Source organism: Leeuwenhoekiella sp. CH_XMU1409-2 (assembly GCF_037029365.1).
In the GTDB taxonomy this organism is placed as follows: domain Bacteria; phylum Bacteroidota; class Bacteroidia; order Flavobacteriales; family Flavobacteriaceae; genus Leeuwenhoekiella; species Leeuwenhoekiella blandensis.
In genome coordinates, this window is sequence record NZ_JAYMEI010000020.1 from 1 (window position 1) to 57,671 (window position 57,671).

At 38.1% G+C, this 57,671-nt stretch carries 48 protein-coding genes and 1 other RNA gene (1 of these 49 running past the window's edge); 28 read left to right on the forward strand and 21 right to left on the reverse strand.

Annotation, left to right across the window (positions count from 1 at the left end):
* Positions 1-457 precede the first annotated feature (457 nt).
* Positions 458-934, forward strand: a complete 477-nt coding sequence (locus WA338_RS16760; RefSeq protein WP_273016460.1) for a hypothetical protein — start codon at positions 458-460, stop codon at positions 932-934.
* 31 nt (positions 935-965) lie between these two features.
* On the opposite strand, the gene WA338_RS16765 is transcribed toward WA338_RS16760, so the two are convergent.
* Positions 966-3,791 carry a glycoside hydrolase family 2 protein gene (locus WA338_RS16765; RefSeq protein WP_273016461.1) on the reverse strand — a complete coding sequence of 942 codons (2,826 nt, stop codon included), beginning with the start codon at positions 3,789-3,791 and terminating at the stop codon, positions 966-968.
* 417 nt (positions 3,792-4,208) lie between these two features.
* On the opposite strand from WA338_RS16765, the gene WA338_RS16770 reads away from it, so the two are divergent.
* The 3 genes from WA338_RS16770 (at position 4,209) to WA338_RS16780 (ending at position 7,109) form a co-directional block, all read left to right on the forward strand.
* A complete protein-coding gene (locus WA338_RS16770) occupies positions 4,209-4,880 on the forward strand; it encodes a hypothetical protein (protein ID WP_273016463.1) in 672 nt (223 codons plus the stop codon).
* Between the two features lie 279 nt (positions 4,881-5,159).
* On the forward strand, positions 5,160-6,011 hold the full coding sequence (locus WA338_RS16775; protein ID WP_273016465.1) for an alpha/beta fold hydrolase: 852 nt from the start codon (positions 5,160-5,162) through the stop codon (positions 6,009-6,011).
* A gap of 702 nt (positions 6,012-6,713) precedes the next feature.
* Positions 6,714-7,109, forward strand: a complete 396-nt coding sequence (locus WA338_RS16780) for a hypothetical protein (protein WP_273016467.1) — start codon at positions 6,714-6,716, stop codon at positions 7,107-7,109.
* Positions 7,110-7,433: 324 nt separating this feature from the next.
* On the opposite strand, the gene WA338_RS16785 is transcribed toward WA338_RS16780, so the two are convergent.
* On the reverse strand, positions 7,434-8,387 hold the full coding sequence (locus WA338_RS16785; RefSeq protein ID WP_273016468.1) for a hypothetical protein: 954 nt from the start codon (positions 8,385-8,387) through the stop codon (positions 7,434-7,436).
* Between the two features lie 108 nt (positions 8,388-8,495).
* Here WA338_RS16785 and WA338_RS16790 point away from each other — a divergent pair, with 108 nt between their 5' ends.
* The gene (locus WA338_RS16790; RefSeq protein WP_009780307.1) at positions 8,496-9,641 is read left to right on the forward strand and encodes a cysteine desulfurase family protein; all 1,146 of its coding nucleotides are present in this window, start codon (positions 8,496-8,498) and stop codon (positions 9,639-9,641) included.
* Here WA338_RS16790 and WA338_RS16795 read toward each other — a convergent pair whose 3' ends face one another.
* A complete protein-coding gene (locus WA338_RS16795; RefSeq protein WP_414672010.1) occupies positions 9,642-12,098 on the reverse strand; it encodes a TonB-dependent receptor in 2,457 nt (818 codons plus the stop codon). It abuts the gene before it with no gap.
* Between the two features lie 5 nt (positions 12,099-12,103).
* The gene (locus tag WA338_RS16800) at positions 12,104-13,795 is read right to left on the reverse strand and encodes a M23 family metallopeptidase (protein ID WP_273016471.1); all 1,692 of its coding nucleotides are present in this window, start codon (positions 13,793-13,795) and stop codon (positions 12,104-12,106) included.
* A gap of 269 nt (positions 13,796-14,064) precedes the next feature.
* Between WA338_RS16800 and WA338_RS16805 the strand changes: the two genes are divergently transcribed.
* The 4 genes from WA338_RS16805 to rny all read left to right on the forward strand — a co-directional run bounded on the left by WA338_RS16805 (position 14,065) and on the right by rny (position 16,437).
* A complete protein-coding gene (locus tag WA338_RS16805) occupies positions 14,065-14,355 on the forward strand; it encodes a hypothetical protein (RefSeq protein ID WP_273016472.1) in 291 nt (96 codons plus the stop codon).
* Between the two features lie 11 nt (positions 14,356-14,366).
* Entirely contained in the window at positions 14,367-14,657 is a 291-nt protein-coding gene (locus tag WA338_RS16810) for a cell division protein ZapA (RefSeq protein WP_009780303.1), read from the forward strand.
* A 53-nt stretch (positions 14,658-14,710) separates the two neighbouring features.
* A non-coding RNA gene (gene ssrS, locus WA338_RS16815) (6S RNA) lies at positions 14,711-14,819 on the forward strand.
* Between the two features lie 49 nt (positions 14,820-14,868).
* Positions 14,869-16,437, forward strand: a complete 1,569-nt coding sequence (gene rny / locus WA338_RS16820; protein ID WP_273016473.1) for a ribonuclease Y — start codon at positions 14,869-14,871, stop codon at positions 16,435-16,437.
* A gap of 71 nt (positions 16,438-16,508) precedes the next feature.
* Here the strand turns inward: rny and WA338_RS16825 are convergent, their stop codons facing one another.
* Both WA338_RS16825 and WA338_RS16830 read right to left on the reverse strand, forming a co-directional pair.
* A complete protein-coding gene (locus WA338_RS16825) occupies positions 16,509-17,240 on the reverse strand; it encodes a YebC/PmpR family DNA-binding transcriptional regulator (protein WP_273016474.1) in 732 nt (243 codons plus the stop codon).
* Positions 17,241-17,336: 96 nt separating this feature from the next.
* A complete protein-coding gene (locus WA338_RS16830) occupies positions 17,337-17,621 on the reverse strand; it encodes a 4a-hydroxytetrahydrobiopterin dehydratase (RefSeq protein ID WP_009780300.1) in 285 nt (94 codons plus the stop codon).
* A gap of 149 nt (positions 17,622-17,770) precedes the next feature.
* Here WA338_RS16830 and WA338_RS16835 point away from each other — a divergent pair, with 149 nt between their 5' ends.
* On the forward strand, positions 17,771-19,237 hold the full coding sequence (locus tag WA338_RS16835) for an aminoacyl-histidine dipeptidase (RefSeq protein WP_273016476.1): 1,467 nt from the start codon (positions 17,771-17,773) through the stop codon (positions 19,235-19,237).
* Positions 19,238-19,410: 173 nt separating this feature from the next.
* Here WA338_RS16835 and WA338_RS16840 read toward each other — a convergent pair whose 3' ends face one another.
* The 4 genes from WA338_RS16840 to WA338_RS16855 all read right to left on the reverse strand — a co-directional run bounded on the left by WA338_RS16840 (position 19,411) and on the right by WA338_RS16855 (position 22,821).
* Positions 19,411-19,911, reverse strand: coding sequence for a DUF4168 domain-containing protein (locus tag WA338_RS16840; protein ID WP_272985348.1), 501 nt, complete (start codon positions 19,909-19,911; stop codon positions 19,411-19,413).
* Between the two features lie 165 nt (positions 19,912-20,076).
* The gene (locus tag WA338_RS16845; protein ID WP_272985350.1) at positions 20,077-21,255 is read right to left on the reverse strand and encodes a peptidylprolyl isomerase; all 1,179 of its coding nucleotides are present in this window, start codon (positions 21,253-21,255) and stop codon (positions 20,077-20,079) included.
* Positions 21,256-21,257: 2 nt separating this feature from the next.
* Positions 21,258-21,812 (reverse strand): gliding motility-associated peptidyl-prolyl isomerase GldI, encoded by a 555-nt coding sequence (gene gldI, locus WA338_RS16850; RefSeq protein WP_272985351.1) that lies wholly within the window; start codon positions 21,810-21,812, stop codon positions 21,258-21,260.
* The gene (locus tag WA338_RS16855; protein ID WP_273016478.1) at positions 21,805-22,821 is read right to left on the reverse strand and encodes a DHH family phosphoesterase; all 1,017 of its coding nucleotides are present in this window, start codon (positions 22,819-22,821) and stop codon (positions 21,805-21,807) included. Before WA338_RS16855 ends, gldI begins: the two co-directional genes overlap by 8 nt.
* A gap of 76 nt (positions 22,822-22,897) precedes the next feature.
* Between WA338_RS16855 and WA338_RS16860 the strand changes: the two genes are divergently transcribed.
* Positions 22,898-23,911, forward strand: coding sequence for an alkaline phosphatase D family protein (locus tag WA338_RS16860; RefSeq protein WP_273016480.1), 1,014 nt, complete (start codon positions 22,898-22,900; stop codon positions 23,909-23,911).
* A 100-nt stretch (positions 23,912-24,011) separates the two neighbouring features.
* Positions 24,012-24,431 (forward strand): nucleoside-diphosphate kinase, encoded by a 420-nt coding sequence (locus WA338_RS16865; RefSeq protein ID WP_273016482.1) that lies wholly within the window; start codon positions 24,012-24,014, stop codon positions 24,429-24,431.
* Positions 24,432-24,526: 95 nt separating this feature from the next.
* Here WA338_RS16865 and WA338_RS16870 read toward each other — a convergent pair whose 3' ends face one another.
* The 3 genes from WA338_RS16870 to recF are packed head-to-tail and all read right to left on the reverse strand — an operon-like array spanning position 24,527 to position 26,321.
* On the reverse strand, positions 24,527-24,823 hold the full coding sequence (locus WA338_RS16870; protein WP_009780292.1) for a DUF721 domain-containing protein: 297 nt from the start codon (positions 24,821-24,823) through the stop codon (positions 24,527-24,529).
* The gene (locus tag WA338_RS16875) at positions 24,823-25,245 is read right to left on the reverse strand and encodes a lipocalin family protein (protein ID WP_273016483.1); all 423 of its coding nucleotides are present in this window, start codon (positions 25,243-25,245) and stop codon (positions 24,823-24,825) included. The genes WA338_RS16870 and WA338_RS16875 overlap by 1 nt, the downstream gene beginning before the upstream one ends.
* Positions 25,242-26,321: a DNA replication/repair protein RecF gene (gene recF, locus WA338_RS16880; protein WP_273016485.1), complete on the reverse strand. Its 1,080-nt coding sequence runs from the start codon at positions 26,319-26,321 to the stop codon at positions 25,242-25,244. The genes WA338_RS16875 and recF overlap by 4 nt, the downstream gene beginning before the upstream one ends.
* Before the next feature lie 151 nt (positions 26,322-26,472).
* Between recF and WA338_RS16885 the strand changes: the two genes are divergently transcribed.
* From WA338_RS16885 to WA338_RS16915, 7 genes are all read left to right on the forward strand, one after another.
* Positions 26,473-27,237: a tetratricopeptide repeat protein gene (locus tag WA338_RS16885; RefSeq protein WP_273016487.1), complete on the forward strand. Its 765-nt coding sequence runs from the start codon at positions 26,473-26,475 to the stop codon at positions 27,235-27,237.
* A 14-nt stretch (positions 27,238-27,251) separates the two neighbouring features.
* Positions 27,252-27,743, forward strand: a complete 492-nt coding sequence (ribH, locus tag WA338_RS16890) for a 6,7-dimethyl-8-ribityllumazine synthase (protein WP_009780288.1) — start codon at positions 27,252-27,254, stop codon at positions 27,741-27,743.
* Positions 27,744-27,850: 107 nt separating this feature from the next.
* The gene (locus WA338_RS16895; protein ID WP_009780287.1) at positions 27,851-28,129 is read left to right on the forward strand and encodes a hypothetical protein; all 279 of its coding nucleotides are present in this window, start codon (positions 27,851-27,853) and stop codon (positions 28,127-28,129) included.
* Positions 28,130-28,227: 98 nt separating this feature from the next.
* The gene (mutL, locus tag WA338_RS16900; protein WP_272985362.1) at positions 28,228-30,114 is read left to right on the forward strand and encodes a DNA mismatch repair endonuclease MutL; all 1,887 of its coding nucleotides are present in this window, start codon (positions 28,228-28,230) and stop codon (positions 30,112-30,114) included.
* A 42-nt stretch (positions 30,115-30,156) separates the two neighbouring features.
* A complete protein-coding gene (locus tag WA338_RS16905; RefSeq protein WP_272985364.1) occupies positions 30,157-30,924 on the forward strand; it encodes a rhomboid family intramembrane serine protease in 768 nt (255 codons plus the stop codon).
* A gap of 3 nt (positions 30,925-30,927) precedes the next feature.
* Positions 30,928-31,821: a rhomboid family protein gene (locus WA338_RS16910; RefSeq protein WP_272985365.1), complete on the forward strand. Its 894-nt coding sequence runs from the start codon at positions 30,928-30,930 to the stop codon at positions 31,819-31,821.
* A complete protein-coding gene (locus WA338_RS16915) occupies positions 31,821-32,846 on the forward strand; it encodes an endonuclease/exonuclease/phosphatase family protein (protein ID WP_272985410.1) in 1,026 nt (341 codons plus the stop codon). The genes WA338_RS16910 and WA338_RS16915 overlap by 1 nt, the downstream gene beginning before the upstream one ends.
* Here the strand turns inward: WA338_RS16915 and WA338_RS16920 are convergent.
* Complete coding sequence (locus WA338_RS16920) at positions 32,835-33,458, reverse strand: WbqC family protein (protein WP_272985367.1); 624 nt, start codon at positions 33,456-33,458, stop codon at positions 32,835-32,837. The genes WA338_RS16915 and WA338_RS16920 overlap by 12 nt on opposite strands.
* 235 nt (positions 33,459-33,693) lie before the next feature.
* On the opposite strand from WA338_RS16920, the gene WA338_RS16925 reads away from it, so the two are divergent.
* Positions 33,694-35,949 (forward strand): response regulator, encoded by a 2,256-nt coding sequence (locus WA338_RS16925; RefSeq protein ID WP_272985368.1) that lies wholly within the window; start codon positions 33,694-33,696, stop codon positions 35,947-35,949.
* Here the strand turns inward: WA338_RS16925 and WA338_RS16930 are convergent.
* Together WA338_RS16930 and WA338_RS16935 are read right to left on the reverse strand one after the other, a co-directional pair.
* The gene (locus tag WA338_RS16930; RefSeq protein ID WP_272985370.1) at positions 35,938-36,459 is read right to left on the reverse strand and encodes an ExbD/TolR family protein; all 522 of its coding nucleotides are present in this window, start codon (positions 36,457-36,459) and stop codon (positions 35,938-35,940) included. The two genes, WA338_RS16925 and WA338_RS16930, sit on opposite strands and share 12 nt — an antisense overlap.
* A gap of 54 nt (positions 36,460-36,513) precedes the next feature.
* Positions 36,514-37,794, reverse strand: a complete 1,281-nt coding sequence (locus tag WA338_RS16935; RefSeq protein WP_272985372.1) for a carboxypeptidase-like regulatory domain-containing protein — start codon at positions 37,792-37,794, stop codon at positions 36,514-36,516.
* Positions 37,795-38,026: 232 nt separating this feature from the next.
* Here WA338_RS16935 and WA338_RS16940 point away from each other — a divergent pair, with 232 nt between their 5' ends.
* Positions 38,027-38,752, forward strand: coding sequence for a hypothetical protein (locus WA338_RS16940; protein WP_272985375.1), 726 nt, complete (start codon positions 38,027-38,029; stop codon positions 38,750-38,752).
* A gap of 106 nt (positions 38,753-38,858) precedes the next feature.
* Here WA338_RS16940 and WA338_RS16945 read toward each other — a convergent pair whose 3' ends face one another.
* Entirely contained in the window at positions 38,859-39,125 is a 267-nt protein-coding gene (locus tag WA338_RS16945; protein WP_272985377.1) for a hypothetical protein, read from the reverse strand.
* Between the two features lie 174 nt (positions 39,126-39,299).
* Between WA338_RS16945 and WA338_RS16950 the strand changes: the two genes are divergently transcribed.
* Both WA338_RS16950 and tamL read left to right on the forward strand, forming a co-directional pair.
* Positions 39,300-44,291, forward strand: a complete 4,992-nt coding sequence (locus WA338_RS16950; RefSeq protein WP_272985378.1) for a translocation/assembly module TamB — start codon at positions 39,300-39,302, stop codon at positions 44,289-44,291.
* Between the two features lie 25 nt (positions 44,292-44,316).
* Entirely contained in the window at positions 44,317-46,575 is a 2,259-nt protein-coding gene (gene tamL, locus WA338_RS16955; protein ID WP_272985379.1) for a translocation and assembly module lipoprotein TamL, read from the forward strand.
* Positions 46,576-46,578: 3 nt separating this feature from the next.
* Here the strand turns inward: tamL and WA338_RS16960 are convergent, their stop codons facing one another.
* The 3 genes from WA338_RS16960 to WA338_RS16970 all read right to left on the reverse strand — a co-directional run bounded on the left by WA338_RS16960 (position 46,579) and on the right by WA338_RS16970 (position 49,144).
* Positions 46,579-47,310 carry a phosphatase PAP2 family protein gene (locus WA338_RS16960; protein ID WP_336094270.1) on the reverse strand — a complete coding sequence of 244 codons (732 nt, stop codon included), beginning with the start codon at positions 47,308-47,310 and terminating at the stop codon, positions 46,579-46,581.
* 81 nt (positions 47,311-47,391) lie between these two features.
* Complete coding sequence (locus WA338_RS16965) at positions 47,392-48,348, reverse strand: ion channel (protein WP_336094273.1); 957 nt, start codon at positions 48,346-48,348, stop codon at positions 47,392-47,394.
* 241 nt (positions 48,349-48,589) lie between these two features.
* Entirely contained in the window at positions 48,590-49,144 is a 555-nt protein-coding gene (locus WA338_RS16970) for a sugar O-acetyltransferase (RefSeq protein ID WP_040532706.1), read from the reverse strand.
* Positions 49,145-49,487: 343 nt separating this feature from the next.
* Between WA338_RS16970 and WA338_RS16975 the strand changes: the two genes are divergently transcribed.
* Both WA338_RS16975 and WA338_RS16980 read left to right on the forward strand, forming a co-directional pair.
* On the forward strand, positions 49,488-50,432 hold the full coding sequence (locus WA338_RS16975) for an aldo/keto reductase (RefSeq protein ID WP_336094276.1): 945 nt from the start codon (positions 49,488-49,490) through the stop codon (positions 50,430-50,432).
* A gap of 108 nt (positions 50,433-50,540) precedes the next feature.
* Positions 50,541-52,994, forward strand: coding sequence for a zinc-dependent metalloprotease (locus tag WA338_RS16980; protein WP_336094278.1), 2,454 nt, complete (start codon positions 50,541-50,543; stop codon positions 52,992-52,994).
* Between the two features lie 95 nt (positions 52,995-53,089).
* On the opposite strand, the gene WA338_RS16985 is transcribed toward WA338_RS16980, so the two are convergent.
* Entirely contained in the window at positions 53,090-53,212 is a 123-nt protein-coding gene (locus WA338_RS16985; RefSeq protein WP_272985389.1) for a hypothetical protein, read from the reverse strand.
* A gap of 105 nt (positions 53,213-53,317) precedes the next feature.
* Here WA338_RS16985 and WA338_RS16990 point away from each other — a divergent pair, with 105 nt between their 5' ends.
* From WA338_RS16990 to WA338_RS17000, 3 genes are all read left to right on the forward strand, one after another.
* Positions 53,318-55,318 carry a tetratricopeptide repeat protein gene (locus tag WA338_RS16990; RefSeq protein WP_272985391.1) on the forward strand — a complete coding sequence of 667 codons (2,001 nt, stop codon included), beginning with the start codon at positions 53,318-53,320 and terminating at the stop codon, positions 55,316-55,318.
* Positions 55,319-55,465: 147 nt separating this feature from the next.
* Positions 55,466-55,858, forward strand: coding sequence for a hypothetical protein (locus WA338_RS16995; protein ID WP_273016501.1), 393 nt, complete (start codon positions 55,466-55,468; stop codon positions 55,856-55,858).
* Positions 55,859-55,864: 6 nt separating this feature from the next.
* Positions 55,865-57,671: the 5' portion of a caspase family protein gene (locus tag WA338_RS17000; RefSeq protein ID WP_272985394.1), read on the forward strand. 383 nt of this gene lie beyond the right edge of the window; 1,807 of the gene's 2,190 nt are visible here — the first part of the coding sequence; its start codon is at positions 55,865-55,867; its stop codon lies off the right edge, out of view.

The window sequence follows — 57,671 nt, forward strand, 5'->3', positions numbered from 1 at the left end:
ATCTGTGTAGGTGTGAATTTGCTTCGTCTCATACTGTTTAAAATTAAGAATTATTACACTTCTAAACAGTTCGGTTTGAAGGGAAGCTTACAAATGACTTTAAAAAATTTTTGATTCCTGAATTTTATGAAGAATGCAATCTTTTCTCAACCGAAATAGATAGCATTTTAGGAAACACTATATATCTGACTTCGGACTTGGCTGTTCCTGATTCGGACAATCAATGGAGAGTTTGGTATTCTATTAAAATAAATAATAACCGACTTGGGGAATTAGAAATCAAAGAAACAGATTATGTCGGATTATAAAACTGTTTGTTAACAATATATAACCGCAATTACGGAGGTTCGACCACGTCCGAATCCACTCGGAATTGCTAACGTCTATGTTTAATCTCAAAATTAGTTAACTTTAAAAACTGTTATTGATGTTTATACGAGACCGTTGTGCGTAACTAATGGAAAACATATTCATAAATAAAATAAAAGGGCCAGAAATAAAATGGCGCACAATTGTCTTGAATCTGGTATTAATCATTTTAATATCAACATTGCCCATCCTTTTAATCAATTTTCTTATAGAAGGAAAAATCGAAATCAAACTTATTTTATTAATCGTTATTATCCTGGCTGCACCTTTCAGGTTGATTTTTCTAAAAAATGTGGTTTCAATCCAATTTGATAGTAATAGTCAGACATTAATTATCAATCAAAAAAACGGCTTTGAGGTTCCCTATTCTAAAAAATTAAACTTAGAAGAAACCGATTTAAGTCCAATCACTGAGAACAAAAATGAACTAGAATTTGATCTATTAGGTAAAAACAAATTTATTAGAATTGGATCAAATCAAAGAGGAATTGCTAAATCAGATGTTATATCCATTCATAATTACCTACAAGAAAAATTTGACTTAAAAGTTATTATAATTAAATAACTACACACAACACCGGCTCCTATAAAAAGCCCTAGTTACTCTTGTTGTTTCCAAAATAAAAATACAGGGTAGCACCCCATAAACGCTGGGGATCATCTCTATGATGAAATTCAGTAGGCTGACTTTGAGGCCCTATTTCTGCTGGTTTTTTAAATTTTGTTCCAATTGGGCTAATAGCATCCATAAAAGAGATATTTCCTTCAGGAAAGGCCGGATTTGTATTTTCGTTATTAGAATCCTTTGGCGTAAACAATCGAAGAAAAATATCACCTGTAGCCGAAACTATGGTAATTGGCGATTCTTCAGTATCGATAACCGCCCAGTACATCCTGTCGTGATAGCCTTTGAATTCTGGATACCCCCAATCAGATCCCGTTACGGTATTATTATAATCTTTCTGGTGTACGGCAAAATTCTGACCTTTCATTCGGTTTTTCCAAACGCGGTAGGGTCCTTTTCCTAACCATTTTACACCTTTCACTTTTTCTTCAGGATAATCGAAATTGATTCCCATAAAATCTTTTCGACCTCTTAAGAAATACGAGTAATCCAATTTTAACCAGCCATTGGCCTGCATCGTATACACCATTTTGCGAATAGGGCCTTCATATTCCATTTCTACCACCTGATTATCGCCTTTTTGGTAATGTTTCAGGGATTTGAATTTACTATGCTCATCGGTTAATTTTGGCCCATTATTGAATGAAACCGAAGTCTTTTCATTTTCTACTGAAGTGATCAATCCGTTTTCAGTATTAAAACTAATTTCTACTCCGTTTGCTGAAAGTGTAAGTACTGCATCTTTTTCTGAAGCACTTGCCGCAGTTTCTGAAGTTCCTGAAACAATAGCCTCTGCAGTTTCCTTCGGAGATTTCACCGGCCAGGTCCAGGTCATGATCTTGCGACCATGAGGATCTGTGGCAGTTAGGTATAATGCATCGCTTTGCGTCCAGTTTTCTGGAAGGTCTAGCTGAAGGTATCCTGAAAGATCTGGCGCAATATCTGGTGATTTTGCTATTCCTGACTTGTGGATCTCATTTTCGGTTTCTGAAGCATTTGGTTTTGGAAAATTAATAAGTTGCCACTCAAATTCACATTCAGATAAATTGGTGAAATGGTAACGATTTTCCAGTTTCAGCTTTCCATCAAATTGAGGCGTAATATCCATTTTATCGATATACACAGGAGACCAGATTTCTTTAATGGTATAAAAACTTCCTTCTTTTTCACGATAGGGGCCTACAATCCCATCTGGCGCCCAGGTTTCTTTGTCTTTTACGTCAATAAAGCCATCTTTGTCTGTTCGTACCACACCTTCATCTGCAAAAACCCAAAGGAATCCACCGGCAGATAACGGACTTTCTTGCATTATATTCCAAAAATCTTCTAAACCTGCACCGTGACCGCCGTCATACAATCCGTGTAAAAATTCGGTAGGAAAATACACTTTATCGCCATTGGTAAGCGCTTCGTACACATAATCGTAAGAAGGATAGTGCAGTGTATTGGTTTCGCCTAAAGTATTCCAGGGATGAATTACGGTTCTATCCTGAATATCATATTTTGGATATTCTTCTAGCAAATTATAATTATTACCGCCTTCGTTTCCGTTGGCCCAAATCACAATTGAGGGGTGGTTCACATCACGGACAATTAATTCTTTTACCAACTTTTTTCCGACCTCGGTATCATATGCATTCTGCCAACCGGTAAGCTCATTGATTACAAAGAGTCCAAGGGAATCTGTAACTTCTAAGAAATGCTGACTTGGCGGATAGTGCGACATTCTAACTGCGTTCATATTCATATCCTTCATCAACTCGACATCCATAATACTAAGCGCTCTACTTGCTGAACGCCCTGAAGAAGGCCAGAAGCTATGGCGGTTTACACCTTTAAATTTCACTTTCTCACCGTTCACATAAAAACCATCTTTAGCTCTTAGTTCTACGGTTCTAAATCCAAATTTTTGAGTGATCGTATGTAAAACCTCATTACCGTCTTTAAGGCTAACTTCAACCTGGTAGCGATTAGGAAATTCTGGAGACCATAATTGTGGATTTTCAGCCTGATAGTTTAAGGTAGCTTTCTCTAACGTTCTATCGGCTTCAGTAGAAAAAACACTTCCTAAAGATTGTCCTTCTAAATCACTAATCTTAGCTTCAATAGTTCTTCCTTTTTTAATGTTTTCTGTAAAAACATCCATTTTAAAAGAACCATCAGCTTTTGCATCGATCGCTACACGATCTATATATTCTTTCGGTTTTACTTCTAAATAAACAGGTCTGTAAATTCCGGCGAATGCCCAAAAATCGGCATCTTTTTCAGCTCTATTTACAGAATCATTATCTGAAGCATTTTTAACCTCAACTTCGAGTAGATTTTCTTCTCCAAACTTTAAAAAGCGGGTAATATCATATTTAAATCGATAGAAACCACCCTGATGAACCGGCCCAACCAATTTACCGTTTACCATAACTTTGGTATCTGTCATTACTCCTTCAAAAACAAGCTCGATCGTCTGTGATTTCCATTCTTTTGGTACAGAAAATTGATGCTTATATTGCCCAATAGCGGCAGATTCTGGTCGTAGTCTTCGCCAATCGTGACCGTAAGTATAAATCCCAAAACCTTCGAGCTCCCAATTTGAAGGAACTGCAATCTTAGACCATTCCCCACTTTTACGACCTTTATCGATCTTGAAATCCCAATCTACGCGATGATCTTTATCGGTACCTGAGAGGTGAATTATTTTAGTAATACGATTATCCTCCTGTGCTACACCAGCTGTACTTACTACGAAAACAGTAATTGCCAATAAAATAGTGTCGATAATCCCTATTCTATAATTTCTCATATTTATTTACATGTATTGTTGTCTGATAAATGAGTAACCTAAAAAAGGCCATGCTCATTTTTTAATACGTTTAGAGTTACCACTCAATAAACTTCTATAGGTAAAAATACATATTATTCAACCAAATCTATTTTAGGACGGCTGATCTCATTAATTGATAATGTGACGATAAGAAAAGAGGAAAAAAATGGGGTTCCGGATCGTTATACCAAAACGGGTCACAATATTAGATCATTTGAAAATGAATTCTTTTTTGTATCAAGTCAAGGTTGTTTTACACATATCCTCTATACTCTTCGGCCGAAGCTTCGGGAGACTACGTTTGGAATCGACTTGAAATTACTAGAGCTTGTGCCAAACAAGAAAAAATGAGTACTTTACTAATTAACTGACCTTTATAAATACCGTTACCACAATATGAAAAAAACATTCTTACTAATATTAACAATATGCACAATCGGAATATTAAAAGCCGAAACAGCTCTGACCGCCCAATATCCTGACAAGATTAAATTTAAAGGAAAAGAATACAATCTAAATTCAAATCCACTTGAACCTTATTTTGAAAAATATCCTGATAAAAGACCTCAAGGGGGTATAATGTCGACAGCTTTGTGGCGTGGGTATGTGGCTCATTTTGAGATTATCGATGAACAACTATTGCTAACTGACATTAAAATTCAAGTTTCAGATGAAGACTCGAAAGAAGGTTATCGTTACAAATGGATTTCTGCGTTTAAAAAAGTTTTCCCAGATGAAAAAAAGGTCAAAATTGACTGGTTTACCGGAATTCTAATATTACCACACGGTAAAATGGTTGAATATGTTCATACGGGATATGCTTCAACTTATTCCAAGTATTGGCTTCTCGAAATAGAAAGTGGAGATTTTAACGAAGCAAGAAAATACAAAAACAAAGAATTTGTGCAATTTAAAAGACGTCAATTTGAAGAATTTCAGAAAACGGCAGAGTACAAAAAACTATATGCTGAATTAAAGAAGAATGACGAATACGGAGACGAAAGTTTTATAAAATCATTTATTGCTGATTTTGTAATCAACTACACATCCAAATTTTTAGCCGATTAAAATACTGTGGGTAATGACGACAACCGTTTCATAAGACTGTAAAACGCAACATTACAAACTCAAATAAACTTCCCGAGGCTTCGGAACTAAGTGGTTTATTAATTTTTGATCAAATCACACTTAGGAAGTTAAGATAGTATACCTAAAAAAGCTTCTTTAAAATTTCAATTTGACTCAAGTGTAGCTTTTGTTGCATATCGCAGCCACTTCAACTACTTTTAAAACATAAACCTTTAGTTTTGAGAGATACTGCTAATGGCTACAATTAAAAATTTTAAAATGAAAGACTCTATACTGTTTCAAATTATTTTGGTTTTAATCCTATTTCCATTGGTTAATGGTTTTGCACAGGACAAATTTGATATTCCTTATGGCAACAACAAAAGCATAGGGAAATACGTCGAGATAAATAGTGCAAAAATTTATTATGAAGAGTATGGAGAAGGAGAACCTTTACTTTTAATTCACGGTTGTGGAGCAGACATTAAGTCAATGGAAAATCAGATTGATTATTTCAAAGATAAATATAGGGTAATCGCTGCTGATAGCAGAGGTCAAGGAAAATCAGAATTAAAAACCGATTCTCTGACTTATACTCAAATTACCAAAGATTGGGAGGGACTTGTAAAACATTTACAACTAGATTCAATAAACATTCTTGGTTGGAGTGATGGCGGAATTATTGGATTAAAAATGGGTATTAGCAACAAGACTAAAGTTAAGAAGATAATTGCTATGGGAGCTAATTTGAGACCTGATACCACAGCAGTTAACAGCTGGGCTCCTGAAAAAGTTAAGAAAACGCAATCCAAGGCATTAGAAATGATCGAAAAAGGAGATACATCTCAAGATTGGAAAATGGAATTACAATTAGACGGACTTTTATTAAATCAACCGAATATTAGTCATTCTGATTTAAAGAAAATTAAAGCTCCTGTTTTAATAATGGTTGGTGATAGAGATATTATCAAAAATGAACATTCAGTAGAGATGTTTGATAATTTACCAAAAGGTCAGCTTTGTATAATGCCTGGCATAAATCACGGAGCTCCAAGAAACAATCCTGTAATATTTAATGAAATAGCAAATAGATTTCTAACGGAAAAATTCGATTACAACAGAAGGAGATAAAGGGTAATAAAACCGCTATAGTTCACTGTTATAGTAATTCATACGCTTTGTTTTAACAACTTTAGAATCTTTAGTACAGGAGATAGCTTTTAGATCTTTTTCGTAACGACCTATTCCCAAATCTTTAAAATAGTAAAGTAAGAAATTATCAAGCCAACTAAACGAGATATAATTAAAATCATAAAATACAAGAGGAAAAGTAACTTATTAAATCATTTAAAAAGTTCCTTAGCCAGATCTGGAAATATTAATGGTGAAATACAAGATAATTTAATTTTGTTATGGACCGTGGACGGATTTGCCCCACTCTTTTTTCCTATTCACCAATTTTATTTTGATGATGATGGTGTTCTTATTAAAATTTCAAGTAAGCTAAATTATTTTGGTAAGCTCTTTATAATCTTAATGCCTGCCTTAATAATTTCTTTAATCTTATTCAATAATGGATTTGAATTAGACTTTCTAAAATATAAAGCAGCAACCATTGTTGTGCTTTTATTTTTATTCATATTGATTTTTACGTTCTATTCTATATATCAATTTGAGAGGAAAAGTGATTTAAAGTATCTAGCAAAAATTATAGATAAGAATACTAAAAATGCAACCTGATCGAATCAATATAAATGCTTACTTACTCGTAGTAGTTTCAAATTACCGGTAGTAACCGCTTTAATTCCAAACTAAAAATAGATTAAAAAAACTTTGGAAAAACACATTTATATAAAATTTGAAGCTCCTGATGTTGCGCAATTAGCTAAAGCTAATAGAGGAGTAGGAAAGAGGTTAGAACGCTTTGTTGCAACACTTTTGTCAGCGGTACTCACAAAAGCAAACCCAGACTTTGATCATAAGATCGCAGAGGTCAAATATTGGCTCGTGGAATTAGACATTGCTACAAGCATTCCCCAACGGGAAATCGGATTGGATAAAAATGCGCAGGTGCTTTTAAAAATGCCATTTGAAGATAATTATGGATACTGGACAGATAACAATTTAATTTTAACGGATTTTGAAGCGTGTTTTAATACTAGCAAAATAGATGAAACCACTTTTATTAAATATTGGGAGGCCTTTTCATCCAACTCACCGTGTCAGTGAAATGACATTAAACATTTCTTGAATTAAAACCTTCAATATTGTATTTAACCGCAGTTAGGTGATATGGAAGCTTACATTGGAATTGAGTGTTAATGGAAACGAAAAAAGAGTACTTGGTAGTTTAGAAAATAATTATTGGTACAAATTCTCTGAATTATATGGTTCGGCAATCTATGAGTTTGTTTTTGTTGACAATAACGGTCATACATCTGTATTGACAGTTAATTTAAATAACAATTAAATAAAGCTAGCGTACAACTTAAAACAAAAAGCCGAGCAGTTACGCTCGGCTTTTTGTTTTTTTTGATATACCGATTCTTTTAACTACTCAGGAAACTCCGGCTTCACGGTGGTAGGTTGGTTTGGAGCGCTGTATTCACCAAATAACAAGGCTTCTTGTCTGATGGTTTCTTCTCCGTTTTGAGAAATAAACACCAAGTTGGTCAAGTTGATGGTCAGCCTGATGTTGTTTAATGAGTAGGTGTGTACGCGATACTCATTTACGTTATGATCTATAGCGATATTTGGGTTTAAATAATCAGGACCAATAGAAACATCAGTCACGTCGTTATTCGGGTTAAGGTCAGGAGTACCATCTTCATTTCCTAGATCTTCATTGATTGTAAGTACGCCATCGCCGTCATCATCAGGATCCATAAAGTTAGGGATGCCGTCTCCATCCGTATCCAAAGATGCTTCCATATTGATTGAGCCGTCTTCATTTAAAACAACGCCTTCCTGATTGGTTGGTACATTATCACCGTCATCGTCAAAATCATAATAGTTTGGGATTCCGTCGCCGTCAAGATCGGTATCACCATTTAAGGTCATTTCAAACTCCGCGTCGATCCCGTCATTGTCATCGTATTCCCCTTGCGTAACGATGGTCACGGTTCCTTCGGCGCTGATGTATTCTTCGGTTACGCTGGGTTGTGAAGGCGGTACTTCGTTACAGAAATAATCTGAAGTGATGGCATTATTAAAAATGCGATAGGAGACAAAGCTATTCGAGCTGCTGCCCAGATTAAAGGTATAAGGCGTTTCATTGCTCAATTCGGTTAGAATAGGTTCGTCTGTGCTTATTCTAAAAGCGATCGCCTCGTTGGTTTCTGAGTTGATCTTGTAAAAAATATAATTTACGGTTTCAGATTCGGTATTATCTACCGTAGAGCAATATTCAACATCTTGTTCAGAAAAGTCAAAAGAGGAAACAATGATATCACCATCATCACAAGAACTCAAGGCGATAAGTGAAAGGAAAAACAGGATCTTTTTCATAGACTACATACAAGATTTTGGGCAAAAATAACGGAAATGCATTTTACTAACGCTTAAGCGGACTAAATAATTTTATTCTCGTTAATTTTGTGCCACTAAAATTTAGAAATGTCACAAGTGTATTTTGATAATGCGGCAACCACCGCAATTCGTCCTGAAGTATTAGAACGTATGATCGAGGTAATGCGGGAAGTTCCGGGAAATCCTTCTTCTACGCACGCCGTGGGCCGAAAAGCAAAATCTATTATAGAACAAGCGCGTAAAACCATTGCGGGATATTTACATGTAACTCCGGCAGAGATCGTTTTTACTTCCGGTGGAACTGAAGCCGATAACCTGATCATCAACAGTGCGGTGCGCGATCTTGGGGTGCGACACATCATTACGAGTCCTATTGAGCATCACGCGGTGATTCATGTGGTAGAGCATTTACAATTGGCTTATGACATCAAGGTTTCTCATGTAAACATCAAAGAATGTGGGAGTGTAGATCTTGAGCATTTAGCGCAATTGCTTGAAGCGAGCGACGAGAAAACGCTCATCAGTTTAATGCACATCAACAACGAGATCGGGAATATGCTCGACCTTGAAACGGTAGCTAAACTGGCTAAAGAGCATAATGCCTTGTTTCATAGCGATATGGTGCAGTCGGTAGGACATTTTGATCTGAATTTAAGTGAGATTCCTGTCGATTTTATTGCTGCAGCTGCGCATAAATTTCACGGTCCCAAAGGTGTGGGGTTTGCTTTTCTACGAAAGAACAGCAAGATCAAGTCGCTTATTTTTGGTGGCGGACAAGAGCGCGGAAGTCGTGCAGGAACCGAACCGGTGCATAACATCGCAGGAATGGAAACCGCGTTGATCAAAGCTCAGGAGCATCTTGCTGAAGAGCGCGCCTATATCGAAGAGATCAAGTGGTATTTTAAAGAGCAATTAGAGCAACACATCCCTGATGTACATTTTAATGGGAATTGTGGTGACGGTACCAAAAGTACCTACACACTGCTCAATGTGTGTCTTCCGGTTCCTGAAGATAAAGCGCTGATGCTTTTATTTCAATTGGATCTAAAGGGAATCGCGTGTTCAAAAGGAAGTGCCTGTCAAAGCGGAAGCGATCAAGGCAGCCATGTGCTTAACGCCTTTCTTGCCAAAGACAAACTGAACAAGCCGTCGATACGTTTTTCATTTTCTCACGAGAATACTAAAGAAGAAGTAGATTATGTGGTGGCTACATTAAAAGACTTTATCGCCTAGCTAAAAGCGTGCACGCAAGCGTACATTAAACACCCGTGGCGTGAGATAATTGGGAACCGCATATTGTTGCCGTGAAGCTGCATCTCTCACAAAAGTATTGGTGATGCTGTTGCGACGATCAAAAATATTGAAGATCTCAATCCCCGTGCTCAGCTCTTTAATGAAACTGTTTATTGAAGCACCGCGATCTGCGTTGATGATATCGTATAAAAAGCCAACATCAGACCGGAAATAGAAGGGTAATCGTGTTTGATAAAAGTAAGGATCTGCATAACTGGGTGAACCTCCGGGTAGGCCGGTTTGATACACCATTTTGAGGTAAAGTTTCATATCAGGAATGCGCGGTACATAATCCTGAAAAAGAAAAGCCATCTTAAAACGCTGATCGGTAGGTCTCGCGATATAACCGCGGTTTTGAATATTTTCTTCGGTTTTTAAGAGTCCGAGACTGATCCAACTGTCTGTTCCCGGAACAAATTCTCCTGCAAGACGCACATCTAAACCATAGGCATAAGCTTCGGCATCATTGGCGGCGCGGTACCTGATGCGTACATTTTCTAAAGTATACGTATTTACGTGATCTAGACTTTTAAAATAAGCTTCAGAAGTGAGTGTAAACGGGCGACCCCACATATCAAAACTCCAATCATTGCCTAGTACCAAATGTAAGCTGCGTTGTGCTTCAACCTCAGGAAGTACTTGTCCTTGAGCATTACGCAGTTCGCGGTAGAAGGGAGGTTGGTGGTAAATACCGGCAGCAAGTCTAAAAAGCATATCGTTTTTCCAATTCGGTTTTATACTGAATTGCCCCCGCGGACTAAAAACCTGCTGAGTGTTGGATACAATTCCTAAACCACTTACCGTCCAGGTTTGTGAACGCAGTCCAATGTTATACCAGGCTTTTGAGCTAGACCAGTTCAACCTTCGGGAATATTGAAAATACCCCATCAACCTATCGATGTTTACCATGTTTTGTGCACGTCTTGAAATAAAGGGAACCAACGGAGCGTCAAAAGCTTCATAAGGTTGTTGATTGGTAAAAGTTTCAAGTGGCGGGCGCACAGAAAAGCCGGCAGAATCTATGATCTCATATTCCTGCAAACGGTCTCTAATCGATTCGTGCGCATATTTCAGCCCCCAATCCAGTTGATGCTCATTTTTGATATACTGTCCTTTATGCTGAAGATTTACAATAAGCGCATCCAGATCATTGCGGGCGTGCGTGAGCTGTGAACCAATTGCGCGCGTAAAATCAACTTCACCAGCATCGGCACTTCCTATATTGGTGCTGGGCGTTCCTAAAGCGTAGCGTGCATGAATGTCGTAATGCTCTTGCTCCTGCGTATGATAGGCAGAGGCGGTAAACTTTAAATTGAGATGTGTATTGGGTTTGTAGGTTCCGGCTACTGCTCCAAAATAGGTTTCATAACGGTCTTGTTCCTGACCATCATATACCACTAGCAGAGCTACAGGATCGGCTAGCGTACCAAAATTAGTTTGCCTAGTCTGTGGCTCGTAATTGTAATTATTTATAGCGATCGTTCCTAAAAAATCCATACTGAACTTAGAATTAAAGGTATAGGTCAGATAGGTTTGTAAATCGGTAAAACGGGGTTGGTAATTGGTTTGTGTTTGTTTGGCATCAACAAGCAAGCTGTTATCCCAATAACGAGCACCTACGAGCGCAGTAAACTTTTTGTTGTTGCTTATACCTTCTGCGGAAATGCTGGCGCCAAGAAGACTTAGATCTGCTGAAGCTGCAAAATTAACGGGTCTTCGATACGTGATATCTAGCACAGAGGAAAGCTTATCGCCATACTTAGCCTGAAAACCTCCGGCACTAAAATCAATGTCTCTAACAAGATCAGGATTTATAATACTCAAGCCTTCTTGCTGTCCCGAGCGTATTAAAAAAGGGCGATACACTTCGACATCATTGATATAGACTAAGTTTTCGTCATAGTTTCCACCACGTACCGCATATTGCGTACTAAGTTCGTTATTGCTGCTCACACCGGGTAAGGCTTGCAGCAAATTTTCTACACCGGGATTAGCGCCGGGAATTTTGCGCACGGTTTCGGGAGCAAGACTGATGATGCCTTCTTGTTGGTCTAACGTTGCTGAAGTGACAACCACATCTGCCATTTGTTCAACCGAAGTCTTCAATACGGGATTTAATTCAATAATCTCTCCGGGCTGAAGCTTAAAGCGAGTACTACTTTTTTTGTAACCTATATGAGAGAAACTGATCCTGATCTCGCGATTGGCAGGAATTGTTATCAGGTAATACCCATTTTCGTCGGTTTGTGTCCCTTCAGCATCCCAGGAAATAGCAACTGCATCCAGCGGTTGTTGTGCTTCATTAAAAACAATCCCTTTAATCGTAGCGGTTTGCGCACAAACTGTTACGGCTGTTGTCAAAGCGCAAAGGGCAAAAAGGAATTTTAAACGGCTCAAGAGGATTATTTTCTGTAAAAAGTTGCTTCAAAAGTAGTACTATTCCCAACATTATCGGTCACGATGAGTTTAAAGTCGTTGGCGCCGCTTTGGCTTATACCATCTTCAAAAGCATAGGTGAGTTGGTTCTTTTTATACTCATACTCCATAAGTGCAAAATTTCCATTGATGGTAGCCCGGTAACTTTTGATGCCGGTATCTTCATCTGTGATCTTAAAGTTGATCGTCTTATGTTTAGAGATCCATTTTCCGTTTGTAAAGTCTAAAGATTGAATTTTTGGCGGTTGCGTATCCAAACCTATTTTAAAATCGCCCAATGCGTTTACGCTAGCCGTAAGCTGATCTCCCTCGAGACGTGCACCTTCGTAGCGCAAGCTGCCACGATAACTTACCCGTCCTATAAAAAGTTTTTCTCGATCTTCGGGCTTAAAAGCCGAAACATCGTAAGCCAGTCTGATATATTTGTGTACCGGAATCAGATCTTCGTCCAAATGTAACGCATCGGTTTTAGCCGAGATATCCAGATAGTAATCGTCGTAAAATGCACCATCAGGAATAAAGAGTTCCCAATCGCCCACTTCAAAATTCTGACTGGCATCAGCCTGCACATAATAAGGTGTGGTTTTTTCAACCTTTGGCGTTAAGATTTCTTCCTTTTTAATTTCGATAGGAATAACCAGCGTAGTCGTGTTGTCTTTAATGTCTTTAATTTTTATGGAATAGATCGCATTAGAACCATTTTCCGTAAGGTTTAGGATTCCGTTATCCTTTTCATATTTAAAGATGCTTAAGGGATTGTTGCGTTCGATAAAGAGCTTTTGAACGCGTTCACGTTCTCCTTCATAACGGGCGTAGTCGATCATTCGATTTAAATAGCGGGTTTCGGCAAAGGAGAATTTATCCATTAAAACTTCAAGCGTTTTCTCACCATTAAGGCGTGTTTCAATTGCATAAATACCATTGTTGTTATTGGCGCCATCTTGTTGGTCGATAGTTCCTATCGCAAACCCTAGTGGACCATAAGCACTTATTTTTTCGGCTAAGAAGGTTCCGTCTTGCTGTTTTTTAAAGTTCAGCTTTTGTTGCAATTGCGATTGATTTACCTGACTGGAGTCGGCTAGGGGATAGACCACAAGATCTTTAATTACCGGGTCGCGATGATCTGGTGCTTGTATACCAAAGAGTTGTGCGTTCATCGGGCGCTCATTCTTGTCTCTGATCTCAAAATGCAAATGTGGGCCACCGCTGCCACCGGTATTGCCGCTGTAAGCAACAAGATCACCTTGGGTTACCTTTAGTTCATCAGGATTGGGAAAAAGTTCAACCTCATAACTTTCTGTCAGATATTGCTTTTCTTTTACATAGGCCTCGATCGCCGGAGCATATTTACTCAAATGACCGTAGACCGTGGTATGCCCGTCAGGATGTGTGATGTAAAGCGCTTTGCCATAACCATAATGCGAAACTTTAATGCGACTTACATAACCGCTGGCGCTGGCCACCACCTCAAGTCCTGTACGATGTTGAGTTTTGATATCTAATCCGCTATGAAAATGATTGCTTCTCAATTCGCCAAAAGTTCCCGCAAAAACCGTTGGGATCTTTAGGGGGTTGATAAATACATCCTGCGGAATATCGCTCTGCGCACAAAGGATTCCGTTAAACATCAAGAAGGCTAGCAGAAAGTTCTTATTCATAGAAAAGCTAAATTAACTATTTGAGGTAAACTATAGGAATTAAACATCAGATGCCACGAATTAGTATGATGAATCTAAACTAAAACACCATTCTTTTGAACAATTTAATTGGGAACTTGAGTTTTAATTTATAACCAATTGAGTGCTAAAAAACTAAAATCCAAAACATTATTCACAGCTATATGTAATTTAAAAATAAAATAGATTGTATTGGGATATTAGTGCACGAATGTTAACTTTGTGTGACGAAGCATTGTTAAAACGAGGTTATGAGTGAACTGTTGGAGCGCGTTGATGCATTACAAAATGTGATGAGCAAATTGGTGCATCGCTACCAGAAGCTTCAGCGTCATAACGAACTGTTACTAGCTGAAAACGAACAACTGAAGCAAGAGAATGACAACTTGCACGAGGTTCTTCAAAATTGGGAAGCAAAATACAGTACACTTAAAACTGCAAATGCAATGCTGGGCAGTAATGAATACAAACGGGAGACCAAGCTCAAAATAAATGCTATGATGCGCGAACTTGATGCGTGTATTGCACAACTTGCAGATTAGCACTAAAGGATATGTCAGAACACTTAAAGATCAAATTATCTATAGCAGATCGGGTTTATCCTTTAACCATAAAACCTCAACAGGAAGAAGGCTTACGTAAAGCGGCGAAAGAGATAGAGGTAATGATTAAGAAATTTGAGCAAAGTTATGCTGTGCGAGATAAGCAAGATGTTTTAGCTATGTGTGCTTTACAGTTTGCTTCAAAAACAATACAACAGGATATGAACGGCGCAGGAGAACACTCTGAAGCCATCGAGCAACTGAAAAACTTAGAGTTGCTGGTTAAAAGTCAGTTATCCTAACGTTCTTTAAAATAGAATTACTTACTGCCTACATTGGTTACATTTTTTGGTAAACTCAACACTATATTCTTTAAGAGGGATGAGTCTGAGTTGTAAAAGCGCGCCGTCTTTGAACGGATTCTTGATCAGCTCGTTAGTCCTATGATTTATTTTAAGGAGTTTACTCAAAACACTTCCAATGTAGGCTTTTTTTTATATATACACTAACTCAATGGGAAATACTGTACTTATAATCGTAGGTGTCATCTTAATTGCCGGCACACTAGGATTTTTACTAGCAAAATTGCTAGAGAAAAATAATGCCTCTCAAATTGTAAGCAATGCAAAAAAAGAAGCTGCAAACATTGTAAAAGAAGCAAAGAGCGAGGGAGAATCTATTAAAAAGGATAAGATCCTTCAGGCAAAAGAAAAGTTTATCGAGCTTAAATCTGAGCACGAAAAAGTGATTCTTTCACGTGATAAAAAAATCAATGATGCCGAAAAGAGAACGCGTGATAAGGAGTCTCAGGTAAGCAGCGAATTGGCCAAAAACAAGAAATTAAATAAAGAAGTTGAGGCCAAGATAAAAGACTATGATGATCGCTTAGAATATCTTGATAAGCGTCAATCTGATATTGACAAGTTGCACGCCAGTAAGGTGCAACAATTAGAAGTGATCTCGGGACTTTCTGCAGATGATGCTAAAGAACAACTGGTAGAGTCTTTAAAAGATCAAGCAAAAAGTGATGCGATGGCATTTATTCAAAACGCGATGGAGGAAGCCAAGCTTACCGCAGAGCAAGATGCTAAAAAAGTCATCATTAATACCATTCAGCGTATTGGTACTGAAGAAGCTGTTGAAAACTGCGTTTCTGTATTTAATCTGGAAAGTGATGATGTTAAAGGTAGAATTATTGGTCGTGAAGGACGTAACATTCGTGCGATCGAGGCCGCTACCGGTGTTGAGATCATTGTAGATGACACTCCGGAAGCGATTATTCTTTCTTGTTTTGACAGTGTACGTCGAGAAGTTGCGCGTTTATCACTTCATAAACTTGTAACTGACGGTCGTATTCACCCGGCACGTATTGAAGAAGTAGTAAAGAAAACTACTAAACAGATCGAGCAAGAAATTGTAGAAGTTGGTAAACGCACCGTAGTTGATCTGGGAATTCATGGTTTACATCCTGAATTGATTAAAGCAGTAGGTAGAATGAAGTATCGTTCTTCTTATGGTCAGAACTTATTACAACACAGTAGGGAAGTAGCGAAGCTTTGTGCGACCATGGCTGCAGAACTCGGAATCAATCCTAAACTTGCTAAACGCGCCGGATTATTGCACGATATAGGTAAAGTGCCGGAGACGGAAAGCGAAATGCCTCACGCATTACTAGGTATGGAGTGGGCTGAAAAATACGGTGAGAAACCAGATGTGTGCAATGCTATTGGTGCTCACCACGATGAGATCGAAATGAAAACTTTATTAGCGCCAATCGTTCAAGTGTGTGATGCGATAAGCGGGGCAAGACCTGGAGCGAGACGTCAGGTGTTAGACTCGTACATTCAGCGATTAAAAGATCTTGAAGATATTGCCTTTGGTTTTGCAGGGGTGAAGAAAGCTTATGCGATCCAAGCGGGTAGAGAACTGCGTGTGATCGTAGAAAGTGAAAAAGTAAACGACGAGAAAGCTTCGGCCTTGTCTTTTGAAATTTCACAAAAAATTCAAACCGATATGACCTATCCTGGTCAGGTTAAGATCACCGTGATTAGAGAAACCAGAGCGGTGAATATTGCAAAGTAATTTCACTAGAAATTCAGTATAAAAAAAGGAGCTTCAAACGAAGCTCCTTTTTTTATTTTAGTGTATCGTGATTATTCTTCGCCTCCCGAAGAAGATTCATCCATCGAGTGATATACGTTTTGAACATCATCGTCTTCTTCAATTTTCTCCAGAAGTTTTTCTACATCTTCTGCCTCTTCAGGAGTGAGTGTTTTGGTTACTTGAGGAATGCGTTCAAAGCCACTAGAAAGGATTTCGTGACCAGCCTCTTCCAGGTAAGCCTGCAAAGCGCCAAAGCTTCCAAAAGGGCCGTAAATGATGATTCCGTCTTCGTCTTCAAAAACCTCTTCAGCACCGTAGTCGATCAATTCGAGTTCGAGTTCTTCAGCATCAACACCTTCTGCATTGATTCTGAAGTTACACGTGTGATCAAACATAAATTCTACAGATCCTGAAGTTCCCAGGTTTCCGTTACATTTATTAAAATATGAACGAATGTTTGCTACCGTACGGTTGTTGTTATCTGTCGCCGTCTCGATAAGAATGGCAATTCCGTGAGGTGCATAACCTTCAAAAAGTACTTCTTTATAATCGCCAAGACTTTTATCGCTGGCACGTTTTATCGCACGCTCGATATTGTCTTTAGGCATATTGACACTCTTGGCATTTTGTATGACAGCGCGCAAACGAGAGTTAGAATCAGGATCAGGACCGCCTTCTTTTACGGCCATTACAATATCTTTTCCTATTCGTGTAAAGGCTTTCGCCATTGCGCTCCAGCGCTTCATTTTACGAGCTTTTCTAAACTCAAATGCTCTTCCCATAATTCGGATTTTTAAAGGCGGTAAATTTAACAAAATTCGGCATTTCCTAAAGTCTAATTTTCAGATTAAAAACACCTGTGTCTTTCACGTTTAAATTTAGCTTTCCATGAGGTCCTCGATAGTATGGGCAAGTTTAAAATCCTTTTCTGTTAATCCGCCGGCATCGTGCGTAGAAAGTGAAATACTCAAGGTATTGTACACATTGGTCCATTCGGGGTGATGTTGTTGCAATTCGGCTTCAAAAGCGATACGCGTCATTGTCGCAAAGGCTTCTTTAAAATTTTCAAACTCAAACGTCGTGTGAATGGCATCATCTTTATATTCCCAGCCTTCCAGTTTGTCTAAGCGTTCGTCTATACTGCGTTGATCTAGTTTTTTCATAAGGATATTATTTAGTGTGTAAAAGTTAGCCAGAGTTTATAGGCTTTTAAAGTATTTAAGCCAAGATTAACTTTTCGAGCACTATGTAAAAGAATACCATTTTGAAAGGCGACCAAAAGTTATCCTGTACCTTTGCAAAAAACGATTTTATGACAAATAACGATATACGCCAACTTGAGCCTCAAGCGGTTTGGCAGAAGTTTGCCGACTTGAATGAAGTGCCTCGAGCTTCTAAAAAAGAAGAACGTGTTATTGCTTTTATGAAAGCCTTCGGCGAAAATTTAAATCTGGAAACTTTTGTAGACGAAGTAGGAAATGTGATCATCAGAAAACCGGCTACTTCAGGTTTAGAAAATCGACAAATGGTTGTGCTGCAATCGCATCTGGATATGGTGCATCAAAAAAATAATGCGACGCAATTTGATTTTGATACTGAAGGGATCAAGATGAAAGTGGAAGGCGACTGGGTAAAGGCTGAAGGTACAACGCTGGGAGCTGATAATGGCTTGGGTGTTGCCACCATAATGGCTTTGTTGGAGAGTACAACTATTCCGCATCCAGCGCTAGAAGCTTTGTTTACTATTGATGAAGAAACCGGAATGACCGGAGCAATGGGACTTAAAGGCGGCGTGCTAAAAGGCGATATTCTACTCAATTTAGATACTGAAGAAGATGATGAGATTGGTGTGGGTTGCGCAGGTGGTGTAGATATCACGGCGACGCGAACTTATCAAGAAGAAGCGGTTGCTGCGGGTAAAACCGGATTTAGACTTACGGTAAACGGGCTCCAAGGTGGACATTCGGGTATGGATATTATCAAAGGTCTTGGTAATGCCAATAAGTTTATGAATCGCTTTTTACTGGACGGATTTGAAAATTATGGCTTACAGATTGCTGAAATAAATGGCGGCGGTTTGCGTAATGCGATCCCCAGAGAAAGTGTGGCTGTTTTTTGTATTGATGAAATTCACACCGAAGCTTTTAAAGCAGATATTGCTGAATTTACCGAAACGCTAAAAGAGGAATATAAAACTCTAGAACCTAACTTAAAGGTGACGCTTGAAGAAGTGACGTTGTCTGAAAAGGTTATGAATCTGGGAGTACAGGAAGGTTTCTTAAAAGCTTTACAAGCCGCGTGGAATGGAGTTTATCGCATGAGTCCGGATATTGAAGGTCTTGTAGAAACTTCAAATAATGTCGCGCGAGTAGTGGTTAAAGATGGAGAAATTGAAGTGTTGTGTTTAACGCGTTCTTCAGTTGAGTCATCTCGTACCGATCTGGCGAATACCATTCGCAGTGTTTTTGAACTTATTGGTTGCGAAGTGGAATTATCTGGAGAATACCCGGGATGGAAACCAAATATGGATAGCCCGATCTTGAAAGTGCTGGTAGAAAAATATAAAAAGATCACCAACGAAGAACCGCATGTTGCTGCGTGTCACGCCGGATTAGAATGTGGTATTTTGGGACAGAATTACCCGGATATGGATATGATCTCGTTTGGACCAACCATACGCGGTGCGCATTCACCAGATGAGCGCGCCAGTATATCTTCAGTACAGAAGTTTTGGCATTTTGTACAGGAGATTTTAAAAGATATTCCTGTCAAGCAATAACGCCTAACATATTCTAGTAAACCACTTCTGGGCAAGTCCATAAGGTATTGTTTGGAAACGAATGTTGAATTTCAAGGCAAGCCTTGGAGTATTCGACCCTTTGGCGGCGCCAATAAAAAAAGGGAGCTGAAATTTCAGCTCCCTTTTCATTTTCTTTTTATTCAATTTTGAATTTATCCTTCAGTTTGTTTCTTCATCATTATTCCCTGAAACTTTTTCTGAAGTTCTTTATCCTGCTGAAGCGCCATCGCTACCGCTTTATAACGATCAAGCGTTAACCCGTGGTCTTCGATAATTCCCGCCATTTTGGTTTCTAGAGCCGGTTGCATTTTTTTCAACTCGGTAACAACTGCGGCGTGCATCTTCAGTTCTTCATCTGTAGCTTCAACTTTAGCTTCAGGATTCATTTGTGCTTTTTGAATTTCGGTAAAGCGTTGTACATCGAGTCCCTCGTCCTTGATGATTCCCATCATCTTTTGTTGTGCTGCTTGATTTTCTACCTGCACTTCCTGAAACGCATCTGCAAATTTGCTTAATTCTGCAGTAGTAATATTGGCCTGCGCTTGTGTAGTTATGGGAGCTTGCATTTCTTGTGATTTAGCTGCTGTACTAAGTGTACCCACTAAGGCTCCGGTTAATGCAAGCGTTATAATATTCTTTTTAAATGTAATCATTGCTTTTGTTTTTGTATGAACTACCAAGTTTAGGCAAAGACACAGCCAATGCAATAGAATTGGGAAAAAGAATCTCCATTTTTAGAAAGGCTTAACAAAATCAGGCTTTAGCCTTAACATTTGACCTGAACCTATTAAAAAAGCCGCCTTATTCGGCGGCTATTGTTATTCGTTCTCTATTTCTCGATCATCAACCAGTTCGATCTCAAATACCAAATTGGTTCTTGGTGGTATGATGCGGTATCCACGTTCACCATATCCTAAATAGTACGGGATAAATAGCGTTGCTTTATCACCGTAATTGAGTTGCTGCACACCTTCTTTAAACCCTGCGATCATTTGAGCTTCGGGACCGTATGGGATTTCGGTGGGTTTGTACATTTCCTCTTTAGGTCGTGTTTGCATATCCCATTTTTCGGCATACGATTTCATACTGCTGTCAAAGAGTTCGCCATCTTCAAAATATCCTGCATAATTCACTTTGACCATTTGCGAACGTTTGGGTTTTACATCACTTCCTTTTTCTGAAATGTAAATGGCTAAACCACTTTCTAGCGTATCGGCCTTTTGGCGTTGTTCTTCGAACTGAGCTTGTTGTTCTTCTTTTAATTTTTGTTTTGCACGTGCTGCTTCGGCGAGTTCTTCAGCGTGACGATCTATCTCTTCAGTAAATACCTCGGGCGCTTCAAAATGTCTGGCATCCTTTCCTTTTCTAATAATGCGCACCGATTCCATAGTGACAGGACGCATCGGTTTTCCGCGACGTGGATCTTTCATTTCTACTTCAGTAATCGCTTTAAGCACATCGAAGCCTAAAATCAATTGACCAAAAACTGTATGACATCCAATTTGTGGATTCTCACAATTTTTAAGGTTGTCTTCAGCATCGTATCCGTCAAGGTGTGGAGTAGGAGCATCGGTGATAAAAAATTGGCTTCCATTGGTTCCGTAACCCGAATTAGCCATTGAAAGTACACCTATGGTATCGTGTTTCAATTCTGGGCTAAATTCGTCGTGAAACTTATAACCGGGACCGCCACTTCCTGTACCATTGGGGTCTCCACCTTGAATCATAAAATCTTTGATGATGCGGTGAAATTTTAAACCGTCAAAATAGGGCTTCTTCTTATAAACAGAATCGACTAATGGATTATTTCCTTCAGCAAGAGCAACAAAATTGGCAACGGTTGCCGGGGCTTGCTCATAAAAAAGCTGAACGACCATCGTGCCTTTGTTTGTATTTATTTCGGCATATAAACCGTCTTGAAGATCGGGGTATTGTTCATCAGAACAGGCTATAAATGTAAAAAGAATCAAGAATGTAAAAAGAAGGGCTTTTTTCATAATTAATTTTCAGAATTACTGGGTTTTATGTCGTTGAGTGTAACGCGGGTTTGTATGGGCAGGTTAGAGCCTATTTTGTCCTCATAACCGTAATAACCAAAGGCTTTGTGAGACGGAAGTAAAAAGGTTACTGTCTCACCTTCTTTCATCAGTTTAAGCCCATCTTTAAGACCGGAAATAAGGTCCTGATTGCTTTGTTCGATCTGATAGGTTTGCGGGCCTAACTCGGTTTTAGTGACAATAGGCGTTCCGTCAAGAGCATTGATTTCATATTCAAAGCTTACCAGGTCGCCGGTTTCTGCAGTAAGAACAGCGCTGGTATCGCGTTTATTATAATAGTACCAAAACCCTTTTTCTGAAGTAAAGTATTCTACCTCGGGATTTTGAGCCATGAGTTCTTTTATCGCGTTTTCTTCTGCTTTGTTCAATTTTTTATTGCGTGCTATTGAAGCGTCGATATAAGAACCAGAAGAATGGCTTACTGGTCGTCTGGCTTCTGGGGTTTTGCAGCCAATTGCAAATAGAACCAAGAGTATTGCGCTTATAATCTTATTCATTAAGAGCTTCTTTGTATTGGGGTAATATACTAATAAAATAAGCAACAGTATCTTCTAATGAACGATCACTTTTACCACCGGCGGCATTAGTATGGCCACCACCTTCAAAATGTTCACGTGCCATTAAATTCACAGAAAAGTCACCTTTAGAACGCAAAGAGATCTTAATGATGCCTTCCTGCTTATTTTCGATAAAAATGAGCGCCAAAACAGTATTATCAAGAGACAGACCGTAATTTACAAAGCCTTCAGTATCGCCTTTTTGATAATCGTGAGCATCTAATTCTTCCTGAGAAAGGGTAATATATGCTGCTCTGTATTCTTCCAGACAATGCAGGTTTGTTAAGGCAGTGCCCAACAATTGCATCCTTGAGAAATTGTTAGCATCATAAATTTTCTCGTGTATCAAAGCATTATCGGCACCTTTTTCTATAAGGTCTGCGATCACGCGATGTGTAGTCGCGGTCGTAGATCGAAATCGAAACGAGCCGGTGTCTGTCATGATACCTGTATACAGACACGTGGCGATAGCTGCATCCACCTGATCAGTAGCTTCAAGCATTTCAAAGGTGTGATACACCATCTGGCAAGTTGCACAAATACTGGTGTCACTGTACGTAACCACAGCATAATCATCAGGTTGCTGGTGATGATCGATCATTATAAATTGTGCTTTGGCTTGTTGCAGCGCAGGAGCCATTTCGGCTACGCGAGAAAGCGCATTGAAGTCTAGCGTAAAAATAAGATCGGCCTCTTTGATGAGTCGCACCGCCTTTTTATTCTGAAGATCATATTTTACAACAGTTTCTTCAAACGGCAGCCACTTTAAAAATTTTGGATAATCATTGGGAGAAACTACGTGTGCGGTATGTCCTGTTTTGATCAAATATTGATAGAGTGCAAGTGTAGAACCCATTGCGTCTCCATCGGGGTTTTTATGAGGGACAATAACAATTTTTTTAGGCGTAGCCAATAGCTCTTTGAGAACTGCTAATTCTGATGCTTTCATAGAGGGCGAATATACAATTTCTTCATCTAGGCTTAATGTGGGATACCTTATTTTTGTGTCAAACAAGCTCTATACTATGACCTCTTGTAAGAAAGCCTTTTATTTTTTTGTGTTGTATTTTGGATTTCAAATCACATTATTTGCTCAAGATACTTCTCATTTTAAAATCATTTTTGGATCCTGTAATAAAGTAGATTTACCCAATCCGTTTTGGGAAGATATGGGTTTGCGAAATCCTGACTTATTTCTTTGGGGAGGCGATGTCATTTATGCAGATACTAATGATATGAGTAAGATGGAAGCGATGTATGCGCAACAAAAAGCAAATCCTGCGTATCAAAAGTTTATTCAGAATGTTCCTGTGATGGGAACTTGGGACGATCACGATTATGGTATTAATGACGGTGGTGCCGAATATGCGATGAAGCGTAAAAGTCAGCAATTGTTTCTTGATTTTATAGGACTGCCTCAAGATGCCGCGGCACGCACAAGAGAAGGGGTGTATAGCGCGAAAACCTTTACTCAGGATGGAAAAACAATAAAAGTCATTGTATTAGATACGCGCTATTTTAGAACTCCGTTGCAGCCTTCTTCAGATCCTGAAAAACGTTACAGCCCCAACCGAAGCAAGAAGGGAACTATTCTAGGTGAAAAACAATGGAAATGGTTTGAGAAGCAACTCGAAGATGAGGCTGATTTTACAGTGATTATGAGCAGCATTCAGTTACTAAGTGCTGAACACGGTTTTGAAACTTGGGGCAATTTACCCAACGAGGTCAAGCGTTTTGAGAAACTGGTAAAAAAAGCAAAGTCAAAAGCAGTATTGGTCTTGAGTGGTGATCGCCACATTTCTGAGTTTTCTAAAAAGAACCTAAAGGGACTTGATTATCCCTTGATCGATTTTACCTCTAGCGGTTTGACACATTCCTATACCGCCTATGACGGTGAGCCAAACCAATATCGGGTAGGTCAGGTGGTAAGTGAACGCAGTTATGGTGTTGTAGAAATCGATTTAAAAAATAGCAGTATTCAATTAAAAATCATAGGTTTAGGAGGTGAAGTGCTTCAGGAGCTGCATCAAGCTTATTAATAATTCCAAAGCCTTTAGGTATTGTAATTAAAAGAATTACTTTTGCACCGATTTTAAAAACAGAAAATTCCGCGTAAGCGAAATTATTAAAACACAAAAAATGGCAACAAACAGAACGTTTACCATGATTAAGCCCGATGCTGTTGAAGATGGACACATTGGCGCAATATTAGAAAAAATCACAGCTTCAGGATTTCGTATCGTAGCTTTAAAATTAACTCAAATGACTGTGGCAGATGCACAAGAATTCTATGCAGTACACAGTGAGCGTCCTTTTTACGGAGAGCTTGTTGAGTTTATGAGCAGAGGTCCTATCGTTGCTGCTGTTTTAGAAAAAGAAAATGCAGTAGAAGACTTTAGAACTTTGATAGGAGCAACTAATCCTGCTGAAGCTGCTGAAGGAACTATCAGAAAAATGTTTGCTAAATCTGTAGGTGAAAACGCAGTTCACGGTAGTGACAGCGATGAAAATGCAGCTATTGAAAGCGCATTTCACTTTTCAGGAAGAGAGATATTCTAATTTCAATTTTGAGGCAGGCCTAGGGAGATTAATCCCTTTGGCGGTGCCAATAAAAAAAGCGGCTCATTGAGCCGCTTTTTTTATGTGTTCTCCCGTTAGCGTAATACCACTTTTGTAATTACTTCTTTACCCAGTTCTTCATTGAGGTTACGCATAATTTTTTCTTTACCATAACTCAATTCCTCCCGCAGGACTGAGGAGCTGAGTTGTACAATGAGGCGATCACCATCAAGTTTTAACTGGGTGGTGTATTTTGAAATTGCCGGCCCCATCACATCGCGCCAAGCATCGGCAACATTGACTTTATCAAAGCCTTTTTGAAGTTTATTGGTTTCAACAAATGCACCAAGTACATCTTTAATAGATTTAGGATCTGCGTCACGTTTTGCCATTAATCGGTAATATTTATTTTTTCAAATTTTTTATAAGAATAGATCATTCCGCGATCGTTTTTTACGCTGAGCTTTTCACCGTTTGCTTCTAAAACAGTCTCTGTCCAAGAATCAAATGGTGTACGGTATTGCAAACGCAAAGAATCATCAATTATTCTTGCAGTTACTTGTTCTCGGGTGTCGCTATTTACAAAAGTCCCGTCGATTCGCGGAAGCACTTTGGTTCTAAAACCGGTAGAATCTTGGATCTCTATATAATCTATGCGTTCATTAAATTTGTAAGCTCTGTTCTTTCCAAAAGGAGTTTCTACGTTTTCAATTTCCCAATAACCGTTCAGGTTTTTCAATTGCGCTTCGGGATCATTTTTTCCGCAGGAAATTAAAGAGAGTAGGAGCAGTAAAAGGATTCCTGATTTAGTCACAGTTTAAAAAGTTTATAGGTTTGATGAATTTCTTTCACAATAGCTTCGGTACGATCTGCGTGGGTATCACTTATAAAAAGTTGGCCAAAATTATCATCATTTACCAGATCGATAATTTGGGTAACACGGCTTTCGTCTAGCTTATCAAAAATATCATCCAAAAGCAATATCGGTGTGGTATTGCTCTGGGCTTTTATGAAGTCGAACTGCGCCAGTTTCAGTGCAATGAGATAGGATTTTTGCTGACCTTGACTACCAAATTTCTTTATAGGATGACTTTCAATTTTAAAGTTTAGATCATCGCGATGCGTACCAACACTGGTATATTGAAGCGCGCGATCTTTTTTGAGGTTTTCTTCGAATAATTGATTTAAAGGTGCATCGTTGAGCTGACTTTTATATTTCAATTTCACTTCCTCTTTGTCTCCGCTTATCGCGGCATAACGCTTTTTAAAAATGGGCGTAAAATCTTCTAAAAACTGTTTACGTTTTTTATACAATGAAGTACCTAACTCGTGCATTTGCTCATTGTAAATGGCAAGCGTGTCTGGATTAAACGTATGATTAGCATTAAAATACTTAAGTAAAGCGTTACGTTGCGATAAGGTCTTATTGTATTTTATGAGTGTGTCTAGATAAGCTTTATCGCTTTGCGAAATGACACCGTCCATAAATTTGCGACGGGTTTCGCTTCCTTCGATTATGAGATCGCGATCTGCCGGCGAAATGATAACTAACGGAAGAAATCCGATATGATCAGAAAAACGTTCATAGATCTTGCCGTTGCGTTTAATCACTTTTTTTTGACCTCTTTTTGCGCTTACAATTACCTTTTCTTCCCGATCATTTTTATCATAAATACCATCAATCACAAAAAAGTCTGCATCGTGATTAATGTTTTGTGTGGTAATAGGATTAAAGTAACTTTTACCAAAGGAAAGATGATACACCGCATCAAGCACATTGGTTTTTCCCACCCCATTATTGCCTACAAAACAGTTGATTTTAGCATCCAGATCAAAGGAGATGCTTTCAAAATTTTTATAGTTAATAAGCGAAAGTGCTTTTAGGATCATACCGAATATAAATGTTTTAAATGCGCTAAAACCTTGATAAATAAAGGCTTGGTGAATTAAAGCAGCGCGTGCAAATTATTGAAAAATAAAAAACAATACGCTGTTAATATTGAATAAAAATTTTATTTTTGCGCCCAACAAAAGTTAAAGTATGGCAACATATCAAAAAAGAGGTTATAAACCTAAGAACAAAGAAGAGGTTGAAGAGCAGGTGCAGGAAGAAAGCACAACTGCAGAAGTTTTTGAATCCTTAGATGAAGGTGCTTCAAAGACTGAAGCTTGGGTAGAAAATAACCAAAAACCAATTTTTATTGGTATTGCTGTTATCGTAGTTGCTGTTTTAGGTTATTTGGCATTTGAGAAATTTGTTCAAGAGCCCAAAGAACTTGAAGCTTCTAATGAGATGTATCAAGCACAGAATTATTTTAACGAAGCGGTTGAAGGTAGCGTAGCAAAAGACTCTCTTTTTAATCTTGCGCTTACCGGAGGTGAAGGTAAATACGGTTTTCTAGATATTATTGATAACTACGGAAGCACAAAAGCCGGAAATCTTGCACATTATTATGCAGGTATGGCTTACCTAAATACAAATAAGTATCAGGAAGCGATAGATCAATTAGATGATTTTGAAAGTGATGACGCTATGTTGGCGCCATTGGCAAAAGGTTCTATTGGAGACGCGTTTATGCAATTAGATCAGCCTGAAGAAGCACTATCTTATTATGAAGATGCTGCAAAATCTGCAAAGAATAATTTTGTGGCTCCACGTTTTCTTTTGAAAGCGGCGAAGGTTGCATTAGCTCTAGATAAAAAAGACAAAGCAGCTTCATTATTAAAACAAATTGAAGAAGAGTACAGCACGTCTGCAGAGGCTAATGAAGTACCTCTTTTGTTAGGAGTGGCTGGTGCTGAATAACTAAATATAACATTATGGCTACAACAGACTTGTCTGTTTACGATAAAGCAACAATCCCAAATGCGAAAGATTTTCGGTTTGGGATTGTTGTTTCAGAATGGAATGATAAAATTACCGAAGGTCTTTTTCAAGGTGCTTTTGACACCTTTATAGATTGTGGTGTTCAAAAGGAGAACATTGTGAGATGGAATGTTCCCGGAAGTTTTGAGTTGATCTATGGATGTAAAAAAATGCAGCAAAGTTATGATATGCTTGATGCTGTAATTGCTGTAGGTAGCGTAATTCAAGGACAAACAAAACACTTTGATTTTGTTTGTGAAGGGGTAACGCAAGGCATCAAAGATTTGAATATTCAAAGTGATATTCCTGTGATCTTTTGTGTACTTACAGATAATACGATGCAGCAGGCTATAGATCGTAGCGGTGGCCAGCACGGTAACAAAGGTGTTGAAGCTGCTGTGGCTGCTATTAAGATGGCACAACTGCGTAAAGACGCTCGATTTTAAAAAGAATTCGCTATATTCTTAGTTGGAATGCTTTTTGTATTCTTTGGATAGAGGAAAAGTTGTTTTTATAGACTTTCCTTTTATTGTAACTTTGAAATTTAGGAATTATGGGAGTTTTAAAAACACGCAAAAACAAGAAATACAGCTACAGCCCTAGATACTATGAGGGAAGCAGCACTCCGTTTAAATTAGAATCAAAATTTGATCAGTACCGTAAGGCTACACTTGAAAATAAGGGCCTTAAGAAGAAGTTTACTACTGCCTGGGATGATTTTAAATACAATAAAGATGAGCGGGCAAATAAGATGACACTCATCATTATTATGGCGCTTCTTTTTCTTTTTCTTTATATCATCGATTTTGATTTGAGTATATTTTTTGGATAGTTTTTACTTCCCATTTTCAGTATCGATTTTAAAAATTTTGACACCCATTTACATCAGTGTTATCTGATCGTCTATGGGTGTTTATGTAAACCTATTAGATGTCTGATATCATAAAACTTTTACCCGATCACGTTGCCAATCAGATTGCAGCGGGAGAAGTAGTACAACGCCCGGCTTCAGTGGTAAAAGAGTTATTAGAAAATGCTATTGATGCTGGCGCTAGTTCTATAAAATTGCTGGTTAAAGATGCCGGTAGAACCTTAATTCAAGTCATTGATGATGGTAAGGGGATGAGCCCCACAGATGCGCGCTTGAGTTTTGAACGTCACGCCACTTCAAAAATCAACGCTGCCGATGATCTTTTTGCTTTAAGTACAAAAGGATTTAGAGGTGAAGCGTTGGCTTCTATTGCCGCTGTCGCTCACGTAGACTTAAAGACAAAGCCCGAAGATGAAGAGGTGGGAACGCAAATCGAGATCGAAGGCAGTACGATAAAAAATCAGGAAGTTTGTGCCGCGGTTAAAGGAACTTCAATAGCTGTAAAGAATCTGTTTTTCAACATTCCTGCTCGACGTAATTTCTTAAAGTCAGATTCTGTGGAGTTGCGTCACGTGATCGATGAGTTTCAACGGGTTGCTTTGGCACACGAGACTATTGCTTTCACGCTGTATCATAATGATAGCGAACTTTTTAACCTTCCTAAAACCAATAAGCGTCAACGTATTGTGGGTGTTTTTGGTCCTAAAACCAATGAAAAATTAGTTCCCGTTTCCGAGGAAACTGAAATTGTAAATATTGACGGATTTATTATAAAACCAGAATTTTCAAAGAAGACTAAAGGCGAACAGTTTTTCTTTGTGAATGATCGATTTATCAAGCATCCTTACCTTAATCATTCGGTAAGTGCGGCTTTTGACGGCTTGTTGCCCGATCGTGCCCGCGCGAGCTACTTTATCTATCTCAAAGTAGATCCCAAGACGATTGATATCAATATTCATCCCACAAAAACTGAAGTGAAGTTTGAGGATGAACACGCGATTTACACGCTTTTAAGAGCAGCAGTTAAGCACAGTTTGGGACAATTTAATATTGCCCCGGTTCTTGACTTTAATCGGGAATCTAATATGGATACGCCTTATGCGTATAAAAATAAGGAAGCAAAACCACCAAAGGTTGAAGTAGATCGTCATTTCAATCCGTTTGAAGAAGAGCAAAAGGTTACGACTAGCGGATTCAAAAGTGCACCGAGCTATGAAAAAAAGAGTGCTGCCGGTTGGGAAAATCTTTATGCAGGACTCGATAGAAAAACCGACACCAGCGGTTTTAGCCACGTAGAGATCGAGCAAGAGCCAGAAACCGAATCTTTATTTATAGAACACGAAAGCAAAGGCTTCAGTGAGTCTAAAGAAACTGAGAACGATTCAGCTAACACGTACCAGATTCATAATAAATATATCGTGAGTGCGATAAAAAGCGGAATGATGCTCATCGATCAAAACCGAGCGCATCAACGTATTTTATATGAAGAATTTCTGCGGAATATCACCGTCAAAGAATCGGTAAGTCAGCAATTGCTTTTTCCGCTTCGGCTTGATTTTTCTGCTTCAGAAATTGAGATTTTGAAAGAACTGAAAGATTCATTAGAAAACACAGGTTTTGCTTTGAGTATGCCTGAGGCCGGAGTTCTAGAGGTTTCAGGTATTCCTGCAAGTATTCAGGAGAGTGAAGTTTCTATAGTGCTGGAGCAACTTCTAAGTGATGTGGAGCAGGAGGTTCCTAATGCCGGCTTTAGTCAAACAGATGTTTTAGCTAAAAGTATGGCAAAAAGTATGGCGGTTAAAACCGGTGAAAAGTTAGATGAGCGTTCACGGGAGCATTTGGTAAACAAATTATTTGCTTGCACCGAACCCACACTGTCGCCATTTCTTAAAAAAACGTTTATTACGCTTACAGTCGAGGAGCTGGATCGTAAATTTAACGCATAATACTTAACGTATAGTTGCGTTTAATCATTTCAAACCAGATTAATGGGTAGAATAACCGAAACAGTAAAAGTACTTCTTATCATAAACGTGATTTTTTTTCTTGGATCACAATTTTTGTTACCTAATGCAATCCAGCTCTTTGGACTTTGGTTTCCTGAAAATCCAAATTTTCACTTTTGGCAACCGGTGACGCATATGTTTATGCACGATCAGAGTAGCATTTTTCATATTTTATTCAATATGTACGCGCTTTGGGCTTTTGGCGGTCCTGTAGAGCAAGCTTTGGGGCGTAATAAGTTTATTTTCTTTTATTTTTCTGCAGGTCTTGGAGCTGCTCTAATACACACTTTGGTGGGGTATTATCATTATCAAGCCGGTTATGAAGTCTTGATCAATGCAGGTTTAACCCCTGCAGAAATTGCAGATACTGTAAATAAAGCGTTTACAAGTATTCAGCAATCGGGCCAGTATTCCTATCCAAACATTGGAGAGCCTGAAAAAATTCAAGGAATGATCGAAGCTTTTTCTACTTCAGCTGTAGGAGCATCTGGTGCTATTTATGGCGTTTTAGTCGCTTTTGGAATGTTATTCCCTAATGCTGAATTATTCTTAATTTTCTTACCTATACCGATCAAAGCTAAATTTTTTATACCTGGATTGATTTTGCTTGATTTGTTTTCAGGAGTAACCGGTTTCTCAATATTTGGAGGAAATATTGCAAATTTTGCGCATATTGGTGGAGCACTTTTTGGTTTTATTATGATGTGGTATTGGAAAAAGAACAGTTTTAACGATAAACGCTGGTATTAATTTATGGCAGGACCTAGCTTAAGTTATCAATTTAAAACGGCAAACATCGTCGTAAAACTCATCGTGATCAATGTTTTGGTCTGGATTGGTTTTATGCTGTTAGAATGGATGCTGAATTCTGGCTCTATTTTGAGTCATTGGTTTAGTCTACCTACAGATCTAGGCCGATTGATCATTCAGCCTTGGTCGCTGCTTACGTACGCATTTTTACACGCCGGTTTTTGGCATATTTTCTGGAATATGCTCATTTTATATTGGTTTGGTCAGATTGTACTCAATTTATTTACCGAAAAGCGTTTTCTTACCATTTACCTTTTAGGTGCCTTATCAGGCGGAGTTTTATTCGTTTTAGCGTATAATCTTTTTCCTGTTCTCATTACCTCGAGCGCTTATCTGGTAGGAGCGAGCGCAGCCGTTAGAGCCATTATGATCTTTATTGCCGCGTATACGCCCAATACTGAAGTGCGTGTGATTTTCTTTAATGTAAAGCTCTGGCACATAGGTGTATTTGTTGTGCTTACTGATTTGATTCAAATTCCAAGTTCGGGAAATGCAGGCGGACTCCTTGCACACGTAGGAGGCGCTATTTTTGGTTATGTTTATGCACAGCAATTGGGTAAAGGCAACGACATCGGACTTTGGTGGGAACGGCTTGCTGATAGTTTTGTGGGTTTATTTAAGGCCAAGCCAAAAGCAGCCAAGAAAGCCAAAATGAAAACCGTTTATAAGAACAAAACCACTTCAGAAAGAACATCCTATCGGTCGAGACCGTCGATGTCTAAGAATGAAAAGCAGATCAAGGTCGATGCTATTCTAGACAAAATAAGTAAAAGCGGTTATGACAGTCTTTCAAAAGACGAAAAAGACTTCTTGTTTAAAGCCGGAAAAGAGAATTGATGAAAAACCTTGGGATCTGGAACAAGTTTGTATTTTTTATCAATAGCATTTTTGCATTTTTTCTTTTGGTAGGATATCTGCTTCCTTATTATCCGCCAAAAATCTTCCCTCCAATATCGGTATTAACCCTGGTCATTCCCGTGCTCATCGCCGTGAATGTACTTTTTGTGATCTATTGGGTTTTCTTACTGAAGCGTCAGGTTTTATTATCGGTAATTATTTTGGGGTTATGGTTTTTTCATCATACAACCTTATATAAACCGAGTGGAGGAAAACTTCCAGCAGAAGTTGTGAAAAATGAAAATCAAATCCGTTTATTGAGTTATAACGCACACATGTTTAGAAGTGAAGACTTTGATACAGATACTATTAGAAACGGTATTAAGAAGCTTATTGCTGAGGCAGATCCTGATATAATTTGCTTTCAAGAGTACAATAAAAGAGGAGCTCCTGATTTTGATTATCCATATTTTTATAATGGAATTAATACGAATAATAAGTCCAAAGGTCAAGCGGTTTATTCCAAATATAAGATTGTAAATCAGGGATCACTGAGTTTTAAAAGCTCTTACAATAACGCCATTTTTATTGATATCCTTAAAGGAAAAGACACTGTACGTGTATACAATATGCATATGCAATCCCTTGCTTTGACTCCACAATTAGGCGCATTAGAACAAGAGAATACTAAAAGTTTAGTAGGTCGTCTGGGAAGAGCCTTTAAGAAGCAGGAAGATCAAGTCTATAAATTCTTAGCGCATCAAGCCGACTGTTCTTATAAAAAAATAGTAGCCGGAGACTTTAATAATACAGTGTTTTCTTACACCTACAATAAGATTAGAGGAGATAAGAAAGATGCGTTTGAAGAGCAGGGGAGCGGTTTTGGTCGTACGTTTATTTTTGATGTAATTCCCTTACGAATTGATTTTATTCTCACAGATCCAGAATTTAAAACTCAAGCTTTTCAGAATTTTGATGTTGAATATTCAGATCACTTTCCTATTATGGCCGTCTTAGAACTTTAGCTCTAAATTTTGCAAATACGGAAGCGCTTCAGGTCCTAGATTAAAAATCAAATCAAGTACAGTCAAGTGTGGTGTAAAGCCGTGCTCTTCGGCAAAAACTTGTCGGTACTCCGGAATGTTTATTCTGTTCTTGCGTTTGGCGTTGGCTAAAAAACGGTAATCTGAATCATCAGAGTATTCAGCCTGATAAACTTCAGTTTCAGTATATTCTATGTCTACATCCAGCATTTCGAAAATACAATCCATCGTGGCTTTGTTAAGCTCTAGCAAAGACTGGTATTCAGTATGAAAGATAGGATATAGATCATCTTCATAAAATTCGAAAAACGGAGAAGTACGATAGGCGATTACAATAGATCTCCAATGTTGCCGCTGCCAAAGAAAGTTATTTTCAATTTGAGCTTCAGCCGTTTTTTTATGGCCTTGAGTTTTAGTGTGCTTGATGGGAATGTTGAGCAGCAGTTTTCCATTGGCCGTAGCGATATACATTCGGTTTCTATAACTCTGTTTCTGATAATTATCGCAAACCTCAATAATTAACTGTTCTGCTTGAAGCATTGCAGCCGTAGTTACAATATCTGGAAAATAAGTAGGGTTAAGAACACAAGTCATGAGCGCTATTTAGGCCGGCAAATATACTTTAATTTTTCTGTCAGACCGAAAACTTAATAGACTGCTGTTGTATTTTAGTAAGAATAGGATTACATTTTTGATGATCATCTAAATTTGATATTCAATAATGTTATTGCTAAACGATAATAATATTATTTTTCTGCTTAAAAACGAGATAGTTAGATGTATTATGACGCGAAAAAATGTATTTTTGTCTATATTTTTTTTACATCAGTTGAAAAGACTACTTACATTATTAATTTTTCTTAGTGTCATTGGGGCCTATGCAACCTACGCATTTGAGCCTGCTAAGCTTGTCATGCAGGAGCAAGAGCGTCTCACGATGCATCAACGCTTAATGAAGCTGGGAGAACTTTCTGATAGTCTTGAGTATGATCGGAGTATAGAAATGGCTTCAACCTTGATTACTGAAGCAAAACAGAAGAATGATAATCGTTATTTGTTTCATGGTTATAATTATTTAAGTCTTACCTACGACCTGCTGAGTGACACCATTCCCGCATTAGATTACGCAGAAAAAGCCTTGCATTACGCCAAGCTTTCTAAAAATGATACTTTAATATCCTGGGGACTAAATAATCTTGCCGCGAGTCTGGCGTATTTTCCAAAGCGAAAAAATGAAGTTTTAAAACTCTACAAAGAGTCTTTGGTTATTCAAAGACGTCTAAATGATGGCGAATTTATAGATGCAGCACTTAATATTGCTGAGCTTTACCGAGACGATGGTAACTATACCATGATGTATCCTTACCTCAAAGAGGCTCAGGATTCTTATGATCCTGAATCGTTGTACTATGACAATCCCAAAGCCTATCTTGATATTTTATGGGGTGATTATTACAAAGGATTACAATTTGATAATAAGGCTTTAAGCTATTATAAAAGTGCTTTTGAATTGGTTGAGGCCGGAAAAATGGAGTATCTGGCGCTCGATTTTTATGATCGTTACGCTAAGTTTTTAGCCGAAAACAACAAGCCGGAAGAGGCATACGCTGTACATCAACGTTATTTTGATTATTACAGCCATAAAGAACGGACCAAAGCTACAGAAACCGTTCAACTTGCTCAGGCGCGATTAGAAGCAGAAGAGTTACGCCGTGAACGCAACGACGCCAAATTCAAACAAGAAATCTTAGACCAAAATTTAAAGCGCAAAAAAACACAGTCAGTTTTGCTGGGCTCTATTATTGGGTTGATGGTATTGTTCTTAGCTTATTTATTTTATAGTGAAAAGTTACGCCTGGGGCTTATCAAAAACCTAAAGGTTAATAACAAACATCTTAAAAAAGCTAAGGAGCGTGCAGAAAAGAGTGAACGGGCTAAAACTAAATTCTTTTCTAATTTAAGTCATGAGATGCGAACTCCTCTTTATGGGGTGACCGGGATTGTTTCTCTTCTAGAAAAGAGTGAGGCATTTAAAGATTATAAAGAAGAGATAGGTTCTTTAAAATTTAGTGCAGACCATTTACTAGAGATCATTAATGACTTGCTTGATCTTTCAAAATTAGAAGATGAGAGTTTTAAACTGGTTAAAAAGCCGTTCAACATTAAATTATTAGCCGAAGAATTGGTTACTAGCTTCGAGCAACACAGTCTTAAAAACTCTAATTGTAAAATCATTTGTGATGTAGATGCGTCGATACCTAATTATGTTGTGGGTGATTCAAGGAGAATATCGCAAATCCTATTAAACATCTTAGGTAATGCTGTAAAGTTCACTCCAAAGGGTGTGATTGCTTTACGTTTAAAAGATCATTTATTGCCATCTGGCAAACATGCGATCTATTTTGAAGTTGAAGATAACGGGATTGGAATTCCACAAGAAATGCACGAATCGATTTTTGATGAATTTAGTCAAATCGATGAGAAGTCTACAGCAAACAAGGGAACCGGTCTTGGATTACCTATTGTACGTAAACTCTTGCTCAAAATGGGTTCAGATATAGCGCTTAAGAGTGAACCGGGTAAAGGAAGTACGTTTAGTTTTATCATCGAATTTAAAGAAGCCACGTTACTCGAGGTTATAGGCAAGCGCAAGAAAGAGGAAAGTGAAGATTCTGAAGCTTTTGTCGCAGATTTGAGCAATCAGCGTGTTCTAATTGTTGATGATAATAAAATAAACCGAATGGTAACCCGTCGCGTACTAGAACGACAACATGCTGAAGTTTTTGAAGCGCAAAATGGGGAAGAGGCTTTAGCATTAACTCAAAAGAATCATTATGATCTAATCTTGATGGATATCAATATGCCGGGAATGAATGGGTATGAGACCACCAGAGAGATCAGAGCCTTTGAAAAAGAAGTCCCAATTATTGCGTTGACCGCTGCAGAGGCAGAATATATCAGAAAAAAAGCTAAGGAATATGGTATGAATGATGTGATTACCAAACCTTATAACCTTAGCCAATTTTCAAAAGTTATTGTAAAAGAGTTGAAAATCAATACGTTGATAACCGGATCACCTGTTTAAACCGGAAGCTTCAGCCAATTGAAGCGGGTATTGTTTTAAAACCAATTTTCGCTCTATTCCATTCAATTCATCAAATGGTTTGTCAAACTTAAGTTTGCTGTAATCCTCGCGCATTGTAGCGTATCCTGATTTAATTTGGTCCAAAACGTGCACATAGTCACTATATGGAACATCTCTGGAGCAGGTAAATTGAATAACCGCTTTATCAGGTGAGGTTGCGCCTTCGATTGAATTACTTGCATTATCGACAAATCTAATGACCTCCTCTGCAATAGCATTTAGGACAACCTCTTCTTGCTGAAGCATAATTGCGCCTTCGTGATTGATAGCAATTGTCAAAAGATTTTGCTTTGCAATATCTGTGCTGCAATCTTCGGTTTCACAGGGTTTGGGTAATGTTTGATCCAGACCGGCATCATTCATTATTGTTGTGGTCGTCAAAAAAAAGATAAGCATCAGGAAGGCGATGTCTGCCATAGATCCTGCATTTACAGTAGTAGATGTTCTCATAGTGATATGTTTTAAAATGAATATTTAAACACATATCAAGTAATATGCCTAAAATCAGTCTCTTCTGATTTGTCTCTGAATTTTATCTATCGCCTGCTGAATGGATTTTTCAGGTTCTATGACATTATAAGCACCCCAAAAATCAGGATCTCTAAAACCGGAAACCTCGTCTGCTAATATGGTATTTGCTTTAAACTTTGTCTTATTGGTAATGTTTTTAGGACCAAGTTCATTTTCCCAATCGGTAATGAGCATCTCACTGCGAATACGGTATTTATTATTGAATAGTTTTCGCTTCCAATTTACTACAAACTCCAGCTGAACATTGCTGTAGCTGTAATACCACTTCCCATCAGTATTGCGATAATCTACACGGTAGCTTATTTCAGTAGGATAGACCTTGACACGGTTCGGTTTCCGTTTTACAAATAGGGCAGAAGCGCGCTTTCGGTTTTCAACGTTCATATTGTAAATCGCATTGGTTAACGCAAAACTTTCAGCTTCTATATAGAGTTTTCCAAAGTACAGCGGATCTAGAATATTATCTTTTTGTTTAAAGTTGACCACATAAACCAGTTTTCCATCATTGATTAAAGGTTCGCCAAAACTGAACTCATAATTAGATAAGGTTTCCGGAGTCATAAAATATTCTGGATACTTAATCAAATCTGCATATAGCGCGTTTAATGGACCTCCTTGTAGTTTTATGGCTAGTGTGTCTAAACGGTTGTAATTGGTGCTTTTACGGGCTTTGTACACACCTACTAAGTCTACAGCAGAACTTGTATACGGACGTTTTTTAATAGCGACTACCGCTTCTGCAAGAGAAGCACTTCTGTTACGTTTGTTGATGGCTTCCCGATAAAATGCCGTCATATAGGTTTCTGCGTCCAAATAATTTTCTGAACGGTTCTTAAATACTTTAGCAACTAAAGTTTGTGCATCTTTAGGACGTGTGATACTTACTTCGTCTAATTCATACATCTGAGGCGTAAGAGAGATGGTATTACCTTCTTTATTCAAATCGGCTAAGATCACGAGTAATTTTTTATAGCCGGGATAGGTGAGCGCGACTTTAGCGTTGGGCATTGCTTCATCGAGTTTCAGTAAAAAGTTCCCTTCGCTATTAGTAACCGTAGCAATATTGGTCCCTGCAATCTCAAGATTTACAAAAGGCAGTTCGTCTCCAGTATTGGCATCAATCACAGTACCTTTATATTCAATAATCCTTTGATTTTCTTGACCAAAAGTTTGAACACAACAAAAAAGAAGTACCATACAAATGGAAAAAAATCTGTTAAACAGAACCAAATCTTTAAATCTGTAATTTTTCATAGCTTATAATACATTTTTGTCTTTTGAAGATACGAATAATTAAGAATAATTCAACACTGCAATAAAGGAAAAAGCTGGTGATGGCACGATTTCTGCTTATGAGTTATTAGGTAGTCCTATTCGCTTTATAAGCTTACTAAGGATTATCGACTAAATAACTTTAAATTTGTATGACATTTACGTAACAACTGCAGATTTTGTACGTATTTGTAGATGAAGTATTACTTAAACTATGACAATTAAGAATAATCAAATACATCTGTTTGCGCTCAAGTGTTTCTTAAGCGGAATATTCTTGATTTTTAGTTTGGGCATTCAGGCACAAGTAGATAGTAAATCGGGCTCTTTTAAGATTCCTGCTGTGGTTGATACTACCGGAACGCCTACTGCAATTCCCGCTGAAAACGAAGCAAAGCCAGATTTAAAATTATCGCGTGGGGGATTGCAATTAGATGCTCAAGGTAAGCTTAAAGAACGTCCAGAGTTAAAGGCTCCGGAAGCTGCAGACTTTTTTATGATGAAACGTGAGGATTTTGCAGATGCCGGGCAAAAATATACCGATATGATGAATGAGCGTGAGGCAAAACGCACAAGTGATCGCACCGATAAGCCCGCGCATCAGTCAGATCAAGATTTGGGTACGTTTCACAGCGGAGCACAACAGGTGAAAATTATGTGTAGAGACTACCAATTTGTTGATGGAGATCGTGTTGCTGTTTTGGTGAATGACGAGGTTGTGGTTCCAAGTATCTGGTTGACCGAAACCTGGTCAAGCTTTTATCTTCCGTTAAAAAAAGGATTCAATAGAATTTCATTCAAGGCCCTGAATCAAGGCTCTTCCGGTCCTAATACCGCATCATTTATCGTTTATGATGATGCCGGAAACGTGATCAGTTCAAATGAATGGAACTTACTCACCGGAGTAAAAGCCAATATTATGATCGTAAAGGAAGAATAAACTACATCAAATTAAGCACAAGGTTAAAGAAACCCACTGCGCCGCTAATAAAAAAAGCCATCTTATCGATGGCTTTTTTATTTTTATTTTCTGAGGTCTTTATAATTTATAATTTACCTTTTTGTTCCTCAAGATTATTATTTCTGGAACCTCCTTGACTGTACAATTTATTTTCTTCGTCCTTGAACTTGTTTCGATCAGAACCTGTGGGAATATCCAGGTCACTTCCCGTAAAATCAACATCCTTTTTACGATCGCGCAATTGCTCATCAACGCCGCCATCTTTATGAATGTTTTTCTGATTTAAAAGATCTAAGTCTTCTTTGGTTAAATCAGGATTATAATCTGCTTTTTGCTTTTCTTTTGTACTCATAACTTTTTCTTTTGATAAAAGGTAAAAAATATACAAGGTTATCTTGGTGTCTTTAACTGCGTATATAGAAAACTATAACAAGGTTTTAATACTCGCGAAGCCCTATGACCTTTGTATTAATAGTATTTTAGCTTTTTAAAGCGCAAACAGCTTAACACGCGCATTTTTAATTCTATGAGTAGTAAAAGCAAAAGAATTTTAATAAAAACCCTCAAAATTTTAGGTAAAATTCTTGGGGTCATTTTGCTGCTATTGCTCTTGATCGTACTTTTTGTTCGCAGTCCGTGGGGACAGGGAATTATCGTAGATAAGGTGGTCAATTATGTTGAGGATAAAACGCAGACTGAAGTAGCCATTGAGAAACTCTTTATCACTTTTGATGGAAATGTCTCCTTAGACGGTCTTTACCTAGAAGACAAGCAAGGAGATACATTGGTATATAGTAAACACCTGGAAGCCGAAATACCGCTTTGGTCTATTATTAACGGTGGTGGAATAGGGATTAACGATGTTAGTTGGCAAGGTTTACGGGCAAACATTATACGGAAGGATTCGGTGAATGGATTTAATTATCAATTTTTGATCGATGCTTTTGCTACTGCAGATACTACTTCAGTTTCTCAAACACCACAAGATACTACAGGGATTCAGCTTAATTTGGGTGATTTTGAGTTTTCTGATTTTGAAATCAAATACGAAGATGCTGTTAGCGGAATGATCGCTGATCTTGATTTGGGCAATTTAAGCCTGCGAATGCAAGAAACAGATTTGGAGCGCATGATTTTTGATGTGGCAGAAACACGCATTCAAAACACTCAAGTGGTTTACCGACAAACCAAACCTTTACCACCTTCAACAGATACTACGGAAGTTCCTTTACCTATTATAAACATTGGGGATCTTGTTTTAGATCAGGTGAATTTTGAGTACGATGCTGCACCTCAAGGTATTCAGGCGCAAGGTGAGATCGCATCTCTGGAAACGCAAATCCCGTTGATCGATTTACAGGCCAATGTGATCACAGTAGACCAGTTTTTACTGAATAATTCAGCCATCGCGCTTGATTTAAAAACGATAGAAAATGAGGATTCTTCCACCGAAGTTAAAGCGAATACCAGCGAAAGCATTTGGCCTCCGTTTACAATAGCCGTCGACCATATTGGTTTAGCCAATACCAAAATTGATTATACTCTTGACGGATCCAAACCTTCTTCCGGGCGTTTTAATCCCAATGCAATTGCACTTTCTGATCTTAATCTGGATCTTGAAGCGGTCTCGCTTAAAGAGCAGCGGTTAGATGCGGTATTGAATACGTTGAATTTTAATGAAATTTCAGGAATCACATTAGAGCAACTGGCATTAAATCTTTCTGTTTCAGATACACAGTTGGGTGTGAATGATTTGGCTTTTCAGTTGAATCAAAATGCACTTGAAGGATCGCTTCAGCTTGATTATTCGAGTCTGAACACGTTGATTGAAAAACCAGGAGATGCCAGAGTGAACCTTAATTTACCCAGCGTGGTTCTAGATATAAATACGCTTTTTAAAATAACTCCGGAATTACGATCAAATGAATATTTAGCAACCTTAAGTCAGCGCTTACTTCGCGGGCGGTTGAATCTTTCCGGCAAACTCGATGCGATTGATGTAGCGCCGACGCGTTTTAATTGGGGTCGTCAAACCAGCCTTGCCATTCAGGGTAGTATTTATAATGCTTCAGCACTAGACAATTTAGCTTTCAATCTTCCGGTGTATTCTGTGACAAGTACCAAAGCAGATATAGAAAAATTTGTTGCAACCGATTCTCTTGTAGTTCAGTTTCCGAAGAATATACAATTGAAAGGTTCTTTAAAAGGAACCACTTCCCGAGCGATCACAAAAAGTACCTTGACCACGACAGATGGAATTGTCACCCTTGACGGAAGGGCAAACTTTGGTGACAATATCGACTTCGAAGGTAAAGTAAATGCATCAGAAGTCAATTTGGGTAAACTTTTACAAAATGAATCTCTTGGTTTTGTGAGTCTTAATCTTGACGCAGAAGGAACAGGAAATTTTATAAATAATCTTGATGCTCAGGTTAGCGCTCAGATTGATAGTATACAATTCAATACGTATACATTTCAAAAATTAGCGCTTGATGGGAGTTTTCAAAATGGGGTAGGTGATCTGAATTCTTCATATAAAGACGATAATTTAAATATGACTCTCGCTGCTGAACTTACTCTCGATTCGATCGCTTCAGAAGCAAAGATTGATCTCGATCTTATAGGTGCAGATTTACAGGCTTTAGGACTTACCAGTCAAGGTATCAAAGCTGCATTTCACCTTAATGGAACTTTTAAAGGAGATCCTGAAGATTATCAAATTAAAACGCAGATCAATAGAGGGGTAGCGGTTTATGACAATCGGGCTTATCAGGTTGGAGATCTTGATATTGCAGCTTTTGTTAAACCCGATACCACATCGGTTGATATTAGCAATCGCATTTTAGACCTTGATTTAGAATCTAATTCCAACCCACAACAGTTTATAGCAGCTTTGCAAAATCATTTTAAACGCTATTTAGAAAAAGATCCGGTACTCGATTCTATCGCAGACCCTGTTTTAATGAACATCACAGGTTCTATACATCAAGCTCCGATTTTGGGTGAAGTGTTTGTTCCTAATTTGAGAGAGTTAGACACGGTGAATATTGCAGTTGAATTTGATGAATACAAGCGTACGTTTAATGCTGATATACAACTGCCATACATCAATTATAGCGGATATACCATTGATAGCCTTGCCTTTAAAATGGTTTCTAATAAAGAAAACATGGATTTTGGCTTTGGTCTTAAAGAACTCACTGCAGGGCCCGTCGATATGCAAAATACGCGCATAGGCGGAAGGGTGACTAATAGTAAAATGTACATTGATTTTCTATCGCAGCACGAGGGCGAAAAGCTTGTTCACGTATTGTATAAGCTGGCGCTGGAAGAAGATAACATCACGATACAAATAGATCCTGAAGATTTTATTTTAAATAAAAAGCAATGGACGATCAACCCTAATAATTTGGTCACGATGACCAAAACCAATACGGTTTTTGAAAATTTTCAAATGTCCTATAACAATCAGCGTATTGTAGCAGGAAACGATCTTCAAGGCGTCTCCAAAGAACATCTAGGTATAGATTTTGAAAATTTCAAACTCGCCAATATTATGAGTTTGCTCAATCCGGACGCATCCTTGGCTCGAGGAAAGCTAAGCGGTCGTTTTGCTATTGAAGATCCGTACAACGCACCGGGGATGATCTTAGATTTGAATATTAATGATTTTGAAGTCCTGGAGACCGATATGGGCGTCCTTACTGCAAAAGGAAACTCTTCTAGCAGTGCTGAATATGATTTTGAACTGGCTATAAAAGAGGGGGCGGCAGACCTTGATTTACAAGGCAGTTATGTTGCTAATACTGATGCAGCACGACTCGACATGAACTTAGATCTTAATCGTTTTGACGTAGCTGCACTTGAGAAATTTTCCTTTGGTGAAATTTCAAATGCAAGCGGAACCATTAGCGGAGCGATGAAAATAGGTGGTGACACTACAACTCCGGAGTATTCCGGAAGTTTTAATTTTAAAGAAGCTGAATTTGAAGTTACTAAACTTAATGCTTCCTTTTTGTTAGCAGACGAGCAAATTGATCTGGACAACGAGGGGATAGATTTTAATGACTTTAAAGTACTGGATGAAAATCAAAATTCAATTGTAATCAATGGTTCTCTGGGAACAGAAAGTTTTATCAATCCTACTTTTGACCTTAACCTCAAGGCAGAAAATTTCACCGCGTTAAATTCTACAAATGAAGATTTTGATTTAGTCTATGGAAAAGCTGTTTTTGATGCAGATGCACAAATTACCGGAGACCTCAATTTGCCTAATGTGACTTTGGATCTGACCGTAAATTCGGAGACCGATGTGACCTATGTGTTGCCACCTTCAGAAGTTCAGATAGAATCAAAAGATGGTGTGGTACTTTTTGTAAATAAAGAAAATCCAGATGCGATCTTGACCAATAATGAAGAGGAGTCGTATACCGCATCCGGGTTTACGATAGATGCTGATTTTGGTATCGAGAAAGGTGCAATTTTCAATTTGGTCATTGATGAGCAGACCGGGGATAATTTTCAGGTGAGTGGTACCGGCGATTTTGAATTTGACATGTATCCTAACGGAAGAATGACTTTGAGTGGCCGCTATGACGTTACAGATGGGCATTATGAGATGAGTCTTTATAATCTAGTTAATCGCCGTTTTGAGTTGGTTCCCGATAGTCGCATTACGTGGACAGGTGATCCCTTTGATGCAGATCTGGACATCAAGGCTTTTTACAGGGTTGAAACTTCAGCCAGCGGACTTATGGCTTCTCAAACCAGTGGTGCAGATATGAGCACGCAAATGCGGTTCCGTCAGGAAGTTCCGTTTCAAGTGTATATCAATATCAATGGTGAGTTGATGCAACCGTTGATCAATTTCAATCTTGATATTCCTGAAGGAAGCAGAGGCGTTGCCGGTGGGCAAGTGTATAGCAGGGTTCAGCAGCTCAATCAGCAAGAAAACGAACTCAACAAACAGGTATTTTCGTTGTTAGTTTTAAATAGATTTTTCCCAAATTCCTCTACAGACGGCAGCGGTGGTGGTACTGCAGCAATCGCTCGTGATAACCTTAACGATGCGATTTCAGACCAATTAAATATGTTTTCAGAAAAGCTGCTGGGCGATACCGGTTTTGATCTCAATTTTGGTTTAGACAGTTACACCGATTATCAGGGTAATGGGCCTACAGACCGCACGACTCTTGATATTGCTGCGCAAAAACGACTATTTGATGATCGCTTGCTGGTAAGTGTAGGTAGCGCTGTAGACTTGCAAGGAAGCGGTAATACAGATAATGGGACGGCTCCTGTTGTCGGAAATGTTTCTATCGAATATCTCTTGACTGAAGATGGTCGTTATCGTTTACGAGGCTACCGAAGCAGTCAGTTTGAAAATATTATTGATGGACAAATAATTGTAAACGGTATTTCTTTATTGTTTACCCGTGAGTTTAACAAGTTTACCGAACTCTGGCAATCTATGTTTCCTGCAAAAACGGAAGAAGAAGACGATACGAATGAAGAATAATAAGGTGTTGAAGAATAAAGTTTTAATGAGATCGCTTGTTGCGGTGCTTTCGGTTGTGGTATTGTTTGGCTGTTCGGTAGAACGTTTTATTCCTGAAGATGAATATTTGTACACTAAAGAAACCGTAAACATTACACCGGATACGGTTGTCGAAAATCTGGAAGCAATCCGTACCGATCTTAAAGCAGCATTGCGACCAGAGCCTATAAATTCATTTTTAGGCGGTTATCCCGGCTTGTATTACCACTACAAAGCGCAACGCGAAAAACCGGGGTTTATAAATAAATTTTTGAATAAGAAATTTGGAAAAGAGCCGGTTTACGCTTCAGATATAGAGACCTATGAGATGGAGCAGATACTTTTAAACCGCCTGGAGAACAAAGGCTATTTTTATAGTATTGTAAGTTCAGAAATTGTAAGAGATACCAGCGATAAAACAGCTGAGGCCATTTATAGTTTAAGACTTGCAAAACCTTATAGACTTCAAACCTATCAATTAGATACCGATACGCTTCCGGTGTATTCGAAGATCAAAACTTCGATGAATGAAACGCTTTTAAAATCTGGAATGAATTTCGATTTAAGCGCAATGAAATCAGAACGCAACCGAATTGATTCCTATTTGAAAGAAGAAGGCTATTACAATTTTAATAGTGGGTTTTTAATTTTTGAGACCGATACCAATCAGTATAGAAATAAACGATTTGATTTGTATCTACGATTGAAAAAAGATGTACCTCAGAAAGCTGTCGTTCCGTATAAATTAAGTAAAATCAATATATATCCTAATAATCGGGTGGATGTTGATAGTGCAGCATTAGATACTACCAGATATGCAGAAAAGAATTTTATTCAAGATGAAGAATATTTTAAGCCAAAACGTTTAGACCCGTATGTGTTGCTTGAAGAAGGGGATCTTTACAGCCCCGCGAAGTCTAAAGCGACAGGAAGACGTCTAGGAAATATAGGAGCTTACAAGTTTGTAAACATCCGTTATGACGAGATTAAAGGTTCGTCTGAAGATAGCCTCGGCCTTTTAGAAGCAAACATTTACCTATCACCGTTAAAAAAGCGAGCTATACGCGCAGAAGTCAAAGGAGTTACTAAATCCAACGGTTTTTCGGGTCCCGGTTTAGGTCTTACGTTTGTGAATCGAAATTTATTTCACGGCGGTGAAACCTTAAATATTTCGCTTGACGGGGCTTATGAAGTACAAGCCGGAGGTTCAGATAGCAATAGTGGTTCTACAAGTTTGCAATTGGGTTTGTCTGGAAAACTCATTTTCCCGAGAATGCTTTTCCCTGTCGAAATTTCGAAGAACTATTTTAAATATGATATTCCTAAAACTAAAATCGAACTAGGAATAGCGTATTTAAATCGTACGCAGCTCTTTACATTGGGATCTGTAGAATCTAAATTCGGTTATATCTGGCAAGCCAATAAATACGTAACCCACGAGATCAATCCGGTATCGATAAATTATGTTTCATTGGCAAATACAACCGAAGAATTTGAAACGATTTTAGATGAAAATCCATTCTTACGTAGCAGTTTTGACCAACAGTTTATTTCAGGATTAACCTATTCATTCATTTATAACGGAATGGTAGATACCGGTAAAACCCATCAATTTTACCTCAATACCAATTTTGAAACCGCAGGAAATAGTTTGAGTTTAATCGCTGGCGGCGAACGACCACAAAGCATTTTTGGACTGGAATACGCTCAATTTGTACGTTTGGATACTGATATTCGCTATCATTTCAATTTTGCTAAAAATCAAAAAATCGCAACACGCTTATTTGCGGGGTGGGGAGTTCCTTATGGTAATTCTGATGTGATCCCGTATTCCAAGCAGTATTTTTCCGGAGGGCCCTATAGCGTGCGTGCATTTAGAACACGTTCTTTAGGACCCGGAACCTTTCAACCAGAAAACAGCGAAACTTTCAGCTATTACGATCAAACCGGGAATTTAAGATTAGAGGCAAATTTAGAATACCGTTTTCCGCTGATTAGTTTGTTACAAGGAGCAGTTTTTGTAGATGCCGGAAATGTCTGGAATACTACAGACAACGAGGCGCTTGAAGGCGATACTTTTACCAGTGATTTTATGAATCAATTAGGTATTGGAGGTGGCTTCGGAATGCGTGTAGACATTCAAAATTTTGTAATTCGTTTGGATCTGGCAGCGCCCTTTCACGACCCTAGTTTAGCTGAAGGACAACGCTGGTCTTGGGATTTTGAAAATCCTATTCTCAATTTTGCTATTGGTTATCCTTTCTAAAACTTACTTGGTACGCGGATCGCGCTGAAATAATTCGATCACGTTAAAGAGTAAAATGCAAAAAATAACCCAGATCAATCCCGCGATAAAACCTCCGGCAATATCTGACGGAAAATGAACTCCTAGATAAATTCGGCTTATGCCGATGCTTAATAGTAAAAAGGCAAAGAAGAGTATGGCAACAACTTTCAAAATGCGATTCATTTTGAATTGCGTAAACAGATAAATAAGAAAACCATAAAAAGCCATAGCACTCATCGCGTGACCGCTGGGATAGCTTAACGTTTCTACCGAAACCAAATGTTCTATACTTGGGCGAGCACGATCTATAAAACGCTTTAAAATCACATTAGATATCGCTGCCAGTAAGAGTACCAGTGCTGTTTGCGCAACGTATTTCCAGCGCTTGAAAATAAAATAAGAAATACATACAAAAAGTCCCATAACTACTAAATACCCATAAAGATCACCTACATCTGTCACAAACATAAAATACTTTGTGAGTGCTGGTGTACGAAAGGATATGACATAGTCAGTTACTTTAGTATCCCACTTATTCAGCATTTCAGACTCTAAAGTGTCGGTTAACTCGATAAATGCATTTACTCCTACAATTACAACGATCAGTGCAATTAAAACAGTTAAGAGATACGGAAGTTTTGCATCATACTGTTGAAATTTATCAGAAAGCAGCGTTCTGATTTTTGAAATAAACTGATAGAGTGATTGTCTCATAAAATGTTATAAACTTCTACTATTGTGTAGTATTACAAACATATCAAAGCAAAAATGCTTCCTCAGATTTTTATTATAATTTTAATACTGATTGAGGTTTGCGTTTTCGGTATGATCAATTTTACTGATGTCTACAGCAATACCACCATCATTATGATGGCTCATCAGGTAAACAAATTTGGCTCCCCATTCAATTTCAGAATATTTATAAGAAGTACGGGAGTAAACCGATTGTGAGAAGGTGTCATCAAAGGCTTTCAGGGTGACAATGATTTCAGCATCTTTATACATCAATTCTTCACGCGAAAGATTATAAAACGGACTTTCTGTAGTTATGGGATGAACGATCGTCCAGGCAGCCGGTAAGAAAACCACTTTAGATCGCTCAAGATCTAACGGAAAGAAATTTCTAAGGTTAGAATTGTCGCGTAGCATAGAGAGGGCAACGCTAGCTTCTAATTCGAGTAGCTGATTTCCATGCGGATTCACGACTCTAAACATAAAACCGTTGATGTCTTGATAAGGGGCGATTACCGCTCCTTTACTGTATTTAAGTTTCGCTGCGGGTTTAGAGAATCTACCGTAAACCATACCGGTTGCTAAGGCAAAACCTAAAAGCCCCATCATGGATTCGGTTGCAGCAACGATATTCGTTAAAATTCCAGTAGGTGCTACCTGACCATAGCCTAATGTGGTAATGGTTTGAGCGCTGAAGAAAAATGCTTCGGTAAACTGTTCAAATGGTGTTGTACCATAAATTCCGGTGAGGTCTTCAACACCTATGAGCATATAAATGCTTGCGAACAGTATATTAATACAAAAGTAAGTAGCAAGAACAACGATCAAAAATTTGGTCCAAGACATGGAAACCAGTGTATGAAAAAAGTTGATTTTTTCAAGCAAAGGCACATTGTCTTTTCTTATATTAAAAGTACCGTCCTTATTGATTACCCGATAATGGCCAGAGGTCGCTTTTTCCCCAAGTCCAAAATCGTTGTACTTTTTTTTCTCGTAAGCTTCCGGTTTCTTTTCAGCCATAAAAGAAGTATAAGTCTTCTAATTTAGAAACTATTTTTTTATTGGCACCGCCAAAGGGTCAATTACTCCGTCCCGACAGCTATCGGGATGCCGCGAAATTGAACATTCGTTTCTCAACAATGCCTTATGGGTTTGCCCTGAGGAGGTTTACTAACATCCCAAAAGGGTTTAATTTGTGGGGATGTTGTGAAATTAAAAATTTACTTTAAGGAACATTTTATGAGTTTGCTCCTGAAGTAATTTATTGATTGAGTTTCTTCACCACTTTTGCGGGACTACCTACAGCAAGAGTGTCTGCAGGAATATCTTTGGTCACCAGAGAACCTGCGCCAATCACCGCCCGGTCTCCAATAGTCACTCCGGGGCAGATGGTTACTCGACCGCCAATCCAGCATTCTTCGCCAATGCTTACCGGTGCACAGTCTTCCCATTCGCGACGCTCTTTAATTTCTAAAGGATGTCTTGCAGTATAAATATGTAGGCCGGGAGCAATAAGCGTTTTTCTTCCGATAGTCACTTTAGCACCGTCTAAAATGGTAGCTCCAAAATTGATAAAAACACCTTCTCCTGCAAAAATGTGATCACCATAATCACAGTAAAAAGGCGGTTCTAAATGAAGGTCTGAAGCTGCATTAGGACAAAGTTCATTTATTGTTTTCTGAAAGTTTTCGGTATAATATTCAGTTACATTCAGTTTATGTAAAAGATGTTTGGTTTTCTTCCGTAGCGCAATCATTTCTGGAGTATGCGCATCATAGGGCAAGCCTTCAAACATTTTCTGTTTTTCAGTTTTCATTAAAATGGTTTAAAAAGAAGAGACGGCTTCATTTTATAGATATTAGGATTCAATAGTTTTTACAGCACGTCAAATACAAATCCGAGCAGCCAATATAAAACAATAAAAACCACGATGGTACCAATACATCCACATCGACCGCCGCCTATTTTTTTGGCGCCATAACCTGCTATAAGAGCTCGCAATAATTTTTTCATAAGAATGGAATAGGTTGTTTGATTACTAAAGTACTACGTATTGCTCAAGCGATGTTTCTTTTTATACAGATTAACAATACTTTAAAAGCAGCTAGGCACCCACTGGTTTTATGCTTTTGTAATTTTAAAATTCAAGAATATAAATTATGACAACTCAGGATAGAACAAGTTTATTTAAAATGCCACCAATAGTTTTTGGAGGAAATGTTTTTGGCTGGACCGCAGATAAAAAAATGTCTTTTTATTTACTGGATGCGCTTTTAGAGCGTGGACTTAACGTAATAGATACCGCCAATGTGTATTCTTATTGGGGAGAGGGAAATTCAGGTGGAGAAAGCGAAACCGTGATAGGGCAGTGGCTTCACGAAAGAAAAAATAGAGATCAAGTGATCATCGCTACAAAAGTAGGAAGTCCCATCGGTGACGAATCAAATAATCTATCTGCAGCATATATAAAAGAGCAAATTGACCTTAGCTTAAAACGGCTGCAAACAGATTATGTGGATATTTATTTTAGTCATAAATATGATGAAAGCGTCACCCAAAGGGAAACATTAGCAGCCTACAAGCATTTGATTAACGAAGGAAAGGTAAGAGAAATAGGCGCTTCTAATTTTCCGTTAGCAGTTTTGAGGGATGCGATCGAATTAGCGAAGGCCGAAGATTTACCGATGTATAACTATGTTCAGCCGCAATATAATTTGATGGAACGAGAAGGTTTTGAGGGAGATTATCAACGGCTTTGTATTGAAGAAAACCTGAAGGTGATAAGTTATTTCACTTTAGCATCAGGTTTTTTAACCGGTAAATATCAATCGGTCGAAGAAACTTCAGGAAAAGCACGCGAGCGCTTTGTGAAAAAGTATTTTACAGCCAAAGGCAATCGCGTTTTAAAAGCCTTAACTGCGCTCAGCGAAAAATATAATTGCTCAGAGGCGGCTATTGCTATCGCTTGGACTATTGCACAGCCCGGAATTACAGCACCCATCGTTAGTGCTACCAAAATAGCTCATTTAGAGGCTTTTGATCAGGCTTTAAAACTTGTCCTTGATCAGGAAGCGATTGATTTATTGAAAGATGCCAGTGCGTAATTGCTTTTGCAAAATATTTTCACGAAGTATTAAGAAAAGGTGTTAAGACAATCTTAACACCTTTTTATGTTTAAGTATATTAAATTGGCGCAACTCTAAAATTGAATAATGAAATTAAAACTTTACCCCATTGCGACCTTTGCGCTCGCAATGCTTACGGTGAACTGTGCGAGTACTAAGCAGAACAAAAAAAGTGCAGCAGCCGAAACAAAAAAGGAAGAGTCTAAAGGCGACTTAAAACCCTACAACAAAGTAATTACCAAAGAGGCCGTTACCGATTCAGGTCTTTTTACCATTCACAAAGTCAAAGACGATTATTTCTACGAAATTCCCGATACTATTTTTGATCGTGAGATGTTGATGGTAACGCGTATTGCTAAAACCGCATCAGGTATTGGTTTTGGTGGAGGAAAAGCCAATACTCAGGTATTGAGATGGGAGAAAAAGGACAAAAAAGTACTTCTAAGAGTAGTTTCTCACCAAATTTTTGCTGCTGATTCACTTCCTATTCACGAGGCAGTAAACAATTCTAATTTTGAACCTGTACTTTTTTCTTTCGATGTTAAAACCATCAACAAGGATAGTACAGCTACAGTAGTTCAGGTTAATGATCTATATTCAGATGATGTACAGGCTTTAGGATTACCAGGATATTACCGTGATGCTTACAAAGTGCGTAACGTGGATAAAGGCAGAAGCTATATTGAAAGCATTAAAAGTTATCCTTTAAACATCGAAGCAAGACACGTTAAAACCTATAACGCAGGTAATCCACCAAGTAACCAAAGCGTAGGGTCTATTACTGTTGAAATGAGTAACAGTATGGTTTTATTACCTAAAGAACCTATGGAGCGTCGTTATTTTGACCGCAGAGTAGGTTGGTTTGCACGTGGACAGGTAGATTACGGTCTTGATGCGCAAGAAAGTAAAACCGTTCGTTATTTGGACCGTTGGAGACTTGAAGTGAAGCCTGAAGATGAAGCTAAATTCAAAGCAGGTGAACTCGTTGAGCCTAAAAAACAAATCGTTTATTACATTGATCGTGCAACACCTAAAAAATGGGTGCCATTTATAAAACAAGGTATTGAAGATTGGCAAGTTGCCTTTGAAGCAGCAGGTTTTAAAAATGCAATTATTGCTAAAGAAGCTCCAACTGTAGAAGAAGATCCAGATTGGTCTCCAGAGGATGTACGTTTTTCAACGGTACGTTATTTGGCATCTCCAATTCCTAATGCAAACGGACCTCACGTAAGTGACCCGCGTAGTGGTGAGATTCTAGAATCTGATATTAACTGGTATCACAATGTGATGACCCTTTTACGTAACTGGTATTTCGTACAAACAGCAGCGATCAATCCAGAAGCACGTGGTGTTGCATTTAAAGATGAGATTATGGGACGTTTAATTCGTTTTGTGTCTTCTCACGAAGTTGGTCACACCTTAGGTTTACCTCATAACATGGGAAGTAGTGTAGCGTATCCTGTAGATTCATTACGCTCTAAAAGCTTTACAGAGAAATACGGTACAGCACCATCAATTATGGATTATGCACGGTTTAACTACGTAGCACAGCCAGGAGATGAAGGCGTTTCTATGATGCCAAATATTGGAATCTATGATAAATATGCGATCAATTGGGGATATCGTCCAATTCTTGATAAAGAAGGAATGGAAGAAAAACCTGTTCTTGACCAATGGATTCTAGAGCATGCCGGAGATCCTATGTACCGTTTTGGTGCACAGCAATGGGATGTTGTTGATCCGAGTTCACAAACTGAAGATTTAGGAGATGACGCTGTTAAAGCGAGCAACTATGGTATCGAAAACTTGAAGCGTATCGTTCCTAATCTTATAGAATGGACTGCTGAAGATGGTAAAAATTATGATGACCTAGAAACATTATACGGTCAAGTGTTGACTCAGTTTAACCGTTATATGGGTCACGTAAGTAACAACATTGGAGGTGTTTACCAGTATAATAAAACCTATGATCAAGACGGAGCTGTATTTATGCCGGTTCCTAAAGAGCGTCAGGAAGAAAGTATGGCATTTTTACAGGAGCAATTATTCAGCACTCCAGAGTGGATGATCGATACTGATATTCTTAATAAAATTGAAAATAACGGAAACATTGAGCGCATTCGTGGATTACAAGTACGTACGTTAAATAATGTTTTAGATTTTGGTCGTATGGCTCGTATGATCGAGAATGAAACACTTAATGGTCGTGAAGCTTATAGCCTTACTGAAATGATGAACGATTTGCGTTCAGGAATCTTTAGTGAGTTACGTGCCGGAAGAAAAATAGATACGTATCGCCGTAATTTACAACGTGCATATGTTGATCGCTTAGAATATTTATTGACTGAAGAACAAGAAGGACGTCGTAATTCTACAAGTGTTAATGTAAGTCAATCTGATATCAGATCAATCGCACGTGCAGAATTAAATACTTTAAAACGTAGTGTAAGAAGCGCAATTGGTAGAACCGGTGACAGCCTTAGCCGTTATCATCTACAAGATTTATTAGAGCGTATAGATCTTATTCTTGATCCAAGATAAAAGAGAATAACACTAATAATTGTATGAAAAAGACCGGTTTATAACCGGTCTTTTTTTGTTTTTGATACAATACTGTGAGGTTTACTTAAGTAGCCCTACTTATCCCTTTTCTTTGGATTTATAGTGACTCCGCCTTTGGGTTTGTCTTTAGTTGACTTTTCTTCTTTACTTCCAGAAGCTTTCTGAATTTTATCCTCGTCTTTAGATGCATTTGACATAGTTCGGCTATTTTAAATATTAGACATTCTATATTACTCAATAAATAGTTAATATTCAATTAAATAGCGTGTTATTTTAAAGAATCTATTTTTTACTTTTAAAGAATGAGGTTTGATGCGTTTCTCAAAGAATGTCAGGATAAGGAAGTTTTTAAGAAACTTTCTATTTATGCGGTTTTTAGCTGGCTGGTCATTCAGGTCATTTCTACAGTACAGCAACCTATGGGGCTTTCTCCATTGATAGTTACGTATGTGCTTATATTACTTTTAGTTGGTTTTCCTATATACATCTTCTACATCTGGAAATTTCAAATAGCTCCCATACATAAAAAGCAAATGGCAGAAACCGGCATTGTGCCTGAAAAACGTGGTTTCTTTGGAAGTAAAACGCCGTTTCAGCGATATTACTTTCTTTCTATATTTACTATCAGCTGTTTGATCACTTTTGTGCTGTTTTTTGTTATCAAAAATAACTTTTTCAATAAAGCTTCTGCAGAAGCCAGTTTTCTTGCAAGCAGATTAGAAATTAAAAATACCGATAAGATCGGGGTCTTGAAATTTGGAAATAATACCGGTAGAGATTCTTTAGATATCATTGGTAAAATGGCCGCAGATTGGATCATTCACGGCATTACGCAAAAAAATATTGCTCAAGTTGTAACTCCGCAAATTGTTGAAGAGTACACCTCAATTATAAAAGCACAACTTAGCGGTGAAGAAAAATCTACCGTTTTACAAGACTATTTTAAGCCGGCACAAATAATTACAGGAAATTACTTTCTAGATGGTGAAACACTCATTTTTCAAAGCAGTATTACTGATGGTAAACTAGACGAAACACTAATTTCTTTAGAGCCCGTGCGCTGCAACAGTAACAATCCTTTGGATTGTATTGAAGCGCTTAAACAGCGATTATTGGGTTATTTAATAACCATAGATAAGAGAGATAGTGATTTTGAAGAAATTCCTCCTAAATATGAAGCTTATGAGACCTTTCTGAAAGCCAAAAACACTGCCACCTACGATGAAAATACAATTAAGCTTATAGAAAAGGCAATTGAAATTGATCCTGAATATTTTGAGCCAAGACTTTTTCAGCTTACCTATTATTATGATTCAGGAGATGTTCAAAAAGCAGATTCAATTCTAAAGCAGATTTCTAGAAATTTTAATTCTAACAAGCGACAGAAGAATATTGTAAAAATGTATGAAGCCTTGCTTGAAGGCAATAACAACGCCGTTTATAGACATTTAAAAGATGAATATAATATTGCACCCTATAATTTAAACACCAATGCTTCCATGCTTGCCGTGGCCCTCCAATATGTTAATAAACCTGAGGTTGTAGATTCAGTTTATCAGGTTATAGACACCAAGGATTCTAATGTAGAAAGCTGCTATTACTGTGCTAATCGAATATATTTAAAGGTGCTTGCTAAGTTACAACTCAAGGAGTATGATTCAGTAATTCATTATGTGAGCGATATATACCAATATGAAAATCAAGAATATTTTATAGATCCATTAGCGCTGGCTTATCTCAACTTAGGTAAAGATCCTAAGGTGTTATTTAATGATAGTAGGTTGATTTTAAGTGTTGATCAAAAGGCCGAATTTCTGTTATATATGGGACAACAACAAAAGATCATAAATCCCGATAGCCCTGCCATAACTGCTATGACGCATTTAGATGAATTGAATAAAGCACAAATCTCTGAAGAGACAAATGCTTATGTAGCCTATGAAAAGAAACAGTACCAAAATGCTATACGTCACTTGGATAAGCTTAGACAAAAAGATACTACAAATCTTAAGGTTCTGGGGTATTTGGCCAATGCATATGCTGCTATAGGAAATAAAACAGAAGCACAGCAAACGATTGAACAACTTGATTTATTAAAAAATAAATATCAATACGGAGAAATTGATTATCTTAAAGCTCGTTATTACGCTGTAAATAAGAAAGATAAAGAAGCGTTGTTCTATTTGAAAAGAGCTGTTTCAGCAGGTTATCTCTATACGATTTACCGCTATCAATACGATCCCCACTTTTTACCCTATATCAATACCCCTGAATTTAATGAAATTATGACCTATTGGCATTGATTTAAATTTATTGGAATTATGACATACTCTTTTTTCGCAGTTAGCTTTAGTGATGTGGTAGAATTACTGAAGGTTATTATTTGGCCATTGACCTTGTTGATCATTGTCTTTAAGTTCAAGACTTTTTTTGGTAGTGCCCTAAATAGAATGCAGTCGCTTGATGCAAGTGCTACCGGCATATCAATGACATTCCAAGAGAAGATCGAGGAAGCCAAAACTCTTTTGAATAAAAGTAAAGGAGCTTTGCAAAATAGAGCGAAAATGAGCGTCTCAGAATCTAACGATTCAGCTTATAAAATGGTACTTGATGTAAAAGCCTCTCTTTTAGATTTTTTATCTGAAAAAGCTAGAAGCAAAGGGATAAAACCTGAGAAATACAATCCTAAAAGCCTCTCGACACATCTTGCAGAAATTGGTCTGTTTACCCTTCAGCAGCAAAAAGCAATCAATACCGTTTTCGATTTAGCAAACTCAGCAAGTCCTTCAATAACCGAAGATCAAGCCCAAATTGTAGAAGATCTTTACGATTCTATAAAATAGATTAGGATGAGCAAACTTTCTAAAGCATATGCGCTAATCATTGGTGTAGGTAATGATTTACCCACCACAGTTCTTGATGCTACCGCAATTTATAACATCTTGGTAAACGAGGAATTAGCCGGATACCCAGAGGAAAATATCATATTATTAACCGAAGATAAAGCCACACGTCAAGGAATTTTAAGTGGGTTTGATGAGCTTATTTTAAAGATCGATGAAGATGCCTCGGTTATGTTGTTTTATTCCGGTCACGGAGGTTTTTATGAACCTTGGAATCAATTTTATCTTGTTCCAAATGATTTTGATGCAGATGATTATGACACTACTTGGATTACAGCTGAAGAATTAAAAGAAAAAATAAACAAGATCAATTCCCGTAGGTTGATATTTTTTTTAGATTGTTGTCATGCAGCGGGAATGACCCGAGGATCGGTGGGGAGTGGCGTGAGTAACACGGTTGATAAACTACATAATTTAGAAGGGCTTGCCCAAGAAGTGGACGATGGCAAGGGGATGTCAATTTTATCTTCTTGTCGTGAAGATCAATTATCTTGGATTATGGATGGTGATCATAACAGTCTTTTTACTAAATGTCTTATTGAGGTTTTAAAAGGAAGACATAAGTCCGCTTTTGAAGAGGAGTTTATACGTATTTCTGAAGTATTTCAGTATATATTTAAAAAAGTACCCGAGCGGCAACCAGAGCAACGTCCTTATGCTAATCTTCAAATTTATGACGACTTTATTATAAGTTACTTACCTCAAGAACTTCGGCAACAGGTGATAACTAGCGCAAGTCATCAAAGACGGACGGTAGATAAATTGCACAAACCAGATGTAGTTACTTCCTTTAGAAAAAGGACAGATGCAGATGCAGCTATTTTGTTTGTGCACGGTTTTGTAGGGGAGGGGGCACAAAGTTTTGGCGATTTACCCGAGTATTTAATGCAGGATAAGCAGTTTGATGATTGGGATATGTTTCCTTTTGGATTTTCAGAATACATTGCGCCCCATTTAGGCAAGGGAATTTGGGCTTCCAAAGATGATATCACCCGGGTAGCAGATTACCTTAAGACTTGTTTGAAATTCAAATTTAGGCAGTATGATAGCATCGCAATTCTTGCACATGGTACGGGTGGTTTGGTTGTGCAACAGGCATTGTTAGAGCTCGATGAAAAGCGCCTTCTCGATATTACGCACGTTTTGCTTTTTGGTACTCCCAGTGGCGGACTAAAATCTAATTATCTGGAGCGCATTTTCAATAAAAAATACCGAGATCTTGATGCTAACGGAGCCTTAATCACTTCCTTAAGAGATGGATGGAATAAACGTTTTAAAAATCCTTCTTTCAATTTTAAAAGTATAGCTGCAATACGTGATGAATTTGTACCTAGCGCTTCCTCATTTGATCCTTTTCAAGAAGAAGAAACGCTAATGGTTAGTGGTTCACATTTTTCGATGATCAAACCGAAATCTCCAGATGATGAGAGTGTATTACTTATAAAGAACTTGCTCACCGAAGGAATGCAACTGGAAGAAACAACAAATGATGAAGATAAAAATCTGGCACTAGGACAATATGAGCAGGTGGTTGAAGAACTTTTACCCCAATCTCAAAATCTTGATAAACGTGGCTTGGAGCAATTGGTGTACGCATTAGAGGCGCTTGGTAAATCTACTCAAGCAATTGTGGTTTTAAATGAGCATCCACTGTCTAAAAATGATTCGGATGTCATGGGTGTTTTAGCCGGAAGGTTTAAGCGCTCTTACCTCAAGGAGTTTAAAAAGGAATATGGAAAACTTGCTTTTAAAT

Coding starts and splice junctions, on each gene's coding strand:
- WA338_RS16760 (WP_273016460.1), top strand. CDS start 458: ATGGAAAACATATTCATAAATAAAATAAAAGGGCCAGAAATAAAATGG.
- WA338_RS16765 (WP_273016461.1), bottom strand. CDS start 3,791: ATGAGAAATTATAGAATAGGGATTATCGACACTATTTTATTGGCAATT.
- WA338_RS16770 (WP_273016463.1), top strand. CDS start 4,209: ATGAAAAAAACATTCTTACTAATATTAACAATATGCACAATCGGAATA.
- WA338_RS16775 (WP_273016465.1), top strand. CDS start 5,160: ATGAAAGACTCTATACTGTTTCAAATTATTTTGGTTTTAATCCTATTT.
- WA338_RS16785 (WP_273016468.1), bottom strand. CDS start 8,387: ATGAAAAAGATCCTGTTTTTCCTTTCACTTATCGCCTTGAGTTCTTGT.
- WA338_RS16790 (WP_009780307.1), top strand. CDS start 8,496: ATGTCACAAGTGTATTTTGATAATGCGGCAACCACCGCAATTCGTCCT.
- WA338_RS16800 (WP_273016471.1), bottom strand. CDS start 13,795: ATGAATAAGAACTTTCTGCTAGCCTTCTTGATGTTTAACGGAATCCTT.
- WA338_RS16805 (WP_273016472.1), top strand. CDS start 14,065: ATGAGTGAACTGTTGGAGCGCGTTGATGCATTACAAAATGTGATGAGC.
- WA338_RS16810 (WP_009780303.1), top strand. CDS start 14,367: ATGTCAGAACACTTAAAGATCAAATTATCTATAGCAGATCGGGTTTAT.
- rny (WP_273016473.1), top strand. CDS start 14,869: ATGGGAAATACTGTACTTATAATCGTAGGTGTCATCTTAATTGCCGGC.
- WA338_RS16825 (WP_273016474.1), bottom strand. CDS start 17,240: ATGGGAAGAGCATTTGAGTTTAGAAAAGCTCGTAAAATGAAGCGCTGG.
- WA338_RS16830 (WP_009780300.1), bottom strand. CDS start 17,621: ATGAAAAAACTAGATCAACGCAGTATAGACGAACGCTTAGACAAACTG.
- WA338_RS16835 (WP_273016476.1), top strand. CDS start 17,771: ATGACAAATAACGATATACGCCAACTTGAGCCTCAAGCGGTTTGGCAG.
- WA338_RS16840 (WP_272985348.1), bottom strand. CDS start 19,911: ATGATTACATTTAAAAAGAATATTATAACGCTTGCATTAACCGGAGCC.
- WA338_RS16845 (WP_272985350.1), bottom strand. CDS start 21,255: ATGAAAAAAGCCCTTCTTTTTACATTCTTGATTCTTTTTACATTTATA.
- gldI (WP_272985351.1), bottom strand. CDS start 21,812: ATGAATAAGATTATAAGCGCAATACTCTTGGTTCTATTTGCAATTGGC.
- WA338_RS16855 (WP_273016478.1), bottom strand. CDS start 22,821: ATGAAAGCATCAGAATTAGCAGTTCTCAAAGAGCTATTGGCTACGCCT.
- WA338_RS16860 (WP_273016480.1), top strand. CDS start 22,898: ATGACCTCTTGTAAGAAAGCCTTTTATTTTTTTGTGTTGTATTTTGGA.
- WA338_RS16865 (WP_273016482.1), top strand. CDS start 24,012: ATGGCAACAAACAGAACGTTTACCATGATTAAGCCCGATGCTGTTGAA.
- WA338_RS16870 (WP_009780292.1), bottom strand. CDS start 24,823: ATGGCAAAACGTGACGCAGATCCTAAATCTATTAAAGATGTACTTGGT.
- recF (WP_273016485.1), bottom strand. CDS start 26,321: ATGATCCTAAAAGCACTTTCGCTTATTAACTATAAAAATTTTGAAAGC.
- WA338_RS16885 (WP_273016487.1), top strand. CDS start 26,473: ATGGCAACATATCAAAAAAGAGGTTATAAACCTAAGAACAAAGAAGAG.
- ribH (WP_009780288.1), top strand. CDS start 27,252: ATGGCTACAACAGACTTGTCTGTTTACGATAAAGCAACAATCCCAAAT.
- WA338_RS16895 (WP_009780287.1), top strand. CDS start 27,851: ATGGGAGTTTTAAAAACACGCAAAAACAAGAAATACAGCTACAGCCCT.
- mutL (WP_272985362.1), top strand. CDS start 28,228: ATGTCTGATATCATAAAACTTTTACCCGATCACGTTGCCAATCAGATT.
- WA338_RS16905 (WP_272985364.1), top strand. CDS start 30,157: ATGGGTAGAATAACCGAAACAGTAAAAGTACTTCTTATCATAAACGTG.
- WA338_RS16910 (WP_272985365.1), top strand. CDS start 30,928: ATGGCAGGACCTAGCTTAAGTTATCAATTTAAAACGGCAAACATCGTC.
- WA338_RS16915 (WP_272985410.1), top strand. CDS start 31,821: ATGAAAAACCTTGGGATCTGGAACAAGTTTGTATTTTTTATCAATAGC.
- WA338_RS16920 (WP_272985367.1), bottom strand. CDS start 33,458: ATGACTTGTGTTCTTAACCCTACTTATTTTCCAGATATTGTAACTACG.
- WA338_RS16930 (WP_272985370.1), bottom strand. CDS start 36,459: ATGAGAACATCTACTACTGTAAATGCAGGATCTATGGCAGACATCGCC.
- WA338_RS16935 (WP_272985372.1), bottom strand. CDS start 37,794: ATGAAAAATTACAGATTTAAAGATTTGGTTCTGTTTAACAGATTTTTT.
- WA338_RS16940 (WP_272985375.1), top strand. CDS start 38,027: ATGACAATTAAGAATAATCAAATACATCTGTTTGCGCTCAAGTGTTTC.
- WA338_RS16945 (WP_272985377.1), bottom strand. CDS start 39,125: ATGAGTACAAAAGAAAAGCAAAAAGCAGATTATAATCCTGATTTAACC.
- WA338_RS16950 (WP_272985378.1), top strand. CDS start 39,300: ATGAGTAGTAAAAGCAAAAGAATTTTAATAAAAACCCTCAAAATTTTA.
- tamL (WP_272985379.1), top strand. CDS start 44,317: ATGAGATCGCTTGTTGCGGTGCTTTCGGTTGTGGTATTGTTTGGCTGT.
- WA338_RS16960 (WP_336094270.1), bottom strand. CDS start 47,310: ATGAGACAATCACTCTATCAGTTTATTTCAAAAATCAGAACGCTGCTT.
- WA338_RS16965 (WP_336094273.1), bottom strand. CDS start 48,348: ATGGCTGAAAAGAAACCGGAAGCTTACGAGAAAAAAAAGTACAACGAT.
- WA338_RS16970 (WP_040532706.1), bottom strand. CDS start 49,144: ATGAAAACTGAAAAACAGAAAATGTTTGAAGGCTTGCCCTATGATGCG.
- WA338_RS16975 (WP_336094276.1), top strand. CDS start 49,488: ATGACAACTCAGGATAGAACAAGTTTATTTAAAATGCCACCAATAGTT.
- WA338_RS16980 (WP_336094278.1), top strand. CDS start 50,541: ATGAAATTAAAACTTTACCCCATTGCGACCTTTGCGCTCGCAATGCTT.
- WA338_RS16985 (WP_272985389.1), bottom strand. CDS start 53,212: ATGTCAAATGCATCTAAAGACGAGGATAAAATTCAGAAAGCTTCTGGA.
- WA338_RS16990 (WP_272985391.1), top strand. CDS start 53,318: ATGAGGTTTGATGCGTTTCTCAAAGAATGTCAGGATAAGGAAGTTTTT.
- WA338_RS16995 (WP_273016501.1), top strand. CDS start 55,466: ATGCAGTCGCTTGATGCAAGTGCTACCGGCATATCAATGACATTCCAA.